At 48.0% G+C, this 55,721-nt stretch carries 65 protein-coding genes (1 of these 65 running past the window's edge); 25 read left to right on the forward strand and 40 right to left on the reverse strand.

Going from position 1 to position 55,721, the window contains the following annotated elements:
* Positions 1-108 precede the first annotated feature (108 nt).
* The 3 genes from QXT17_RS08185 to QXT17_RS08195 all read right to left on the reverse strand — a co-directional run bounded on the left by QXT17_RS08185 (position 109) and on the right by QXT17_RS08195 (position 3,193).
* The gene (locus tag QXT17_RS08185) at positions 109-1,560 is read right to left on the reverse strand and encodes a hypothetical protein (protein ID WP_342786074.1); all 1,452 of its coding nucleotides are present in this window, start codon (positions 1,558-1,560) and stop codon (positions 109-111) included.
* 70 nt (positions 1,561-1,630) lie between these two features.
* Positions 1,631-2,185, reverse strand: a complete 555-nt coding sequence (locus QXT17_RS08190) for a hypothetical protein (protein ID WP_342814454.1) — start codon at positions 2,183-2,185, stop codon at positions 1,631-1,633.
* Positions 2,186-2,314: 129 nt separating this feature from the next.
* Positions 2,315-3,193 (reverse strand): winged helix-turn-helix domain-containing protein, encoded by an 879-nt coding sequence (locus QXT17_RS08195; protein WP_342783371.1) that lies wholly within the window; start codon positions 3,191-3,193, stop codon positions 2,315-2,317.
* 101 nt (positions 3,194-3,294) lie between these two features.
* Here QXT17_RS08195 and QXT17_RS08200 point away from each other — a divergent pair, with 101 nt between their 5' ends.
* The 3 genes from QXT17_RS08200 (at position 3,295) to QXT17_RS08210 (ending at position 4,697) form a co-directional block, all read left to right on the forward strand.
* Positions 3,295-3,657 (forward strand): hypothetical protein, encoded by a 363-nt coding sequence (locus QXT17_RS08200; RefSeq protein WP_052886786.1) that lies wholly within the window; start codon positions 3,295-3,297, stop codon positions 3,655-3,657.
* Positions 3,658-4,057: 400 nt separating this feature from the next.
* The gene (locus QXT17_RS08205; RefSeq protein WP_052886785.1) at positions 4,058-4,300 is read left to right on the forward strand and encodes an AbrB/MazE/SpoVT family DNA-binding domain-containing protein; all 243 of its coding nucleotides are present in this window, start codon (positions 4,058-4,060) and stop codon (positions 4,298-4,300) included.
* Positions 4,281-4,697, forward strand: a complete 417-nt coding sequence (locus QXT17_RS08210; RefSeq protein WP_342783372.1) for a PIN domain-containing protein — start codon at positions 4,281-4,283, stop codon at positions 4,695-4,697. The genes QXT17_RS08205 and QXT17_RS08210 overlap by 20 nt, the downstream gene beginning before the upstream one ends.
* A gap of 173 nt (positions 4,698-4,870) precedes the next feature.
* Here the strand turns inward: QXT17_RS08210 and QXT17_RS08215 are convergent, their stop codons facing one another.
* Both QXT17_RS08215 and QXT17_RS08220 read right to left on the reverse strand, forming a co-directional pair.
* Positions 4,871-6,241 (reverse strand): alpha-glucosidase/alpha-galactosidase, encoded by a 1,371-nt coding sequence (locus tag QXT17_RS08215; protein ID WP_342783373.1) that lies wholly within the window; start codon positions 6,239-6,241, stop codon positions 4,871-4,873.
* A gap of 47 nt (positions 6,242-6,288) precedes the next feature.
* The gene (locus QXT17_RS08220; protein WP_342783374.1) at positions 6,289-6,675 is read right to left on the reverse strand and encodes a hypothetical protein; all 387 of its coding nucleotides are present in this window, start codon (positions 6,673-6,675) and stop codon (positions 6,289-6,291) included.
* A gap of 147 nt (positions 6,676-6,822) precedes the next feature.
* Here QXT17_RS08220 and QXT17_RS08225 point away from each other — a divergent pair, with 147 nt between their 5' ends.
* On the forward strand, positions 6,823-8,100 hold the full coding sequence (locus tag QXT17_RS08225; protein ID WP_342783375.1) for an amino acid permease: 1,278 nt from the start codon (positions 6,823-6,825) through the stop codon (positions 8,098-8,100).
* A gap of 24 nt (positions 8,101-8,124) precedes the next feature.
* The gene (locus QXT17_RS08230) at positions 8,125-8,925 is read left to right on the forward strand and encodes a hypothetical protein (RefSeq protein ID WP_342783376.1); all 801 of its coding nucleotides are present in this window, start codon (positions 8,125-8,127) and stop codon (positions 8,923-8,925) included.
* Positions 8,926-9,188: 263 nt separating this feature from the next.
* Here the strand turns inward: QXT17_RS08230 and QXT17_RS08235 are convergent, their stop codons facing one another.
* The 12 genes from QXT17_RS08235 to QXT17_RS08290 form a co-directional block, all read right to left on the reverse strand.
* On the reverse strand, positions 9,189-10,178 hold the full coding sequence (locus tag QXT17_RS08235) for an alcohol dehydrogenase catalytic domain-containing protein (protein WP_342783736.1): 990 nt from the start codon (positions 10,176-10,178) through the stop codon (positions 9,189-9,191).
* A gap of 43 nt (positions 10,179-10,221) precedes the next feature.
* Positions 10,222-10,497 carry a hypothetical protein gene (locus tag QXT17_RS08240; RefSeq protein WP_342783737.1) on the reverse strand — a complete coding sequence of 92 codons (276 nt, stop codon included), beginning with the start codon at positions 10,495-10,497 and terminating at the stop codon, positions 10,222-10,224.
* A 67-nt stretch (positions 10,498-10,564) separates the two neighbouring features.
* The gene (locus QXT17_RS08245; protein WP_342783738.1) at positions 10,565-10,837 is read right to left on the reverse strand and encodes a hypothetical protein; all 273 of its coding nucleotides are present in this window, start codon (positions 10,835-10,837) and stop codon (positions 10,565-10,567) included.
* A 118-nt stretch (positions 10,838-10,955) separates the two neighbouring features.
* Complete coding sequence (locus QXT17_RS08250) at positions 10,956-11,135, reverse strand: DUF2813 domain-containing protein (RefSeq protein ID WP_342783739.1); 180 nt, start codon at positions 11,133-11,135, stop codon at positions 10,956-10,958.
* A 46-nt stretch (positions 11,136-11,181) separates the two neighbouring features.
* Complete coding sequence (locus tag QXT17_RS08255; protein WP_342783740.1) at positions 11,182-12,690, reverse strand: hypothetical protein; 1,509 nt, start codon at positions 12,688-12,690, stop codon at positions 11,182-11,184.
* A 4-nt stretch (positions 12,691-12,694) separates the two neighbouring features.
* Positions 12,695-13,213, reverse strand: coding sequence for a hypothetical protein (locus QXT17_RS08260; RefSeq protein WP_342783033.1), 519 nt, complete (start codon positions 13,211-13,213; stop codon positions 12,695-12,697).
* Between the two features lie 454 nt (positions 13,214-13,667).
* Positions 13,668-14,759: a glycosyltransferase family 4 protein gene (locus tag QXT17_RS08265; protein ID WP_342783034.1), complete on the reverse strand. Its 1,092-nt coding sequence runs from the start codon at positions 14,757-14,759 to the stop codon at positions 13,668-13,670.
* Positions 14,744-15,133, reverse strand: a complete 390-nt coding sequence (locus tag QXT17_RS08270) for a hypothetical protein (RefSeq protein ID WP_342783035.1) — start codon at positions 15,131-15,133, stop codon at positions 14,744-14,746. Before QXT17_RS08270 ends, QXT17_RS08265 begins: the two co-directional genes overlap by 16 nt.
* Positions 15,134-15,185: 52 nt before the next feature.
* Positions 15,186-15,545, reverse strand: coding sequence for a hypothetical protein (locus QXT17_RS08275; RefSeq protein ID WP_342783036.1), 360 nt, complete (start codon positions 15,543-15,545; stop codon positions 15,186-15,188).
* A gap of 10 nt (positions 15,546-15,555) precedes the next feature.
* Positions 15,556-15,951, reverse strand: coding sequence for a hypothetical protein (locus QXT17_RS08280; protein WP_342783037.1), 396 nt, complete (start codon positions 15,949-15,951; stop codon positions 15,556-15,558).
* Between the two features lie 243 nt (positions 15,952-16,194).
* Positions 16,195-16,404 (reverse strand): hypothetical protein, encoded by a 210-nt coding sequence (locus QXT17_RS08285; RefSeq protein WP_342783038.1) that lies wholly within the window; start codon positions 16,402-16,404, stop codon positions 16,195-16,197.
* Between the two features lie 128 nt (positions 16,405-16,532).
* On the reverse strand, positions 16,533-17,465 hold the full coding sequence (locus QXT17_RS08290) for a DHHA1 domain-containing protein (RefSeq protein WP_342783039.1): 933 nt from the start codon (positions 17,463-17,465) through the stop codon (positions 16,533-16,535).
* A gap of 84 nt (positions 17,466-17,549) precedes the next feature.
* Here QXT17_RS08290 and QXT17_RS08295 point away from each other — a divergent pair, with 84 nt between their 5' ends.
* The 3 genes from QXT17_RS08295 (at position 17,550) to QXT17_RS08305 (ending at position 19,491) form a co-directional block, all read left to right on the forward strand.
* On the forward strand, positions 17,550-17,948 hold the full coding sequence (locus QXT17_RS08295; protein ID WP_342783040.1) for a thioesterase, FlK family: 399 nt from the start codon (positions 17,550-17,552) through the stop codon (positions 17,946-17,948).
* Between the two features lie 13 nt (positions 17,949-17,961).
* Positions 17,962-18,573, forward strand: coding sequence for a type II CAAX prenyl endopeptidase Rce1 family protein (locus tag QXT17_RS08300; protein WP_342783041.1), 612 nt, complete (start codon positions 17,962-17,964; stop codon positions 18,571-18,573).
* Between the two features lie 63 nt (positions 18,574-18,636).
* On the forward strand, positions 18,637-19,491 hold the full coding sequence (locus tag QXT17_RS08305) for a DUF3267 domain-containing protein (RefSeq protein ID WP_020963395.1): 855 nt from the start codon (positions 18,637-18,639) through the stop codon (positions 19,489-19,491).
* A gap of 33 nt (positions 19,492-19,524) precedes the next feature.
* On the opposite strand, the gene QXT17_RS08310 is transcribed toward QXT17_RS08305, so the two are convergent.
* Both QXT17_RS08310 and QXT17_RS08315 read right to left on the reverse strand, forming a co-directional pair.
* A complete protein-coding gene (locus tag QXT17_RS08310; RefSeq protein ID WP_020963394.1) occupies positions 19,525-20,010 on the reverse strand; it encodes a hydrogenase maturation protease in 486 nt (161 codons plus the stop codon).
* Positions 20,010-21,455 (reverse strand): tagaturonate epimerase family protein, encoded by a 1,446-nt coding sequence (locus QXT17_RS08315; protein ID WP_148682178.1) that lies wholly within the window; start codon positions 21,453-21,455, stop codon positions 20,010-20,012. The genes QXT17_RS08310 and QXT17_RS08315 overlap by 1 nt, the downstream gene beginning before the upstream one ends.
* A gap of 146 nt (positions 21,456-21,601) precedes the next feature.
* Here QXT17_RS08315 and QXT17_RS08320 point away from each other — a divergent pair, with 146 nt between their 5' ends.
* The 3 genes from QXT17_RS08320 (at position 21,602) to QXT17_RS08330 (ending at position 24,781) form a co-directional block, all read left to right on the forward strand.
* Positions 21,602-23,227: a cytochrome ubiquinol oxidase subunit I gene (locus tag QXT17_RS08320; RefSeq protein WP_020963392.1), complete on the forward strand. Its 1,626-nt coding sequence runs from the start codon at positions 21,602-21,604 to the stop codon at positions 23,225-23,227.
* A complete protein-coding gene (locus QXT17_RS08325; protein WP_342783042.1) occupies positions 23,224-24,408 on the forward strand; it encodes a cytochrome ubiquinol oxidase subunit I in 1,185 nt (394 codons plus the stop codon). Before QXT17_RS08320 ends, QXT17_RS08325 begins: the two co-directional genes overlap by 4 nt.
* 121 nt (positions 24,409-24,529) lie before the next feature.
* Complete coding sequence (locus QXT17_RS08330) at positions 24,530-24,781, forward strand: hypothetical protein (protein ID WP_052886774.1); 252 nt, start codon at positions 24,530-24,532, stop codon at positions 24,779-24,781.
* Here the strand turns inward: QXT17_RS08330 and QXT17_RS08335 are convergent.
* From QXT17_RS08335 to QXT17_RS08360, 6 genes are all read right to left on the reverse strand, one after another.
* Positions 24,778-25,065, reverse strand: a complete 288-nt coding sequence (locus QXT17_RS08335) for a hypothetical protein (protein ID WP_020963389.1) — start codon at positions 25,063-25,065, stop codon at positions 24,778-24,780. The two genes, QXT17_RS08330 and QXT17_RS08335, sit on opposite strands and share 4 nt — an antisense overlap.
* Complete coding sequence (locus QXT17_RS08340) at positions 25,062-25,331, reverse strand: TIGR00304 family membrane protein (RefSeq protein ID WP_020963388.1); 270 nt, start codon at positions 25,329-25,331, stop codon at positions 25,062-25,064. Before QXT17_RS08340 ends, QXT17_RS08335 begins: the two co-directional genes overlap by 4 nt.
* A 285-nt stretch (positions 25,332-25,616) precedes the next feature.
* The gene (locus tag QXT17_RS08345; RefSeq protein WP_020963387.1) at positions 25,617-25,880 is read right to left on the reverse strand and encodes an AbrB/MazE/SpoVT family DNA-binding domain-containing protein; all 264 of its coding nucleotides are present in this window, start codon (positions 25,878-25,880) and stop codon (positions 25,617-25,619) included.
* A gap of 102 nt (positions 25,881-25,982) precedes the next feature.
* Positions 25,983-26,555, reverse strand: coding sequence for a PD-(D/E)XK nuclease family protein (locus QXT17_RS08350; RefSeq protein ID WP_020963386.1), 573 nt, complete (start codon positions 26,553-26,555; stop codon positions 25,983-25,985).
* 680 nt (positions 26,556-27,235) lie between these two features.
* Entirely contained in the window at positions 27,236-28,843 is a 1,608-nt protein-coding gene (locus QXT17_RS08355; protein WP_020963384.1) for an ATP-binding protein, read from the reverse strand.
* Entirely contained in the window at positions 28,840-29,841 is a 1,002-nt protein-coding gene (locus QXT17_RS08360) for a DNA double-strand break repair nuclease NurA (RefSeq protein WP_020963383.1), read from the reverse strand. Before QXT17_RS08360 ends, QXT17_RS08355 begins: the two co-directional genes overlap by 4 nt.
* 253 nt (positions 29,842-30,094) lie before the next feature.
* On the opposite strand from QXT17_RS08360, the gene QXT17_RS08365 reads away from it, so the two are divergent.
* The 3 genes from QXT17_RS08365 to QXT17_RS08375 all read left to right on the forward strand — a co-directional run bounded on the left by QXT17_RS08365 (position 30,095) and on the right by QXT17_RS08375 (position 31,865).
* Positions 30,095-30,979 (forward strand): hypothetical protein, encoded by an 885-nt coding sequence (locus QXT17_RS08365; protein WP_020963382.1) that lies wholly within the window; start codon positions 30,095-30,097, stop codon positions 30,977-30,979.
* Between the two features lie 236 nt (positions 30,980-31,215).
* Positions 31,216-31,449: a type II toxin-antitoxin system CcdA family antitoxin gene (locus QXT17_RS08370; protein ID WP_240366736.1), complete on the forward strand. Its 234-nt coding sequence runs from the start codon at positions 31,216-31,218 to the stop codon at positions 31,447-31,449.
* The gene (locus QXT17_RS08375; protein WP_020963380.1) at positions 31,449-31,865 is read left to right on the forward strand and encodes a type II toxin-antitoxin system VapC family toxin; all 417 of its coding nucleotides are present in this window, start codon (positions 31,449-31,451) and stop codon (positions 31,863-31,865) included. Before QXT17_RS08370 ends, QXT17_RS08375 begins: the two co-directional genes overlap by 1 nt.
* Here the strand turns inward: QXT17_RS08375 and QXT17_RS08380 are convergent, their stop codons facing one another.
* Positions 31,866-32,033 (reverse strand): hypothetical protein, encoded by a 168-nt coding sequence (locus QXT17_RS08380; RefSeq protein WP_020963379.1) that lies wholly within the window; start codon positions 32,031-32,033, stop codon positions 31,866-31,868.
* A gap of 134 nt (positions 32,034-32,167) precedes the next feature.
* Between QXT17_RS08380 and QXT17_RS08385 the strand changes: the two genes are divergently transcribed.
* The 3 genes from QXT17_RS08385 (at position 32,168) to QXT17_RS08395 (ending at position 36,464) form a co-directional block, all read left to right on the forward strand.
* Positions 32,168-33,538, forward strand: coding sequence for an ATP-binding protein (locus QXT17_RS08385; RefSeq protein WP_020963378.1), 1,371 nt, complete (start codon positions 32,168-32,170; stop codon positions 33,536-33,538).
* Positions 33,539-33,756: 218 nt separating this feature from the next.
* Positions 33,757-34,908 (forward strand): MFS transporter, encoded by a 1,152-nt coding sequence (locus QXT17_RS08390; RefSeq protein ID WP_020963377.1) that lies wholly within the window; start codon positions 33,757-33,759, stop codon positions 34,906-34,908.
* Between the two features lie 116 nt (positions 34,909-35,024).
* Complete coding sequence (locus QXT17_RS08395) at positions 35,025-36,464, forward strand: alpha/beta hydrolase (RefSeq protein ID WP_020963376.1); 1,440 nt, start codon at positions 35,025-35,027, stop codon at positions 36,462-36,464.
* Between the two features lies 1 nt (position 36,465).
* Here QXT17_RS08395 and upp read toward each other — a convergent pair whose 3' ends face one another.
* The gene (gene upp / locus QXT17_RS08400; RefSeq protein WP_052885707.1) at positions 36,466-37,131 is read right to left on the reverse strand and encodes a uracil phosphoribosyltransferase; all 666 of its coding nucleotides are present in this window, start codon (positions 37,129-37,131) and stop codon (positions 36,466-36,468) included.
* A gap of 153 nt (positions 37,132-37,284) precedes the next feature.
* Here upp and QXT17_RS08405 point away from each other — a divergent pair, with 153 nt between their 5' ends.
* The 3 genes from QXT17_RS08405 (at position 37,285) to QXT17_RS08415 (ending at position 40,474) form a co-directional block, all read left to right on the forward strand.
* On the forward strand, positions 37,285-38,469 hold the full coding sequence (locus tag QXT17_RS08405; protein ID WP_020963374.1) for a DNA double-strand break repair nuclease NurA: 1,185 nt from the start codon (positions 37,285-37,287) through the stop codon (positions 38,467-38,469).
* A gap of 6 nt (positions 38,470-38,475) precedes the next feature.
* The gene (locus tag QXT17_RS08410; RefSeq protein WP_020963373.1) at positions 38,476-40,155 is read left to right on the forward strand and encodes an ATP-binding protein; all 1,680 of its coding nucleotides are present in this window, start codon (positions 38,476-38,478) and stop codon (positions 40,153-40,155) included.
* Positions 40,156-40,225: 70 nt separating this feature from the next.
* Positions 40,226-40,474: a hypothetical protein gene (locus QXT17_RS08415; protein ID WP_020963372.1), complete on the forward strand. Its 249-nt coding sequence runs from the start codon at positions 40,226-40,228 to the stop codon at positions 40,472-40,474.
* Positions 40,475-40,589: 115 nt separating this feature from the next.
* Here the strand turns inward: QXT17_RS08415 and QXT17_RS08420 are convergent, their stop codons facing one another.
* From QXT17_RS08420 to QXT17_RS08430, 3 genes are all read right to left on the reverse strand, one after another.
* Entirely contained in the window at positions 40,590-41,063 is a 474-nt protein-coding gene (locus QXT17_RS08420) for a metal-dependent hydrolase (protein WP_240366735.1), read from the reverse strand.
* Between the two features lie 195 nt (positions 41,064-41,258).
* Positions 41,259-41,681 (reverse strand): type II toxin-antitoxin system VapC family toxin, encoded by a 423-nt coding sequence (locus tag QXT17_RS08425; protein WP_020963370.1) that lies wholly within the window; start codon positions 41,679-41,681, stop codon positions 41,259-41,261.
* The gene (locus QXT17_RS08430) at positions 41,657-41,929 is read right to left on the reverse strand and encodes a hypothetical protein (protein ID WP_020963369.1); all 273 of its coding nucleotides are present in this window, start codon (positions 41,927-41,929) and stop codon (positions 41,657-41,659) included. Before QXT17_RS08430 ends, QXT17_RS08425 begins: the two co-directional genes overlap by 25 nt.
* A gap of 379 nt (positions 41,930-42,308) precedes the next feature.
* On the opposite strand from QXT17_RS08430, the gene QXT17_RS08435 reads away from it, so the two are divergent.
* Entirely contained in the window at positions 42,309-42,971 is a 663-nt protein-coding gene (locus QXT17_RS08435; RefSeq protein WP_342783043.1) for a hypothetical protein, read from the forward strand.
* 121 nt (positions 42,972-43,092) lie between these two features.
* On the opposite strand, the gene QXT17_RS08440 is transcribed toward QXT17_RS08435, so the two are convergent.
* From QXT17_RS08440 to QXT17_RS08460, 5 genes are all read right to left on the reverse strand, one after another.
* Positions 43,093-43,419 carry a hypothetical protein gene (locus QXT17_RS08440; protein ID WP_342783044.1) on the reverse strand — a complete coding sequence of 109 codons (327 nt, stop codon included), beginning with the start codon at positions 43,417-43,419 and terminating at the stop codon, positions 43,093-43,095.
* Between the two features lie 16 nt (positions 43,420-43,435).
* Positions 43,436-44,179 carry a type II glyceraldehyde-3-phosphate dehydrogenase gene (locus QXT17_RS08445; protein WP_342783045.1) on the reverse strand — a complete coding sequence of 248 codons (744 nt, stop codon included), beginning with the start codon at positions 44,177-44,179 and terminating at the stop codon, positions 43,436-43,438.
* Positions 44,180-44,403: 224 nt separating this feature from the next.
* Positions 44,404-44,568, reverse strand: coding sequence for a hypothetical protein (locus QXT17_RS08450; RefSeq protein WP_342783046.1), 165 nt, complete (start codon positions 44,566-44,568; stop codon positions 44,404-44,406).
* Positions 44,569-44,900: 332 nt separating this feature from the next.
* The gene (locus QXT17_RS08455) at positions 44,901-45,323 is read right to left on the reverse strand and encodes a PIN domain-containing protein (RefSeq protein ID WP_342783047.1); all 423 of its coding nucleotides are present in this window, start codon (positions 45,321-45,323) and stop codon (positions 44,901-44,903) included.
* Between the two features lie 402 nt (positions 45,324-45,725).
* Positions 45,726-47,147, reverse strand: coding sequence for an ATP-binding protein (locus tag QXT17_RS08460; protein ID WP_342784299.1), 1,422 nt, complete (start codon positions 47,145-47,147; stop codon positions 45,726-45,728).
* A 171-nt stretch (positions 47,148-47,318) separates the two neighbouring features.
* Here QXT17_RS08460 and QXT17_RS08465 point away from each other — a divergent pair, with 171 nt between their 5' ends.
* The gene (locus QXT17_RS08465; RefSeq protein ID WP_342783049.1) at positions 47,319-48,545 is read left to right on the forward strand and encodes an ATP-binding protein; all 1,227 of its coding nucleotides are present in this window, start codon (positions 47,319-47,321) and stop codon (positions 48,543-48,545) included.
* Positions 48,546-48,894: 349 nt separating this feature from the next.
* Here the strand turns inward: QXT17_RS08465 and QXT17_RS08470 are convergent, their stop codons facing one another.
* A complete protein-coding gene (locus tag QXT17_RS08470) occupies positions 48,895-49,311 on the reverse strand; it encodes a nucleotidyltransferase domain-containing protein (protein WP_342783050.1) in 417 nt (138 codons plus the stop codon).
* A gap of 90 nt (positions 49,312-49,401) precedes the next feature.
* A complete protein-coding gene (locus tag QXT17_RS08475; RefSeq protein ID WP_342783051.1) occupies positions 49,402-49,761 on the reverse strand; it encodes a HEPN domain-containing protein in 360 nt (119 codons plus the stop codon).
* 490 nt (positions 49,762-50,251) lie between these two features.
* Here QXT17_RS08475 and QXT17_RS08480 point away from each other — a divergent pair, with 490 nt between their 5' ends.
* Together QXT17_RS08480 and QXT17_RS08485 are read left to right on the forward strand one after the other, a co-directional pair.
* Positions 50,252-50,422 (forward strand): DUF4428 domain-containing protein, encoded by a 171-nt coding sequence (locus tag QXT17_RS08480; RefSeq protein ID WP_020963362.1) that lies wholly within the window; start codon positions 50,252-50,254, stop codon positions 50,420-50,422.
* 34 nt (positions 50,423-50,456) lie between these two features.
* A complete protein-coding gene (locus QXT17_RS08485; protein WP_020963361.1) occupies positions 50,457-51,356 on the forward strand; it encodes a cysteine synthase family protein in 900 nt (299 codons plus the stop codon).
* 17 nt (positions 51,357-51,373) lie between these two features.
* Here the strand turns inward: QXT17_RS08485 and QXT17_RS08490 are convergent, their stop codons facing one another.
* From QXT17_RS08490 to QXT17_RS08500, 3 genes are read right to left on the reverse strand one after another with little or no spacing between them, the layout of a single operon-like run.
* On the reverse strand, positions 51,374-52,225 hold the full coding sequence (locus QXT17_RS08490) for an ABC transporter permease (RefSeq protein WP_020963360.1): 852 nt from the start codon (positions 52,223-52,225) through the stop codon (positions 51,374-51,376).
* Positions 52,188-53,027, reverse strand: a complete 840-nt coding sequence (locus QXT17_RS08495) for an ABC transporter permease (RefSeq protein WP_187147016.1) — start codon at positions 53,025-53,027, stop codon at positions 52,188-52,190. Before QXT17_RS08495 ends, QXT17_RS08490 begins: the two co-directional genes overlap by 38 nt.
* On the reverse strand, positions 53,011-54,018 hold the full coding sequence (locus tag QXT17_RS08500; protein WP_020963358.1) for an ABC transporter ATP-binding protein: 1,008 nt from the start codon (positions 54,016-54,018) through the stop codon (positions 53,011-53,013). Before QXT17_RS08500 ends, QXT17_RS08495 begins: the two co-directional genes overlap by 17 nt.
* A 143-nt stretch (positions 54,019-54,161) precedes the next feature.
* On the opposite strand from QXT17_RS08500, the gene QXT17_RS08505 reads away from it, so the two are divergent.
* Positions 54,162-55,721 carry the 5' portion of an ASKHA domain-containing protein gene (locus QXT17_RS08505; RefSeq protein WP_020963356.1) on the forward strand. The gene runs 336 nt beyond the window's last position, so 1,560 of the gene's 1,896 nt are visible here — the first part of the coding sequence; its start codon is at positions 54,162-54,164; its stop codon lies beyond the right edge, outside the window.

Genomic DNA, 55,721 nt, shown 5'->3' on the forward strand with positions numbered 1-55,721 from the left:
GCTGGGTCGCCTGGACGTGCCACTCATTTACATTCATTATAGTGATTGCCGCTAAAGCGCCTACACATAAAACCACAGCAAGCAGGAGCGCCACCAACATCCTCATGCCTAGCCACCCGGGAAGCTCGAAAAGCTCGCGGCCATGCTCTTTATCTCTGCCAGCGGGGCCTTGACGAGCGCTATATGGAAGTAGCCGTACCTCGCGCCCCCAGGCGTAAAGAAGTCACGGCAAAGCTGGACCCTTGTCTCGTTGCCCTGCAACACCTTTACTGGAAGCGAGCTACACGTGGTTCCACAGTCGAAGCTCATTGTCCAGCCCTTGCCCATGTATATTATTGGCGAGACCCACTCCAAAATAATGCCCCTAAAGTCGACGCTGGGCCAGACATACATCTGTGTAGCGTTTACCCCCCTACCCCAGAAGGCTACCGCGGACTCTATCCTGTAGTCTGAGAAGCCAGAAGTATTAAACCAGGAAATAGTCCGGACAGGCCCACTAACCAGCTGTCTCCACGTGCCAGCGTCGCTGTACCCTATACGCCTGGCCTGGTACGGGTAGACAATGTAGCCCGAGAGGTTGACACCCCAGCCCTCGCTGAAAAAGCCCCACTCGTTAAGCGTGGCGCGCTCAGAGCCGAAGACAACTGTGTCGCCCCTAACCTCTACGCCTCCAGTAAAGTTTGCTGTCAGGCGTCCTCCAAGATAGATCTCTATGCGTGAACCATTCGTTAGGTACGCGGAGAAGACGAGCCTATCATATCCCCACATCTGCTCACGTCCACTCTTAATTCTGGCCGGATATAGGACGCCGTCAGGCCTCTTTGCCCAAGACTCGACCTGGAATGGGACAAGGTAACGGGCCCCACCACTCTTCAAGACAACAGCCAGCCCATTAGCCTCGACACCCTCCAGGCTCGAAACCTTCCTCACAGGCTTCCCGTTCACGTACACGGTGCCATCCGCAGTAATCTCGAAGAGTGCTAAGCCTTCCCTAGAAACGATGGGGGTTAGGGTTATCCGCCTCGTGAAAGAGTTGTTCCACCAGTCGACGAGAACATAGGAAACAGTGACCACGCTCATCGTAGCACGCTCATACCTCGGGTCCACAAATGTCAGCGTGAAGGAGCCTTGCTTGCCGGCCTTAAGACAGAGATCTAGCTTTACACTGGATCCCGGATCAAGCCTCATACTGCCAGAATAGTTTAGACCAGGACCAAAACCCAGCACCATGCTACCGTTAGCCCTAACCTCGAGAAACTCGAGGCCGGAACTTGGCCTAAGAGACACGCCTAGCGTGTAGGGCAGGCCAGCTATGCCGCTATTCCTCAGCTCGACAATCCCGGGAAAACAGTAAACAGTCTCATTTGAAGCGTAGACCTGGACAGCCCAGCTAACCGGCTTCCCGCCAGAGTACGCCCAGACGTCTTTTGTGCCTCCAAGGATGACAGCCTGGATGCCGAGAGGATACACTGCTACAAGCGCGAAGAAGCTGGCCAAAATGATAACAGCGATTATTGCTAGGACCCTGCTTTTCCTGAACCTAGCAGGCTGGCTATTCACAGAGCAACACCTAAAAAGTGTAGAGAAAAAAATATTATTTAAAGATTTTAGTTCAATTGCCCTACTCAGCTTATCCAGTAGAGACTACGTCGACTTCTACGGTTATCAAGTCCGCGTTCCACTGGGATGAAGGAGTATTCGCGTCGACAAGTACTTCGGCTGGAACAGAGACGCATTGTCCCGGATTCAGTGTGACCGAACCAAGAGTTGTACCCACGGTTGTTGTGCTGGAAATAGTGAGTGGGCCAAGCGTGCCAAGCCAGAGCTTCAAGTACTTTACGTATGTCCAGGTTTCACTTAGTACTCCATTGTATTTTAGACTTACTGTGAATGGGCTTGTTCCATACGTGTTGCATATCTTGATGGCTTCGCTGTAGTATGTGGGGTCTCCCGTGTAGCCCTTGATTGTTATTACCGTCCTGTTGGTTCCATCACTAGCAGTATACGTTGAAACGCTGAGGAGGCTTCCCGTTGCGTCTGCGCCTTTCACCTTGACGACTGGCGGTGTTCCAGGGGTCTGTACGTGCCACTCGGTTATGTTGGTGAGTGTTATTGCTGCGGTGGCGAAGGAGAGCGTTGCTAGTACTATCAGTAGAGCTGTTAGTGTTGTCCTTTTCAGTTGCATGTTTTCACCTTTTGGTAAGTTGTCAAACTGGGGGTTTATAAATTTTTTAGTTCAGTTATTCCTCTGGTTGCAGGGGTAAACTTTCAAGTTTGATAATTTCCTAGCCAGATGGTTTGGTTCTTTAACTTTTTATTTGGAGATTGCTTCCCTAATTAGGCTCGTCGGTATCGTGCCTGTTGATAGATATGGCTCTAGCCTGGCCGCTAGGGCGGCGGCTGTTTGTGGTGTGATTTTTTCGCCTAGCTCGTCCGATATGAAGTTTTCAAGCCATTTCTCTGCTGGGGAGCCTGTTGGGTAATAGACTGTCCATTTTCCTATCCTTGCTCTTCGGACGTATCCCAGCCTTTCGAGGATCGAGAGGTGCCACTGGACCTCGCCGAAGCTTATACCTGTGTCGCGTGATATGCGCCGCATGCTTGAGCCGGGCTCTTTTTTGAGGTATTCTAGTATTTCTACCCTCTTTTTGCTTCTGAGGACGTCTTCGTGGCGTGCGACGTAGTAGCCTACTGGTATGGATATTGCCTTGAAGAGTTTGTCTCTCCCGCTCTCTGTCTGGGTTAGGTAGCTCGCCGCCGCTATGCCTGCCAGTATCCCTATTAGGAGTATTGGTGGCTCGCCTTTTTCCTCTAGGAGAGTTTCTGCGGTGACGAGGACTGTTGCCTCGGCATCTCGTATGGAGGGGTTATCGATTGTGAAAAAGATACATGCAGAGTCTGGGTTTTTCTCGAGGGTTGCTTTTCCGACCGATGTGTTGAGTGTCGTGACTTTGGCGCCGTATATGCAGCCAATTTTTTCGGCTTGGAGGCTTGATAGGGGCTTTACATGGATCTGCAGGGTATAGATGTGCGTATTGTTTCTTGTCTCGGTTTTGACTAGGCTTGTCGTGGGGCTTGTAACGATGAGGCCTGTCGGTGTAGCTGTTGCTTTCTGGGTGAGGGTCTGGAGGCTGAGGAGCGTGCCTGTGGCTGCCAAAGCGAGGAGGAGTATGGCTATTATGTATTCTTTCATTCTGAAAAGAAAAAGTTTGGGTCTTTTAATTAAACTTTGCGTCTATAAGGGTGGGTTTTGAACTAAATTATTTAAATACCCGTTTTTGCAGAAATTTATCTATGATTGTCCAGACGCTTGTGGGACTAGTCTTGGTGTTTGCTTCTGCGACGCTTAGGCTTTTCCAGGGCAGGCCTAAGGGCGAGGATGAGTGGAGCGCGTTCGCGGTTGGCATTGTTCTTTCCTTTATTGATGGCTTCACTGTGGCGTATCTTGTCCAGTTTTTCCCAGTGTTTGTTGGAAAGTTCCTATTCCACCTATTCCTCTATACCCTGCTGGCAAGCATATCCATAGTCTTTTACGCGATGTATAGAAACATTACAGACATAAGGGTGTTCGCGGTCGCCTCTACGCCATGGTTCCTCATAATAGTAATTATCATAATTGCAAGGATACTTGGGCTTCCAAGCGTCTTTATTTTCTAGCTGGGTTGAAACATTGGATGTTAATGTTTTTGTTGCTTATTGTTCTTCATTGTGTATTTATTTTTTAAGTCTTTGCCACCACAACAAAGATTGATGAGTGGCGTGTCCAGGCAACTAAACCGCCGGTAAAGAAAATAGCTGATAGAGACTGATTTTCGTGCTGTAAATACGCCAACCTATATACCGCTGTGAAAGACAGCTTAAACGTTACATCTGTAGAACTCTCGGTTCCTCCTAGCCGGTTCCTACACATTTTTTCCGCGTGCCAGGGCACAGCTAACCGACAACAAGGTAGTAAGGAAAAAATCTCGAATGCGCCAGGAGTGACTGTAATATTCTCGGAGGATTTTAGGGAATAAAGTAGAAATGTTTTTATAGAAGTAATTTTCAAAGAATTACTGTGAAGAGAAGTAAAATAACGAGGAGTTTTCAAGTAACGATTCCAAAAGAGATACGTGAGGCATTGGGACTACAGATCGGCGACTACCTGGACATGTATGTGGATGAAAAGGGGAGAATCATTATGGAGAAAAAAGTTCTGAGGAGGAAGACTTTTAGAGCTGGAAGACCCCTTACTCCAGAAGAAATTGATGGGATAATCGCTAAAGGGCTGGGTGAAAACATTGCCGGAGGCGGCGATTGACACAAATATCCTTATCTACGATACCTTTGAGGACTCTCTCTACCACAAGGAGGCTTCCCATATACTTGACAGTTTAAACCGGTGGATAATTCCCCTAATAGTCATCTACGAGTATGCTTGGTTTCTAAAGGGGTTAAAAATGAGTACAGCTGATGCTCAGGACAAGGTACTCGAGTATATTACCTCCGAGAAGTCCGTATTGGTGAGGGAGGGCTTAGATGAGATCCGCTGGGCTATCTCCACACTTGTAGATGAGGGCCTGTCTCTCTCACGCTTCAACGACAAAGTCGTTCTTTCAGTAGCTCTGCGAAGAAATGTTCCACTAGCGACCTTCGATGAAAAGCTGAGGAGGCAAGCATCCAATATAGGTGTGGCATTAGTTCCCGAGACATTGTAGGGGAGTAAAAGATCTAAGCAAAGAGAAATACACATAGCGAGCTAGCACTAAAGCTTTCTGATAGCCTCCTCGCTTTTAGGTCGTGCTCTCGTTTATTGGCATTTCTTGTCTACATGAAATTCTGCGCGCGTCATGTAAAAGGAACGGTTATCAAAATGACGAAATTAAAAATACTATCTGTAGTGTTTTTTCATTTCCTCGTTTCCAGGCATGGAGAGTATTTCTTGCCATGCTTGCTCGGCTTGTTTCTCGCTTTTTGTTCTTGGGTCGAGCATTAGCCAGTCGACTAGGACCTGGAATCCGCCCTCCAGGAAGCCCTCTATGGCCATTTCTGCCCTTAGCATCCTTGGCCAGAGTACGAGCTTCATTATTCTGCCCGGTAGCCTTAGCCCCTGTGGACGCTTCACCCCTTTCCCGTCTACGGTAGCTGGTATCTCTACGGCGATGTTGTCTGGCAACCCTTCGATTGCCCCCATGTTTAGCACATTAACCTGGTATGTACCTGGCTCGTCGTGTATGAGTGAATTTATGAGGGGAACTATTGTTTCGCCCGTCAATCCCTTGGGGAACATTGGCGCCAATGAGCTGTTGTTTTTGAGAGCCTCTTCTAGCTCTTCTAGCCAGGCCTCGCCGTGGGTCAGGTATATTTCCCAGCCTATCTCGCTGTCTGGGCCGCCGGTCGGCCCAAACCAGTACTTCTTTGTCTCTAGGTTCCAGTGGTACATCCACGTGCCTCCCCTCACAGTGTCTCCAACTGGGAACAAGCCGTACCGCCTATACATGTCTACTGCCGCCGGCGACATCTGGATGTCGAAGGGGTTTACCTGTGTCTTTCTCCACTCCTGCCAGTACTTCTCCGCCTTCTCCTCTATCCACTTGTCTATGAGTGGGTAAGCGTCCTCCCCGTTGTACCTGAACCTTGTAAGCCATATGACGTGGTTGAATCCTATGGCCTCGAAGTCCACCTTGTCTGGGTCTAGGCCAATAGTGTGGGCTATCTCCCTGTATCCCATGTGTCCGTGGCACAGCCCTATTACCCTAGCCTTTGTTTCCCGGGCTATGAGGGTCGTCAGCTCGAATACTGGGTTCGCTAGCTGTAGTAGCCAGGCGTTTGGCGCGTATTCCTCTGTCTCCCCCGCTATGTCCATTGCTAGCTTCCACTGGTAGTAGCCCCAGATTGTGTGGTAGTCGCTGACCATGTTCCACTCTGTACTGTTTACTCCACGATAATAGCCGTGCTTCTCGCTTATCCTGCGCATCTCCTCATAATACTGGTGGCCGCCATACATCGCAGTATTTATTACTATGTCGGCGTCCCTAATAGCCTCCAGCCTGTCAGTAGTAGTTATGAACTCGTAGCTCCCACCTATCTCGGACATATATCTCTCAGCGAAGCCCCTCAGAAGCCTGAGCCTCTCCTCGTTTATGTCCATCAGGTATACCTTGCTCCCGTAAAGAGTGGGCATGTGTAAAAGGTCGTGTATCAGTTTTGAGCTCCAGGCAACGCTTCCTGCGCCTATTACTCCTATTTTTATCTTGGCCACGTGTATCTTTTATGGCTACTTTAATAAATCTTTATTTGATTAATGTTTTATACTCTTTCTATTGAGCTTCTAAGCCTGAGAGCTGTCTCTATTAGTTCTCTAAGCTTCTTTGCATGTATCCTGTCCTCTGGCGACGCTGGGCTTTTCTCTATCTCGCTGAAGACCCTGAGAAGGTTGAGGTATAGTTGCTCGTCGAAAGCTATCCTCTGCCTCGGCCTTGTTACCAGGGTGTCGTGGATTTTCCAGGCTACGTCTGGCATGAATCTCTGTAGGACCCTAGTGAATACGCCTGAAATAAAGAAGGAATAGTTGACCCTGTATGTCCACGTGCCAACTGTTTCCTCTGCTCTCTTGGCGCACTCTTCCCTAGAAAGTGTTTCAGAACACTTGTCTACATAGTCTTTGACTGCTTTTACGCTCCACTGGACAGCCATTATACAATAAATATATGAATTGATTTTAATAAATGTGACGCTGTATATTAAAACTTTTTTCAAATGATTTGCTCCCCTAAAAATACACAATTTTCTATGAGTATTTGAAAAACATAAGTATATATACGTGCCCCATGGAATTCCCATGTGTCAAACCATGTAGACACGCCCCTAAAAAGAGAGCTCGGCCTCATAGACACTCTTTCGGTAGGGCTAGGCGCAATTATTGGTGCAGGGATCTTCGTACTCATAGGTATCGCTGCTGGCCTAGCAGGCCCAGCCGTTGTCGTGTCAGTCGTAATTGCCGGCATAAGCGCGTCCTTTACTGCTTTGAGCTTCTGTGAGTTGGGCTCTGCCCTCCCGAAGGCTGGCGGCGTCTACGAGTATGGCCACACCTTGATACATCCACTGGTTGGCTTCCTTATGGGCTGGATGTGGGTAGCAGGAAACATTGTGCTTGGCGCCACGGCGAGCCAGGGCTTCGCTTTCTATTTGTCTTTTTTCATGCCTGGACTTGACTTCCACATTGTTGCAGCTTTTCTAGTCGTCTTCGTTACTCTGATCAATATTTTAGGGGCAAAGCTCTCTGCATGGGTAAACAATGTCTTTGTAGCTATCAAGGTCTTGGTCTTGATCCTGCTTGTCGCAGTAGGCTTGCTCGCTGTTCAGGCAGAAAACTTCACTCCATTTATGCCGAGAGGCTTTATGCCCGTCTTAGAGGCTGCGTCCCTATTCTATTTTGCCTATATTGGTTTCCCTAGGATCGCAACAATGGCAGAAGAAGTGAGGGATCCCGAGAAGAATATCCCACGAGCAATCCTCTTAGCTCTAGGCATTTCTGCCCTCCTCTACGCGCTAGTCACATTCACAGCCGTAGGTGTTGCTGGCTGGCAGAGGCTCGCATCAAGCAGTGCCCCCCTCGCAGAGGTAGCAGAGATGCTTGGCTTAGGCTGGGTTATTGGCGTCGGAGGCCTTGTCGCGACATTCAGTGTTGTCTTGACCTCAGTCATGGGCCAGTCGAGGGTCTTCTTTGCTATGGCAAGGAACAACGAGATACCTCAAAAGCTATCAGAGGTTAGCGAGAGGTTTGGGACACCAGTCTACTCTATTCTCCTTTCAGGAGGAATCATGCTTGTCCTAGTATTGTTTATGGACATCTCAGGCTTAGCGATGCTTACTAGCTTCCTTGTACTTCTCTCCCATGTATTGACAAACTATGCCTCTCTGCGACTTTACAGGGACAAAAAGTTCAATCCAGCGTTCAAGGCGCCCCTAAGACCGCTACACGCCTTTATAGGTATGGTTCTAAGCCTGGCGCTTGCCCTCAGCGTGGAGGTGACAGCCATTAAGATAGGTGTGATACTCATTGTTGTGGGCATTGTGTGGTTTTACATATACAAGACCTACGTAAAAAGTAAAATATAAATCATGAAAAATGTTTTTAGACTTATGGCTGAACAAGAGGTTTACCGACGTGGTTTCAAGTTTCTGAAGGGATACTCAGAGCTCTCTTTAGCCTCCCAGATACTTGGAATCATATCGCTCATACTTATATTTCCTATGCTCTTTGCTATCTTTACTCAGCTTGGTCGTGAACCCTGGAGCTCTCTCCCTGAACCTGGTCTCCGCCAGCATTTCATGAATTTTGCTTGGCTTTTGGTTGTAGAGGTACTATTAATCCTAGCTTCAATCATATTATCTCTTATAGCTATTTATGGGCGCCTAGTCCCAGCTGGAGAAACGCTCGCAAAGTGGCGATCCACTTTTTCATCTTCTGCCAAGCTAATGAAATATGGCTACTGGGGCTTCCTAGGGCTCATAATACTCGCCATTATAATTTTCGTGGCAGGTATAGCTCCCCACTTTGGCAACCTGCACGGATTAATTTCTTCAAGTAGAAGTGAAACTAACGGTATTATGATTTCGCTTATCTTCAGCTTCCTGGGTGCCGCCCTCGTTGTGATTGTTGCCTCTATAGCGTACCTCGTCGGCTGGATAGGCGAAATAATGCTTCTCTTTGAGCTGTCAACACAGACAAGTTTACAGGGCTTTAGGACGGCTGGTATACTCTATCTTCTAGCTTTCCTAGTAAGCTTTGTGTCATTGGTCCCCCACCTGATACTAGTCATATCTTTTGTTGCTCCAGCCCTACAGATAGCTGCCTTAATAATCCTACGCGAAAATGCAATCAAGGCCCTCAAAGAGGCCAGCCAGGCGCCAGCAACTAATGCTCCCCCAGCTTCACAATAAAGATTCTTCCCTGGCTGGGAGAATTCAACGTACACACTTTTTTAAATGGGCAATTCTCACATGTAGAGCCACAGCTGACTTCCTCTGTTTTTAGTTTTCCCATGTCTCTGAGCATGAGCAATGCTAGCCTGACTTTTTCCTCTGGTATTCCCGTCTCCCGGCTAATCTCCAGAGTGTTTATGAGCTTTTTCTTCTGTGCCGTCTCAATGATCTTGCTGTATATTTGCTCCAGTTCCCCCGTATCTAACAGCCCCTGCCTTTCTTTATATCATACGAATAGCGACCTTGAACTGTTCACGTTCCAGTGCCTTCTCGAAAGCCTCAGGGATACTTTCAACGCCTACAAACACGCTGGTAATCTTCGGCTTAACGGCGCCACTTTTCAGTAGCTTTATTGCCTCCTCGAAGTCCCTAAAGTCGCCACACCTACTCGTAGCAATCTTGACTTCCTTTACAACTGCCCTCGTCAAGTTGACGTTGCCCCTGGAGCCGGGAGTAGACTTCAAGTGAACTGTTCCACGGGGCCTAGCAATGTCTATGGCAAATTCTACAGCTGATGGGTCCCCAGAAACATCGAACACAACGTCAAATCCTAGACCCATCCAAGTCTCCTCGAGCAACTTGCTAGTGTCCTCAACGTATGCAACGCGGAAGCCTTCAAGCACTAGGAGGCTGGCCTTGGGGCTCCCCTTCCTCGCGATGATCACAGGCTTTGCACCCCTAAGCTTTAGGAGCTGGTACAATAGGTATGCAAGGTTCCCCGTGCCAATTATCGCCACGGTGTCCTCTGGCCCCACAGGGGTAACCCTGAGCCCATGTATCAACGCGGCAAGAGGCTCAACCTCTGTTGCTACCACTGTATCCAGGCCTTCGGCCAGGTGAAGGGCAGACTCGGGCGCGACAAAGTACTCGGCCATCCCTCCGTCAAAGTCTATGCCCAGAGTCTTCTTGTACGGGCAATGCGTGTACATACCAGACCTGCACACCTCACAGCTCCAACACGGGAAGTTAATCTCGGAGACAACCGTCCTGCCAACTAGGCTTCTAGACCCCTCGACAACTATCCCTACAACCTCGTGTCCAGGTATAAGGGGCTTCTTGAACAAGGGGTAAGACCCAGTATAGAACGCCTTATCTGTCCCACATATCCCTACAGCGAGAGTCTTCACGAGAGCCCAGCCCTGCGGCCTAGAGGGAATGGGAACATCCGTAACCCGAAGCAAGCGTGGACCAGACAATAAGGCGGCCTTCACAGTGATACCATCACATGAGTTGCTTAAATAATTTCTTATAGGGCTATTCCCGAGTCCTTTGAACCAAAAATTTTAGTGCATCAGTGAGTGCCGGGAAAGCCTTCTCAATAGTTTCAATGTTGGTCTCTTCTATAAGCTTCTTTAGAGAAGTTCGCCCTCGCTCGCGAAGCCACTTCCTCAAAGCTTGTTTCTCGGGCTCAACTTTTTCCCTAAATCGCAGGTATATTAAGTCAGAGAGGTTTTCCTCCAAGTTTTTATCTTTTCCTTGAATAGCTAGAATAATTAATCCTTGCTTTGGTCCCCTAGAAACTATGAACATCACACAGTACCCTTAAGAACAGGGTTTTTTCTCTAAGACTCTGAATCCATGCACTAAAAGTTCTTTTTCAAAAGTATTTATTTATGTCTTTTACGTGTTCCTTGTCAATTAAGAGAAGAACAACGATTTCTCCGTGAATATGCTCAAAAATGCCTACAGCCGAATCTATTACTGCTAAACCTGTCTTACCTCCTATCGCTGGAAGCTTGGGATATGCTAGAACCCTTTCGTGGTCATATTTTTCACAGATAGCTTCTAGGATCTTTATGTCTTGTCTTCCGTTTCCAGTGAGAATGAAGGCAACATACTCACGAGCTGTTCCAGCCGTGTCTATTTTCACGGGACTGTTCCCTCGACAATTTTTCGAGGGTCAATTCCCTTATCCAGAAGATCCTCGACCTCGTCCAAGGTTAGTGACTTGTAACTGATGATATCTTCCTTGTCTTTCTTAGCGCGCGTTAAAGAGGAAGCTGAACCTCATCGCATGGCAGGTTTACTAGGAAAAGAGCCTGCAGGATTGAAGATTTTCCAATGCAGTTCCTGCCAAGGAGAATATTGAATTTTCCGAGTTCGAGTGGTTCTTTTAGTCGTCTAACGCCGCGAAAATCTTCGATGTCAATGCTCTTGACAATAACCATCACTTTATCAGGATAAAATTAGTTAGGCTGTATAAAAACTATGCTCTTAGAATTGTTGGTCTATGCAAAAGTTCCCAATGTAGACCTTTGAGCCCTCGATCCTGAATATGGTTTTTCCGTAAACTTTCTCGCTGATGTCGCTCGCCAAGTCTACACATGAAGCTACGGGATTTTTCATACATTTTTCAAGTTGTTCTTTGTACTCTGCAGGCGTAATTGGAGCTAGCTCGTGTAGCAGGGCTTTAAAAACGCTACTCTTAGCGATGTATGATCGGGTCTGTGTCTTTGAATCTCTAAACATTTGTGACAGTATTGCGCATATGAGCCTAATTCTGTTGTCTTCAAGGACAGGCTGTGGCTTAGGCACCTGGGTTATGTCGGGAAGTATAGAAGTGACGATTGTTTGTGCAAGGATGCCTAGTACTCCTTCATAAGTCTTCTTGTCTTCCGCTTTAAGAGCCTGAAGTGCGGAAACAATCTGTGCTACGTCTGCTTTTCTGTGTATTACGCGGGCTCCCTGGATATTTTGGGATTCAGGAGCAACTATTATGTATAGCTTCTTGGGACATTCAGCATGCTGTAGCGGGTTTATGTCTGGAGTTGAAAACCTAACTTTTACCTCGATACATGTCCCGTCGACAAGGACAAGGTCTGGTCTGCTTGAAATGTTGGCTTTGCCCTGTGGTAGTTTCTTTTCCAGCTCACCTACCAGGGCGTGATGCAGGTCTCTTTCTAGGTCGACCGAGGCTTCTCTGCGCCTTGCCCCGTCAATCAGCCTAATGACGTGGCGAAAGACAAAGCCTCGCTTTAACATTTCTACTGCAGTATCGACAAGGTAGGGATCCAGCAGAAAACCTTGAGCAAGTTTCTTGACGAAATCTCTCGCTTCATCCTCGAATCCAGGAGCCAACTCAACCTTATTAAATGTTCGGATTCTATTGTATCTTTGAAGCCCTCCCCTTTCCCTTAGCTTCTCAAAAAATTTTTCCTGTAAGTCAGCAGATATAGCATGGGAGGTCAGCACAACATGGATCTTGAATCCTGCAAGTCCATCTGCTTTCCTAAGAAAAGTCTCCATATATTGAATATTTTCCTCTAGCTTTGACTCTTCCCTCTCCAGTGGAACTTCGTCAAGAAGGAACAAGAGAGGTATGTGGACACCTGTGGCTTCCGCAATTGCACAGGCAACGGTTAGAAGTTCTGGGTTGTTCCCTCCGATTGTCTTCCCCGTCACCGTATGAACCCAGTTAGCAATGGATTGGGCTAGTCGAACTTCGAGAGTATTTACGAAGCTTTTAAATTTCTCTGAACTGTTGCTGAATGATTCAAATAAAACTGGGCCTTTAGCCGTGAATTCATCAAGCAACTGGAAGAGTATGAAGGATTTCCCGCTCCCCGGAGGCATCAACAACAAATACAGTCCTCTGTTTTCCGACTCTATGTGGCCTACGATATCGTTGAAGGTCTTTGTAGGAAGCTTGCCGTAAGTTTTAACGTAGCGCCTATATTCTTCCACACTTTTTATGGACAATGGTAGACTTTTAGGAGAAAACATTTCTTTAACACCATGGAGGATCTTGGAGGACATACCTATCTCCAAACTTCCAGACGAGTTTATAGAACTGGCTAGAAACCTTGCTGGCGTCCGGGTCGTCGGGTGGTAGCTCAAAGTTGTTTGCCTTTAGCCAGGCCCCAAGGTATGCATCAGCTATCTCTTTGTCTCCTAAAACTTTCCCAAGTGCTCTCTTATAAACCTCCTCCTTTACCTTTGTGTTATGCCGATAAGAGGTCTTAACATATTCGTCAAGCTTCTTGAAATCAGCCTTTTTACAGATGTCAGGGATCTCGAGTAAGAGTAGGCTAAGAGCGTCACTGGAGAGGCTTAAACTGACCGCCTCGGTTTTTCCACCGGCAAGCCACTTCTTTCTTTTCCTCGACTTGGAAATTATTCTGTCGACCTCTTTTTTGTTGATGATAAGGCTAAAGGGTCGCACACCCAAAAGTGTTGGAAGATAAACGACGGCCTTTACTTGTCGGGGCTTTAAGTAGAAGACCGATGAGATGCTTCTCTTTCTCACGTGATAAAAACAATATGACGCAATTTATATTTTTTCATGGAATAAAAGTAATAACATGCAAATTTTCTAATTGCTACGTTTCCCATCAAAAAAGCTTTCTCATCAAGGAAAGAGAATAATGCCTACTCTATGAGTTAGTCTTTGTTGATTGCGCCCTAGCCTAAGAACCCGTGTAACAAATGTTTTGAGCGCGCTACGGGGAATGGAGAAAAGCCCATCTCAACTCCCCCTTAGATATTATTATTGCCGACGGCTCGAAGCTTATACTCCACTTTTTATTGCTTGGCTTACATGAAAAAACGAGCGGGGTCCTTATGCTTAACAGAGAAATCGCAAGTGCTGCTACTGAATACTTTATGAGAATAGGGAAAAACGCCGAGAATCCAGGAATGGCAGAGTCTATTAAAAAATAATAAATGTTAAACCTTGAGAATTCTGGAAAGGCACATCAATATTAGTTCTGAGCACTATTTTTCTCCACGGCCTCGGTATATGTTTCTTCATACATTCTTCCAATATTTCTTATCGAGTATTTTTCTTCGGCTTTTTTCCTCGCATTATACGAGAGGCGGCTCCACAGCTCCTCGTCGTCTAGGAGAAGCTTTATTGCTTTTGCAAGGTCTCTTGCATCCCCGGGTCTGGTCAGTAAGCCGTTGACATAGTGGTCGACGATTTCTGGTATGCCTCCCACTCTAGAGGCTACGACCGGTGTCTCGGAGGCAAATGACTCTATTAGCACCACGCCAAAGCTTTCGCCTCCAAGGCTAGGCAACACGAAGACCTTCGACTCCTGGTATAGCTTGATTTTTCTTTGTTCATCTACCTCGCCAAGGAAAAGAACCCTTTCGTCATTGGGTGCTATTGCTTGAAGGTAGGGCTTCATGTAGCCGTCGCCAGCAATGATAATTTTGGTGTCTCTACTCGTCTCGCTTAGTATGCTTGATGCCTCTACCAGCACATGTACCCCTTTTCGCCAAACGAGCCTACCCACATACAACACAGTGTTTTCCCTTTTCCTGTCGCCTGGCCTGTACTTCTCGCAGTCAACAGCATTAGGTATCACTTTTACGTTTCTCCACCCGAGAAATCTCTTTAAGAACTCTGCCGCCACATTGCTCACAGCAGTCGCAATGGTTGGCTTCAGGATCCACCTGTAAGGAGAGACATAAGAGATGGGTGCCCACTTGTCATGCGAGCCTACAGGCGGGAGAGAGTGGTTAGTGAATATGCATGGAACCTCGAGCCTCTTGCAGATGGCCCCAGTTGCAAGAGAGAGCGGCGTGAAGACGTGGTGGACATGGATAACGTCGGGCTTAAGCCTCCGTACTGTTTCTTCGATAAAGCTGGGCGAGGGAATCGCGAAGTAATGGTCTAGTGGCAGGAGGCTTGAAGCCTCTACATGGCCAGAACCCTTGCAGCAGCCATGGTTGCATAGCACGCTTACCTGGTAGCCCCTCTGCTTGAGCCAGTTTTCGAGGAGGGAAACCTGGGAAGCCACGCCTCCATGCCTACATGGGCCCCACTCAGACACTAGAAGCACGTGCATAGCCTAGCCACCACTTGAAGGCTGAGCGAGACAGCGACAAAGGAATCGACAAGCCTCTCCCAGCCATACTTCCAGCTAAAGATTACAGCAACAGGTAGGGCCACAGCAAGGCTTACGGGCAAAACATATACTGAACCAAGAAGGGACAAAGCCGCTGTAGAATAGAGGAGCAGAGCCGAAAAATTTAGGTACCTTACAAAGAGCGTCTTGTCTCCAATTAGCCCGTCGAACTCCCTGTCGTCCCTCGGGTTGCGCAACTGCAAAAACGCAGAGTAAACACCTATAACTAGGGCTATGGCAACGGTTTGCTGGCTAAACTGAACATGAGAAAGCGACGCGCCAAACACAAATAGAAGTATCCCGAAATACATCATGTGGGACACCAATTCTAGCCCGGTTCTTGCCTTTAACCTAAAAGGCGGAGAACTATAAGCCACACCTAGAACAACAGTGGAGAGATAAACTAGGAAGCTGGAAAGAGGGGGTCAACAAGGCAACCAGGACTAGGGCAACAGCCTGGTTAAGTAGGACAACATAGAGAGCCCTCCTGTCACAGTGCCCAATAAACGGATTGTCTTTTTTCGGGTTAAGCATGTCCGAGCCCACGTCGAAATAGTTGTTCAAAGCGAAAGCGGTGGCAAGAAAAGACACAAGCGAATACAGCCCTACCAAAGCTATTTGGGGCTCGGGCTTGCCCTGGAGAATTCCTAGCAACCCCATCCAGAGGTAAGCCCTCCACCCCCTTGGCCTAGAGACAAGCAGGGCACACTTCAATAACAAGGGCATGGCGAGACACCTACATGACAAGCGAAAGCAACCTGTCTACCTCTACTGTTACCAGTTTTTTCAGAAACTCTTTTGCAACGGGGTCCCGTACACTGGAGGCAACCTCCATATAGCTCCTGATAAGCCTCTCCGCTTCCTTGACCACGTCCCGGCCCTTATCATTGATTGGTTCTATAAGGAATCTCTGTGCAAGGGCCTGGATGTCTTCCCTGAGAAAAAGCATAATCCTCTGTTTGTGCCTGGGATCCCTCACAGTCCTAATGAGGCCAAGGTCGCTTAGCCTCTTGATAAGCGATATGAGCTTTACCTTCGAGATTTTCCCGTTTAAGCTCTGATAAAGCTTATTTACATTGATGCTTGGATATAAGAGTACCTCGTAGAGCACTTCGAACTCTTCATCGAGCATATACCGGTTTAAAATCGAACCAGTTTAAATTTATTCCGGTTCCAAAAAGGAGTATGAAGACTGTAACCTATCTTGCCGATTTGCGTCCCCCGAAAAAGCTTTTTCCACATTTAAATGTCTAGGATAAACGTATTGGCGTCGAAAACCATAAAGCCTTGGTGAGCAAGCAACTGAATCTTTCCAACTCTTGCCTTTGTTTACTCTAGCTATCATCCTTCTATTTTTTCTTCTACTTCCCGTTCTCTATCCGTATGTCTTCTTCTTGGTTTTAGAACTCCATAGAGAAACACATTCGTGTCCATAGACCTCACGGAGCTCACTTCTCAGCTCGTGATAATCCTCAAAATTTGTCACCTCAACCTCTACGCTGTCAAAGTATTTAGTTAGGACTGCATCTCTTCCCCTTTTATCTATCTTTTTCATAGTAACTTTATTCTTTTTCACAATGATCATTACCAGATAAATAACTTGCTGAACCTCATAAAAAGAATAACATAAACAACACTAGTCGAAGCATTATTATTCTCAGTTCTCGTGCTCGCCCGCTATAATTATCTTGACTGACGTCACTTAGATACTAATTAGACATGTTTGGCTAGCTCCTCTAGGAAGCTTCCAAGGTTGGAGCACGGTATCCTTGCGCCGGCCGCTTGCCTGTGTCCTCCGCCGTGGCCTCCGAGCTCCACAGCTATTTTTCTAAGCAGAGTGTTGAGGTCTACCTGGCTTGTTGACCTAAGGCTCATGACGCAGAGGTCTTTCCTCTTTTCTACTGCGACGCCGACCTTCACGTTTTTCTCGACCTTCGCGTAGAAAGCGGCTGTGCCGAGGCTTCCCCCAGGGTCTATTATGTAAGCAATGTTGCCCAGGACGGTGGCCTCTTTCGCTACGCGTAGCCTTAGTTCCTCGTTTAGCCTGCTCTGTAGGGCTGCCTTTTCAACTAGTTGTGGGTCTTGTGATGGGAGCTTGTTCTCTGCTAGATACTGGACAAGTTTTCTTTTCTCTTCGTAGTTTCTCCCTATTGCCTCTAGAGCCAAAACAAGTGTACCAGCTTCGAAGAAGAGTGTCTTGACGTCCCAGGTTTCGAGCATTTCAAGGTACCATGGGGTAGACATCATGTGGTCGCCTATCGCGCCGTAGACTGCTACCCTGCTCATTTCACGTGGAGGATTGAGAAACCTATAGGACAGCTCCGCCGCAGAAGCCCCCTCCTCGTGTACAACTGTCACTCCTGTGCTTTTAAGCCTGTCCAGCGCACCATTGTCTGGGTGGTGATCGATATAGATTATCCTGGAATCCATGGAGCCTAATAGCTGTAGCAACTCCTCTAGGTTCCGCTCGTCGATAGCTATGTCCTGGATTATTACGAGCTCCTTGCCGAGGGCGAACTCCCTCAGGTCTCCGAGCAAACCGACGGGATGTGTAAAGTAGACCTCTGCATCCCTATAGATGCTCTTCGCTATAGCGGCAGAAGTTACGCCATCAGCGTCCCCATGCGCCAGGATGACAGTATCCACGGGTTACTAGTATGTCATCTACTAAAAATATGTTTGGATGGGGAGAGGAAAACCCTAAATATTTTTGGCACACTCTAGAAGTGTATGAGCCAAGGAGAAACCTTTAGCAGGTTATATACAGTTTCCCGCGAACACATTGCAAAACATGTCTCCCTAGAGGGGACAGGAATACTTTCTACGCCAAGCATGATAGCGTTCATGGAGGAGGCGAGCAGGATATTTCTCGACGGCAAGCTACCCGAGAGCCAGACCACTGTAGGAGTACACATCGATGTCTACCACGTTGCCCCAGCCCTACTCGGCTCGCAGGTCGAGATACGTGGCAGGGTCCTGCGTGACAGCGGGAAAAGAGTGATCTTGTGGCTGGAGGCGTGGTGCGGAGAAACGCTTATAGGCTATGCTGTCCATGAGAGGGCGGTAATAGACAAGAAAGAATATGCAAGCAGGATTATCTCGATGATAGCTACAAAGATGGGCGGATAGCAAGGTAGAAAACATGTGTAAGCGCTATACTGAACTGTTATATCTTTCTCTACCTATATTCCTCTGGCCACTTGTCTTCGTGGTTTTACGTGAAGTGTTCATAACAGCAATGCTTCTCGCTACTCTTCTCTTGGGAGCCTTAACTCTCCTATTCTACAGGGAAAAAGTCCATAGGAATTTGAGACCCACGTGGAAGAGTGCCCTGGCAGGAGTAATTCTCTCGTTCCCCCTCTACGGTATATTTGTCTTTGGAAAAATCTTCCTTACAGCCTTAAACCTACAACACTCTGTCTCAAACGTTTATACAAGCATCTATTTGTCTAGCGACGCCACGCTTCTGCCATTTTTCCTAACAATAATAGGGGCAATGGAGGAGCTATACTGGAGGGGCGGCCAATTAGCAGTCTTAGAAGAAAGGCTTAAGAGGATACATGCCTATATGCTCAGCATATCGTACTACACCCTTGTCCACATATGGACCCTCAACATATCACTTCTACTGGGAGCCCTTACGATAGGCATCTACATGGCCATCACAGCTAAAAAACTGGGCCTGTCAGCTTCGATGATTTGCCACGTGGCTTGGCTGTTAGAAACAATTGTACTCTTCCCTCTGGGACCATAGAAAATTCTTTAAGCCGTCACAGGAAATCTTTATATTTTATACCTCTTCCTTCTGCACAAGTCTATGTCTGCTGAGTGTAGGATCAACGTTTTAGAATACCTCGGAGCAGTCCTAGGACTCTCTGTTTTCATGGGGGTTGGCTGGCTATACCTGTTGTCACTCACAGGTATGTCTTCCCTACAGTCTATAAACTATCCTTTTGTCCCATTGGTTCTAGCGGTAGTTCTAACAGTTGTTGTACACGAGGGGACACATGCAGTCATTGCGAAGATCCTCGGCGCAAAGAAGATAAAGGCCGGAATATTCAAGTACGGTGCATACGTGGCTGTAGAGGATCCCCTGCCAAGAGACAAATGGGTAATAGTTGCATTGGCACCGCTAATAATTTCCCCCATAACATTGCTCCTAGCATATCTCTCGGGTGGAATATTCAGAGACACATTGATACAAGCTAGCATAATCAACTTTGTGGGCTCTAGCGGGGACATAGTTCTTGTTCTCTTCTCTTTGACTACTTCTAGGGATACGTTAATCAGGGACGAGGGCGCTGCAATAGTCTATAGGGGAAAATGTCCAGATATGAGCCGAGCCCGCAAGATAAGAGCACTGGCACCAGCAGGACTAGCCCTCTTCCTAATGCTAACCATCGTGTTGCCGATCCTCATGTTCGCAGCCCAGTTCAGCCTGCAGCGGGCCGACAGGGCTAAGGAAATCCTGCAAGACAAGGGAACAATGACAGTAGACTTATTTGGCCTTGTAGAGGCGAGGGCATCCTTGGTAGACACACCCTCGGGAAAAGTCATATCCTATACTGCGGAGCCAAAGCCCCTATACTTTGCCTTGGCCCTCCTAGTCAGTCTTATAGCTGGCTATATCGGCTGGTTGGCTGAGAAACGTCGAGTCAGGGAGCAAAAATAGCTATTAATGAAATTCCAAGGCTCTACAGTTTTACTAGCCGAATGTCTTCTTCAGTAACTGCAAAACCATTCTAGCAGCTCTAAGCACGCTTGGGGACACAGGCTGGTCTATCTCTGTATTCTCGACCTGTATGCCCAGCACGTGAAACTCCAATTTAAGTACTTCACTTAAAATGCTCAAGGGAAGACTATGTGTTGAAGCCAAAAAGTTCTCGTCTACTTCGCCTTGCCCAGCAAATATTATCGTTCCGGGAGCCAGGCTGGCATAGACGGCATCTACAATGAGGAGGCTTCCCCTGTTCATCTGCTTAATCTTGGAGGTGCAGTTTTCTATACCCTTCCAACATATAACTAGGTAGGGATACCTGGAAACTCTAATGAATCTCCTACCTATTAGCAGGCCAACCTTGTCGTCGCCCCTCAGAGGGTTTCCGAGAAAAACCAGGACAGGCTTCTTTAAGTATAGCTGTCTAAGCTGTTCCTCTATCTCATCCAGCCTGTGTCTATCGCTTGACAACACTATTTTCCTCCCAGGCTTATCGCTCTATATCTAAGAGCACTACCGGCATAGTTAAAAGTATATGCAAGCCTCTCGAGTAGCCTCTGCATCTCTGCAGAATACCTTCTCCTTAATTCCTCACAAGCAAAATAGTGCTCTACAAGCTCTTCCCTTAGCCACCTTGCCCCCTTGTCGTCCCTAACAGCCTGGAAAACATAGAAGTAGTGCCTAAACAGGTCGTGCCTTGGATTATAGCTGTCCCTAGAAGACCTATACTTCTCAAGCATCGCCTCTAGCTCGCTAGAGTATAGAGCCCCCCTAGATTCCACAGTCCTAGCTAGGTGATCAACGACCGCGTCATATATCTCTTCGTAAAGCCTACGAGTCTTCGAGCCCGCTGGGAAACCCGCCATGACCTCTAGTAGTAGCTGGATAAATACGCCAGACATCTTATACTTGACTCTTCCACGCGTAGCCCTCGCCAGCGTGGCCCAGACACCGAATCCCTTGTCTGTGTATGGGTTGCTACCGCTACCGCTATGAATAGAGAGGTAGACATTCATGCTTGAGACAATGCTGTGCAGGGTTGAAACAGCTTCGTAGAGCTGGTCAAGCCGGCCGGAGTAGTCTTCCCGCTTCTTGAAACCAATGTTTGGGGCAATGAAGTCTACCCTCACGCCACGGGATAAAAGCTCAGAGAGGTAAAAATAAACCTCCAACGGGTTGCTCTCGAAAGGCGTCTCGTCAAAGGCCACCTCTATGCCTGGGGCATAGCCGTTCTCATTTAAAATCAAGCTGTAAACCCGAGAAGCGTATTCCAAGCTCCTCCAGAACTTTACAGCTAGACGCAAAACATCTTGCCTCGTAAAGTTGAGACATACATGCCTGTCATCTCCCAGGAAACAATGAGTACCAACATATCTTTCTTCAAGCTTTTTCCTCTCGTCTGCACCAAAAAGCTCCTCGTACCTAGCCTCCACGTCACTTAAAGGCGCCTTGTCCACAGAGAAATCAATCAAGTCGCATGTATCGATAGTCGCGAAGTCTACCCCGCCTGCCTCCCTGGCTTCCCGTAGTTCTTCCCGAATGTACCTAATCGACTCTTCAGCCTCACCGTCAGTTATAGGCTCCTCAACCTTAACACCTGCTATCTTTTTTAGTGCCCTCTCGACAGAACCCATTATCGTTACGTGGTCAGCCTCTACCTCCAATGGGACGCCAAGCCTCCCAGAATAATCTCTAGCCATGGACACATAGCTAGAAATACTTGTCCCCGTGTGGCCAAAATAAAAGAACCTTGGATCCCTAGACTCGATGTAATTCTTGGGCGCGGTCTCCCTGTTAAAGGAAAGCATAACCGTAGAAAACATTGCTAGCCGCCGAGAAGCCTCTACGACCTCAGGCAAAACAATCTCAGGAATCCTTATGCCAATCCCAGGCCTAGGAATTTTCCCTAAATACATCATTATTGCTTCGGCTTGCCCCCAGATAAAGATTTGCTAAGCCTCTGGAATACTCAGTTTTAAAGGAACATTTAATTGGCTGGTTTATTTCTCTAACCGAAAAATTAAAAATAATGAATAATATGTTTTAATATGCAAGGGGGAATCGAATGAACCTCCTAGAACAATATTTTAGCTATCCAGCGGCTCCAGAAAGAATTATTTCAATCATCGGCATCGAGCTCCACTGGATCCTGCTCCAATACACACTAGGACTGCCCTTTGCCATACTTGTCCTACTACTCCTGTATAAGAAAACCGGGAACCAGAACTGGCTAAAACTTGCTAGGACGGCCACAAAGGCTCTTGGAATAAACTTTGCCCTCGGCGCCGCATCCGGCACACTAGTTGAGTTTGGGCTAGTCGTTGTGTGGCCAAACGTTCTTGAGGCGGCTGGACGATACATCTATTACCCACTATACCTCGAGATCTTCGCTTTCCTAACAGAGATCGTCTTCGTATACCTCCTAGTGTTCGGCTGGAACAAGCTCTCGACGAACGCAAAGATAATAGTAGCCTTCCTTGCAATGTTTGGGGCATGGTTCAGCGCAGCAATGATCGTCAGCGTAAACAGCTACATGGTGGCCCCAACGGGAATCGTCTCAGCATATAACCCGCAGACGGGATGGACGTATAGCCAGGGCTATCCCAAGGTGCTCCTCGTAGTCCCAAGCGACCTTGTCGGGGCACTAGACGTCGCAAAGCTACAGTCTTTAGGCATGGAGGTAGTCGGGCAAATGGGCAACGGGGTAGCAGTATACATGCCCTCAAAGATAGTAGCTAGGCTTGCGTATGAGGCTTGGAGCATGAAGACAGTTGGAGACAGCGTCCTAGCCCTTGTCGTGAAGCCCGAAGCACTCCCTGCAATTAAGGGTCTCCTCGTGAAGGACGTCGTGGACAAGATACTTGTAGAGACAGTCAGGACTGTCGGCTACACAACGGTGACTTTCCAGTCCCCAGTCTACCTTGGAAGCATCCTGCACTCGATAGGTGCAGCCCTAACAGTCACTGGCTTCACGTTCGCCGGGGCCTTTGCCCTCCTTATGCTCCTCACAAAGAAAAAGACCGCATACTACATGGACGACCTCAAGTTTGGCGTTTACTTCTCTCTTGTAGCTATACTCCTCCAGGGCGCCGTCTTCGGGCACACAATGGGAGAGGAGATAGCACAATACAACCCAGAGAAACTAGCAGCCATGGAGGGCACAAGCAACCAGATACTAAGCATTCCTAGGACTTTCGGGATAGAGGGGCTAATGAAACTAATAATCTACGGGAACCCCAACGCCCAGCTACCAGGCTACGACCAGATACCAGTGGACTATTGTAGCCTCATGGGCGTCCCCAACATTCCTGACTGCAGGCCTCCGCTCATCTTACACTACCTCTACTATACCAAAACAGGACTAGCAATTCTCCTTGGACTCCTCTCACTAGCTGTGGCTGTAATGCTTTGGATGAAGAAGGAACCTGGAAATATCTGGCTCTGGAGCCTCGCCGCCTCGCCAGTAATTGCCCATTTGGTATCTTTCCTTGGCTGGGGTGTCAGGGAAATGGGCAGAAAGCCTTGGACAATATACGGGGTAATGACCGTTGACGTTGCGAGGACAGCTAACCCCGTCGATCCACTAACCTATGCAGTAGTAGGCCTATTGTTCATCGCAGTCTTGGCTCTGCAGGTATACGCGGCTTGGAGACTCCTATTCGTTCCAAGTCTGAGAGGTGAGGAAGAATGAATCCGCCAGCACTCTTCCTGGGACTGGTCTTCGGGATACACATAGTAGCAGTCAACGTCGGAATAGCCCTAGCCACAGTGATCCCGTTCCTAAAGCGTAGAGCCGCCAAAACCGGAGACAAAGCACTAGAGGAGGCCGCGCGTGGGCTCTTCAAGATTTACGCTGTTACCTATGGACTTGCAGGCGTTATGGGGACAGCATTCACGGTCTTCCTTGTCAGCTTCTACCCAGAATTCGTAGGGATAGCAGGCAACATAACGATGATACCCTTCGGTATATCCATTGTCTCGATCCTCTTCCACTTCTTCGCCATAGTCTCCTACTGGTACGGGTGGGGCAGGTTCACTGAGAGCCTCCACGACATGGTAGGCTGGCTACTAACGATAACCGCATACACCATACCACTCGGATTCAGGGCTGTCTTCGCTTTCCTAAACACTCCAGCAGGCCTTATCCTCGAGCCCAAGCCAAGCCTAAACGTCGTAGATGCTTTGCTCAACCCCACCTTCCTGCCACTATACCTCAAAAGCGTCACGGGCGCGCTTACCTTCGGCTTCCTATTTATAGCTGGTGTGCTTGCATGGAAAGGCTTGAGACAGGAGCTGAGCCAGGTCGAGAAGGGCCTATATATGGACAGCATAAAAATAGCACTCATGGGACTAATAGCAATGATGTTCCTGGGTCCGTGGTACGCCCTCGCCCTCGTAAACGTCCCGGTAAAGTTCAACAACATCTTCGCAGGTCTAGGAGCCGCCCTAAACGCTCCAACGTTTTCTAGCTACGCATGGCTATTCATAGTAAAAATGATACTAGTCCTGATACAGGCAGTAGTCCTACTCTACCTTCTGGCCCCAATAAAAGGCACGGATATCCTCTTCTCTCAAAATGGATACAAAGCGACAATAATTGGAGCCGTAGCCGCAGGTCTTACGGTGCTTACAGGGGAGTACCTCAACGCATTCAGCCAGTACCCATTCTTCGTCGCGAACGCCCCACTAATTGCCGACAAGTTGCCAGAGCCATATAAGACCATCCTCACAAGGGCGTTGAACCTAGAAAACGTGAGCCCACTTGCACAAGACCCCTCACTCTACCTGGTAACAGTAATAGGCGTCACTATACTCCTGGCAGCCGCAGGATACCTACTATACGTTGTATTCTTCAAGGCAAACAACCACTAAAACACCTTAGGGAACATGAAGATCTTTTTCTTTTTCTCGTCTATTTCCACTGTGGAAAACTGCCCTGCATCCTAGATGATAGGTTTAAAAACTCCTTCATTGTCCTTTTCTGTGGTGCTCCTTGCCCAAGAAGATGACGCTTAGACGCCTCATGGGCTACCTCGAGAAGTGCCAAAACCTAACAGACGAAGAACTCGCCGAGATAGAGGAACGCCTCACAAGGGGCGAAGACGTCCTAGAGCTCGGCATAAAGTACCTAAAGTTCGACGAGGACAAGGACGACCACATAGTAGAAGTAGACGACCTCGAAGCCCTCCTAGCAGACAACGGCTACGACCCAGAATACGACAGATACAAAACAGAAGAAATCTAGACCTCCTCGTTCCCCCTCCCAGACAAGACAAGGAGCAAAACAAACAGGACAAACGCTACAAGCATAAGGATAACTCCGAGAAACATCAAAAACGTTACGACGCCCGGCTCTCCCACACCAACACAGAAGACAGGAACAAAGAATACAAATATGCACGCCCCCGTTCCTCCTGTCACGTTGCTCCCCCAAGCAAGACCCAAAAGCACCAGTAAAATGACGGCTAGAAACACCAAAGCAAATCCCGCGAAAACAAGTTTTAGCCCCGTCTCGAAGCTGTCCCTCATATCCCCGTAGACACCCCAACCAGCCTCAACGCCAATACAAAAAAGAAAAACAGGAGCATCAACAGGAGTGCAAGCAGGGAAGCCTTCTTCGCCGCCTCAGGGCTAGAGCCAAAGATAATGGGCAACGGGCCAATCATCAATACGCCCCCAGCCTCGGCCTCGCCGCCTCTCCTCAGGCCCGAGAAGGCCATAACTAGGAAGCCCACCAGTATCAAAAGCATGCCCGCTACAAGCAATGCGTAAAACAGCCATATGAGTGGCTCCATAGCCCCCAAGATAAATATTCGCCTGAAAATAAATTCTTTACCACGGCTAACCCTTAAAGATCGCGGGTGTGAGTATCCATCTTTACTGGATTGGATGGTTGCTAATCTCAAGGATTTGCTACTTGCTCTTCTCCCTCCTTTATCCGTGACATTGGCTTAACAATGGAGCTTAGCCGAGTCTGGTCGAATTCAATACATCTCTTCACTCCTTGTTGGTATCACTTAACCTCGAAGCTGAGCCCAGCACGCGGCATAGGTGCGTTTAGGTATATGAGGAGGCTAGCGTCAGCAAAGATCTTCATTGAACTCTTCCTCGAGGTCTAGTTCCGCGAGCTCTCCTAGCTTGGCTTGTTTCGCCCTAAGCTTTTCTCTCCTCTGCCTGATCCATTCAAGGGTCTCCTCGATGCCCGGTGCCCTCACTATAGCGAGCTCGTTCTCCCTAGCCTCCACTAGGACGTAGCCGTTTTCCCTAATGCCGTACTTCTCCCGCAAGACCTTTGGGATAACTACCTGACCCTTTGGACCCACCTTCAGCCTAAGTTTAACCATTGGTTATACACATTAATTTACCCTTAGCCACAAAACTATCACTTAAGCTACAACTTGATGGTAGAGAAGGATCTCTCTTACAGCACCATCCATCTTCACATTCTATGTCTTTGTGTATATCTCTATTCCTAATTTTTTAGCTATTTCTAGGGCTTTTTCGTCGGCGTAGGGGGTGACGATTATTAGTCTGTCTGGCTTTTTGCCAGTTGTTTTCTCGTAGAGTTGGGCTTTTCTCTTGAAGGTTGGTATGTCGGATGGCTTTATGTGGGAAGATATCTCTATTAGGATGGTTTTGCCGTCCTTTATGGCTATGTCTATTTCTACCTCGCTTGGGTAATCGTAGACTATACCTTCGTTGTCCTCTGTGATCCATCTCTCTAACTTTACGCCGAATTCTTTCTCTAGTATTCCCTTTAGTGCCTCTCTGAATGCTTCCCCTGTCTGAATTCCCCATCTTGCCCCAAGAGCAGATATCCTTCTTTCGATGAGTTCAAATCCCCTATTCATGTCTTCTCTTAGTTTATTGAAATCTTCTCTTAGCTTGACAAGTTGTTCCTCATGTTTGTCCAGCCTTTTTAGTATTTCTTCTAGGCCGAGGAGGCCGGCTACGGCGTATCTGAACTCTTCGTCCTCCTTTAGGAGCCTTAGGAATCTCTGCTTGAGCTGGGAGCTCATGGATCGCCTTCGCCTTCATAATTTGAATAGTTATTGCCCCTAAAAAAGATTGTTAATGCTTTCTATCTTTACATATGACTATATTTTTGGGGTTCCTTAATTCCCCGTCACTGCTAACATGTAAATTGATAGCTTAATGCTGACACACACCAGTTTGGAAGACCTTGACAGCACTGGTGGTTCCGTATTTGTTTATCTTTGACCCGGGTCTACATTCACATGACGTTTTTAGGGTGTCAATCGTTGACAATTTTTATAGCAATGGTCCTAGTTCCAGTAAAACATATCATCTTGTTTACTTAATTGTTTACGAGACAGAATGAGGCCATTATGAGTGGGGGATCCCTACGGACGTTAAGGAGGTTCCGAAAAACGGTGTCTCTTTTCGTAGATGGATCAGAGTCTTCTTGATGGAGCTTGCTTGGAAAATAAGGATTCGTAGAATGGTTGAAAAGTGGAATGGGCTTCTCGCTGATGTAACACCAAGCCGTGAGGGCTTTGCTGTTGAAAGTGTGAGAGAGGACCGTGAGAGCCATTGATTCTTCTGCCCTGGTTAAGTATTTTTGAGAGCTAGGACGGGGGAGGGTCAAACAGGTAATGGTGGAAGGCTACTTAAGCTTGATCTCTCTGTGAATAATGTTGCGTCGAAATGAAATAAAAGATGGAGTTGTGCGCCGTTTTCAAACGTTAGAGACTTCGGCCGTCCGCTGTTGTAGTGCTAGTTTTTCTTCGCGTATCAGCCTTTGGGCGTATTCTTCGAACTGGTAGATCCTGGTGGATACTGCTAGCCTGAACCCGCTTGGCTGGCTGATTACTACTGCTTCTCCCCTGTCTAGTGTCTTTATTTCTGCCTCTGCGTCGTCTAGGTATGGGCTGTGGTTTATTATGGTAGAGTAGTCGGGCCTCGTTGGGAGGGAGAGGATTATCTTTGTTAGGGACTGTCTCACGACCGTCTCCATGAGCTCGCTTGGCATCTGTGTGATGTAGAGGCCTCCAACCTTGTACTTTCTTCCACGCTTGGCTATTATCGAGAAGATGTTTTCCCTTATCTCGCCCTTCCCGCCCAGGACGTGGGAGCCTAGGTACCTGTGGGCCTCCTCTACCATTATCAAGACTGGGGGGAGCTGGCTCCACTTGTCTGGGAGCTCTTTCCTCATTTTCTCGTATGCCCGGAATATCCTCTCCGCAACCACGGTTGCCAGGAGCTTTTCTTCGCCCTCCGTGGCGAAGGGGGTCTCTATGAGGACCACGCGTCCCTTTGCAATCATCGACAGCACGGTGCCCGCAAGGTCGTAGCCGCAGTCCCTGCAGAATATGTCTCCCTCACCGGTGAGGTACTTTACCTTTCTCTTTGCCACGTTTATAGTGTTTACTCCAGACATTCTCCCAAGCCTTGAGTAGAGCGCCCTTCCCTCTCCAGACAAGAGGTAGTGGACCCACTCTTCCCCGAACTGTTTGTATGCCATCCAGAGGAGCTCTTCCTGCGGCCCAGAGAACTCTCCCGTGAGGGTGAAGTCGCTTGGCCTTAGACGCGTTATGTCCATCTTGAGTGGGTAGGCCGGTATGCTCCTCTCTTCTCCCAGCTCAGGAAGCTCTATCCTGATTCTGCCTGGCCTCTGAACCCTGTCTGAGACGAGGAAGAGGTACTCCTCTGAGAAGGGGAGGTGCGCGAGCCCCATTTCGCCGGGCTTTGAACCTAGTAGGTACTCGCTTTCACAGTCAAATATGACGAGGCTGTATTTGCCAGCAGTGTGGAGAATCGAGCCCGCTAGTACTCTTCCAAAGTTGCTTTTGCCTGCCCCCGTTCCTCCCACTACTAGTACGTGGTGGGGTATCGTCTTTGAGCCGTCGAGGGTGACGTCTACGTCTATAACGTTGTGGCCGAAGCGTATCTTGCCTATGGGTATGTCCCCCGTGTGTAGCCTCAGAGCCTTTAGGTCTTCTTCCTCCAGCTCTTCTACGACGGCAAACAGCGAGGGGACACTGCTTGGCCCGTGGACTTCCCCGTCCATGTCTATCTGTGCAACGATTGTTGAGATGGCTGTGTCGTATAGCCTAAGGTCCCTCTCGCGGAGCTGTACGGCTTCGCCCTTGTCTGCCTTGCTACTTATGATCGCTATTTCTGCCGGAGTAAGCAGGCTTTCTGGCTTGAAGTCTACAACCTTGAGTATGTATGTTCTCCCCTTGTCTTCGACTTTTACCAGCATGCCCCTCTCGACAACGGCTTCCTGCGCTATCCTAAACTTTACCGTCACCCCCTCGGTCCACACTACTATTCCGAGCTTCAAGGTATACCACCCCAGAGATACTTGGCCTTGAACTCTGAGCCACCGCTGTCCTCAAGCAGCTTCGAGGCAATAGACGCCTTGCTGGATATGCCTAGCTCCTCAAGTAGTAGCTCCCTGTCCATAGACAGCTCATCGTCGCTTATCCTGGAAAGGTTGTGGACAATCTTGAGCGGCAACGGGTAGCCCGGCGACGTGAAGTCCTGGAGGTAAGCAAGCATCCCTGACAGGTACTCGAAGTCGGCCCTCAGCGAGAGCTCCCAAGCAACATCGAGCCTAAAGACCGGCCCGCTCGGCGAAAGCTTCACGGCACCTATTCCTATGCCCAGCTTCTCGTCCTCTACGAGGGGATAATAGCTCCACGCCATGTCCCTAAACATCCTGCTACCAAGCCTCGACACATAGCCCAAGGCGCTCTCCCCGCTGGAAAGCCTTATACTGCTACTCTTAGGCATCCCGACCACCCTCCAGTCCCTCTCTACCAGACGCCTGTAGGCCTTAGCGGACATTGTGCCACTCCTAAACACAAGGGGCCTGTCAAGTAGGACGAGCGCACCAGGATAGCTCTTGACGAGGCCAGCCACTGCCTCGAGTTCTACTTCTGCCAGCCAGTCAGCAGCCTCGTCTAGGCTCTCGACCACCTTCACTCTTTTGATTGTATCCATGAGTTTTACACGCTCTACCCCCCTCCATACTCCCCCTGCGACCTTTGCAGACACTATCTTGAAGCTCCCCGCGTCGAAGAGTATTCGGGCCGCCGCGTCCACAGAGACCACGGTCTCCTTGTGTGGAACCTCCTCGACAGCCCTAAACCTTGTCTCCGAGATGGGTGGGCCCTTGATAATCTTCCCGTCAAACCTGAAGTAGGGGTAGGGCTTCACAGGTTCGCCCGTCAGCGTCAGCTGGACGAAGCCCCCCTTCTGCCTATATATCTGGTTGACCTTCTCGACAAGCATTTTCACATCGACATCTAGGTAGCCAGCCCTAGTCAAGGACGCCATACATGATCATATTCTACCCGTGCCACGTCTCTTATAAAAGGCGCGAGAATAACATGGACAATTCTACAGAAAACAATTAGTATCCCCGTATTATATCCGTATTATAGTAGCATTTTTTAGTTACCAGGATAGATGGGAAGATCTGGGAAAATAGTTGCAATAAAATGTTACCATAAACACTTCCCGACAACAATAACACTAGGTATATATACTGGTAACGCGAATTCGTTATAGAGGCAGAAGTGGCGTACCAATGGTAGTAACACTGCACTACGTAGGCTTCCACCCAAACCTGATACTTCAGGGCTTCGAGCAGGTCAGGCTAAAGTATCCAGTTGAACGTGTCTACCTTTTTTACGATGAGAAGCCTGACCGGTACGGGGCGGTGTCGCGGTACAACGTTAAGAGGCTTGCCGAGAAGCTCTCGTTTTTCCAGCCGGTGACTGTCAAGGTTAATCCGCTGAACCAGCAGAGTGTGTATAGCAAGTTTTACCAGGTATTATGGGTTGAGAGGGAAAAGGAGACCCTGATAGATATCACGGATATGCCTCCATTGATGGTTGCGTGTGTTACTAATGTTTCTATGATGTTTCCCGGGAGCAGGCTCTACGCGGTTCAGCCTGAACAGGTGGGCGAATTTATACCTGATCCTGATACGCCGGAGTTTGCGAGGTTTATAGCTAAGAAGGATAGTCTTAGGGCTTCTAGTGGCCCTGGAGCTGTCCAGCAGATAGAGAAGCCTGGCGTAGACTTGTTGCTTGACGAGAACAAGAGGATTAAAAAGAGGGGGCAAAGGAAGGAGGGGGGTTCCGAGGAGGATGAAAAGCTTGAAAAGGAGGTGAGGATTCTGCAGGTGCTCTATCTCAAGAATGGGTCTGCGAGTAGCCTTACCCAGCTTATTCAGTGGATGGGCGAGAACTGGAGGGATCAGGTTGTTAAGGCTACGTATAGCCGCTTGATAAAGGAAATGGAGGAGAAGGGTCTGCTGGTGAGGGAGCTGAACGGAAAGTCGAGGGTAGTAAAGTTGACAAGGCTTGGGGAGGCTATTGCCGAGGCGTACATCAATCTAAATGGTGTTCAGGAGCAGAGGCCTCCTGCACTGCAAATGAAGGAGTTGGCACCAGTTAACGAGATCTAGCTCACTTTTGTGGAGTATGGGTTCTGGTTCGCCGGTTAGTATCTTCTTGGTCACAAGCTTTTAGGTCTTATTATTTGAGCATTGTTTTCTCCATGTAGGTGAAAAATTTTCAGCTGTGCCTATATATTCTGGGCTATAAAAGACAAGATACTTGGCTTTTAGCAGGAATGTATCGACAATCGTTTGAATTGGAATTGGAGTCGTATTTTTATACTACCTTTTTAGGTAATAAGAATGTGGGCTACGTTACTGTGTCTACTAAGGTGAAAAGGGAATTGTTGGAGAAGGCTAGGAGATACAATGTGAACGTTAGTCAGGTTTTGCGGAGGGCTCTCGAGGAAGAGGTTAGGCGCAGAGAGCTGGAATGGGCTGTCAGTGTCATGGATGATATTTCTCGTAGGGCTAAATTGGAGAAGCCCTCTGATGAAGTGATAAGAGAGTTTAGGGAGTCTCGGAGAAGGGTGGCTTAATGAGGGTCGTGCTTGATGCGAGTGCATTGGCGAAGTGGTTTCTTGTAGAGGAGGAATCAAGGGAAATGAAGCTCCTTCGCGACAAAATTATTGGAAGCGAGATTGAGGCCCATGTTCCTAGTCTTGTATTTGTTGAGCTTGCAAACCTGCTTAGGTATTCGCGGGGCTTAACGCCTGGAGATGTCGCGGATGGTGTTGCGGCAACGATGAGTATTGGACTTGTTGTTCACGACTTTGTGGAAGTTCTTGGTGAAACTGTCAGTATAGCTTTTGAAAAAGGGTTAACTGTCTATGACTCGATTTATGTTGCTTTGGCCGAGAAGCTTGACGCTGTTCTTGTCACGTATGATAAGGTGTTGCTGAGAGAGGTAAAGAGGAGCAAGAAGGCCAGCCAGCTCCTTGAGGCTTATTCGTAATTACTGCAACAGACATCTTTGGTTCAAAGGTATAAGCGTAGCCTCCCCCCTCGCCGCAGACCCATAGATAACGACAGATACTAGGTCGTCTCCAGGCTTCTCATGTAGGGCCTTAACTAGTTCGTCAAGCAGGCTTTGGTAGGGCTCCTTTAGGCGTCGTTTGTTCAAGCTCTCTCAAGAATGAATCTCTACCTCGTATAGTTATGAGCTTTTGGCTCTTCCGCAGAGTTAAACCGTGCGAGTAACGCTGTTCGCTTGGTTGTAGTAACATTTAAATTGTTACAATCTAGATTGTAACAATTATGATTGTAAGATTTGTTGATAGGAGAGAGGAGTTAGAGCAACTAGGGGAGCTGTGCTCAAGTGGAAAGTCCCAGCTTGTCATTGTTTATGGGAGGCGAAGAGTGGGCAAGACTAGGCTACTACTGGAACTCCTTCGCAAGAGGAGGGGGCTGTACTTCTATGTCCCCAGGGGAGGCTCTGAGACTATACTTGAAGAGTTTTCCCGCAGTGTAGAGGGCGAGTTCTTTAAGGGGTTTAGGTTTCCAAGCTTTCACTCTTTCCTCGAATATCTCGCTACCAAGATGGAGCAGGGCTACCTTGTCGTTATTGATGAGTTTCAGAGGCTTGGAGAGGTTGAGGGGGCGCTTTCCCTTCTGCAGAGGTACTGGGACGAGAAGCTGTCTCGGACAGGTTCAGTCCTTGTACTTTCGGGCTCGGCTATAGGCACAATTGTCCGCGTTGCTCTGCGTGGGGATGCCCCGCTCTATGGCAGGAGGACGGCTGTCATCAAGCTTGAGCCCCTGGGATTCGGAGGGGTTCTAGAGTGGTTTGACAGGCTGAGCCCGGTAGATGCCGTGAAGATATACGGCGTTTTTGGCGGGACCCCGGCATACCTCGAGCTTGTCGACGAGAATGAGAGCCCAGAGGAGAATGCTGTTAAGCTAGTCCTCAGCAAGCGTGGTGCCCTACACGAAGAGCCTGTATACCTCCTGATGGAGGAGCTTAGGGCTCCAGCAAGGTACATGGATATTCTAGGCGCAATTGCCCAGGGGAGGACAACTCTCAGCGAGATAGCCAGCGCCACAGGGCTAAAGAGGGAAAACGCTACAACGTACCTATCCTACCTGGAGCTCCTGGGCCTAATCGAGAGGGAAAAGCCTCTGGTGGGGAAAGGCCGTTCTCGGTACACGATACGGGACCCCTTCTTCTCGTTCTGGTTCAAGTTTGTATGGCCGAACATGCGTTCTCTCGAGGCTGGGCTTGAACATGAAGTCTGGGAAAGGGAGCAGGAAAACTTCAACACTTATCTAGGATGGGTATTTGAACGCATAGCACGCGAATTCGTTGTACAGGCAACGAGGCGAGGCGAGCTACCTGTGAGGCCCGAAGCTGTTGGGGGCTGGTGGAGCAGAGACAAGGAAATAGATATCGTGGCTGTGTCTAAAAGTGAAGGTGCTGCACTGCTCTTTGAGGTTAAGTGGAGTGATTTGGACATGCGGGAAGCAGAAAGTCTCGTTGCGAGTCTTGAACGGAAAGCCGTAGAGCTGGAGGTAGGGGAGAAGATATATGGAATCATAGCCAGAAACATAGAAGACAAAAGTGAACTTAGAAAAAAGGGCTATCTGGCTTATGACCTTAGCGACATCTATGGCCTTCTTAAAAGCCAGTAACAAGTTGTCCTAAGTTGAATTATCATATGGGCAAATGATTCATGTGAAACTCTTTTGATAATAAACCTGGAGTAAAAACCCTACACTAACTTGTCTGCTTATAAAAGATTCATATGATTTATAACATTGTTGAACTTTTCTCTGCAAATATATTTAAAAGAGCAAACTTGAGAAGATTAAAGCACTAGAAAAATTTCCACGAATGGAGAGGGTGACTCGTGGCTCTTTACCGTAACAGAACATTGCTTGCTCTAGCCTTTTTCCAGGTATGCGCCGGCCTTATCGAGGTTGAGAGTATTCTCTTTGGAGCCTTTATGTCTTCGCTCGGGGCCACACCTGATACTTTGGGCTTTGTTCTTGGGGCAGGATACGCTGTGGGTGTTTTAGGCTCAATTCTTGGTGGGCGGCTGGTGGACATAGTGGGGGCGCGTATAGTTTTCCTTGGAAGCATAGCCCTAAGTATAGTTGGCCTAGTTGTGGAGGCATTTTCTCCTACCTGGATTGTTGCAGCCGTGGGTTTCTTCATGATTCAGTTTTCACAGATGTCGCTTCGGCCCTCTGCTCTCAGAATCATAGCCGAGGCTTTTCCGGACTCGATGGGCGCGGCCCTGGGATTTCTCTACACGGCATATTCTGGGGTTGCCGTGGCTGGCCCACTGCTTGCAGGGTGGCTGGCACAGCACTACGGATGGAATGCAGTCTTCATGGGAAAGGCCGGGCTCTACCTGCTTGCCTTTTTTGTCTTGGCAATGTTTATACCGACCGGAGGAAAGCTAGCTTCATTAACGCAGGGAGAGAATCTTAGGGGCTGGATGTCTGTTTTCAGGAGGATGCCACTCGTAATGTTGTATGTTGCCGCATTTATAGGAGCATTTTTTAGCTATGCTTCCTCTTTTCTTTCCTATGATCCCCGTCTTTCTGCTAGTCCCCTAGCTCTTGCAGTTTTCCCATCCATATTTAACTTGTCCCAGCTTGTTAGCAGTTGGCCTTCTGGAGTTCTTGGCGACAAGGCTGGTTACTGGAAGATTGTATTAGGGGGAGCTGTGATAATGGGTTGTGCATGGCTTCTTTTCCCAATTCCCAGCGAGACCGTATTCTTGTACATTCTCTACTTGGTGTTTTCTATTGGAAGCATCATGTCTAACTACATCGAGGTCTTAGCCGTGAAACTTTCACCAACCACTGGGCAGGGGCTATCAGTGGGTTTTCTTGATGCCGCGAGGTTTATGGGCTTCTCGTTGGGCGAGATTTTTGGCGGAATGCTGTGGCAGTATGCTGGGCCAAGCGTCTCCTATTTGCTGGCCGGGCTGGGCTATATACTTGCATATGTTTTCCTGCTTCTAAGCTACAGATCCTCGAAAGAAAGCTGAAACTATATGATGGTCTCTACTTCTTCTTTATGTTGCTAACCTTTTCCTCTATTTTTGCCGGGAATCGTTGTGTAAAAAGATAAATGCGTTTTCTATGAAATTGTCCAGGTGTCCAGATGACTAACAAGAAGTTAACTATCATTTCGATTATCTTGATCTTGCTGTTCTTGTCCCTATCCCTTTACAATTCCGGCGTCCTAATGCATGGGATCAAAGTAGAAGAGGGATATGTCTCGTCACAAGGGGCCACCCTTAGGTATCTTGCATGGATCCCAGAAGATACGCCTGTAAAGGGTACAGCTGTGCTTTTCCACGGCTACGGCGGGAGCTCTGAGATGATGAGCTGGATAGGTGTAGAGCTTGCACGACAAGGCTATGTTGCTGTGGCTTTTGACTCAAGGGGCCACGGGAAAAGCTCTTCAACGGTTAGCTACAACGTTTCCACTTTGTTGCGTGATTATTACAGTGTAGTAGGTGCAGTAGATCGCGTCACGGGAGAAGTTGTCCTCGCAGGCCACAGCATGGGTGGAAGGGCTGTTCAAGAAGTCGGCTCGAGGATAAATGCTTCAAGGGTAATAGTGATAGCCTCCTCGCCCCTCAATACTACTAGTGTCGAGAAAAAGCTACTTGTCTTAGCCATGCAGGACGAAATCTTCACCTTTAGCAACATACCTATAAACAGGCTCAATGGATGGGAAATCTATGTCTCTCCAACCGACGACCACCTCACAATCCTCTACAACCCAGCCGTAGTAGACAAAATTGTGTCCTGGACAGTTGGAAAAGCCACATACACATATGCCTGGTCTAGGCTTATAGTGACGCTCTTATTAAGCGTGTTAGCGGTACTACTCATGATCATTGTCCCACTACCCTTTATCGACACCGATGCGGCTAGCTACCGAGAGGCAAAGACGGCCCCGAGACTCTCATGGGAAAATATAGCCGTGTCGGCACTTGTAGCCCCCCTAGCATTCCTTTTCTTCAACGCGTTTACAGGCATTACGAGGGCTCCCATTGGAAGCTTTATCCTAGGAGTATTCTATAGCCAAGCACTAGGTATCCTCTTTCTTTACAGGAGACAGCTGTCCCAGATCAAACCATTTATAGGGAAATTTAGCCCCGCTGCGTTACTTTCGGGGATAACGCTAGCAGCCTATTCATACCTAATGATGCATTCCGCCCTCCAACCTTTCCTTAATGTTGAGCCAAGCATCTACAGGCTCGTAATCCTACTAGTTCTCTACGTGCTGTTTCTACCCCCAGTTTTTGTTCTCGAGGCTTTTAGCCCCCGCGGCGGCACGTCGAAAGTCTTTCTCGTGAGGCTTGCATCAAAAGCGGCTTGCTTTGCTGTTGCTTGGCTTGTCCTCAAGATCGCCATTGGAGGCGGGTTTGCAGGCTATTTCCTAATAGTTGTCTTCATTAGCCTCGTCCTATTGATACCTCTAGACCTACTAGCTTCAGTCATTGCCTCTAGGAAAATTGAACAGGCGAATGTGGTCTGGCTCCCAATACTACTCAGCATTTTACTGGGCTCGGTTACGCCTGTAACTTAGCCTAGGTCCCGAATGCCCTGTCTCCCGCGTCTCCGAGGCCGGGAACGATGTATCCCTTGCTGTTTAGCTCTGGGTCGACCGCAACCGTGTAGAGCTTCAGGTCTATCCCCGCGTCTTGGGCGAACTTTCTGAGCTTCTCGATGGCTATCGGAGTGGATATCACAGATGCGATATAGTATTTCTTTGCGCGTCCCCTCTTCAAAAGCTCTCTCAGCACAGCGATCAGAGTTGAGCCGGTAGCAACCATCACGTCGCTAATTATTACAATGTCGTCGCCGCCAAACTTGGGGATCTTTACATAGTTTATCTCGATGTCAAATTCCGTGCCGTGCATTCCCTTCTCTTCTACTCTCCGCGCCGCGACGACGCCTTGCCTTGCAGAGTAAAATATCTTTACGAGTCCCTCGGTTAGGGGCCACGCGGCTCTGAGAACAGTGACTATGCAAACGTTTTCGAAGCCCTTGATCTTTATGCCTCTATAGGTGACCCCCAGTGGGGTCTCTACGGGGTTTTCCTCGGTTTCAAAGTCCTCGACTATTTCTAGTCCGAGTACCCGTCCGAGGCGTACAAGCCCCTTTCTAAACTCTACTTGGCTTGTGTTTTTGCTACGGATCTGTGTTAGAATTGCCTGTGCATATTTCTTTTCTATGACCTTGTAGTCGAACAATGAACCCTTCTCGGCAAACACGGGAAACAGATATAAATCTTTCTAGTTTTGAGTGCCAGGAAAAGGATGCTCCAGGTTTAGTTGTTTTCACTTTCGGTTTACTTTCTACAATAATTTATTAGTTGTAGACGCGTTTATTATCCTAGGCCATATATGGAGCATGCATTGCTACATGTATCAGAGGAGCTTCTAAGGGGAGTAGAGAAAGAGCTTGCAGAAGAGGCAGAGCCTATTAGTGGAAAACCTTTTACGAGTACGGGATACGTTGATGGAAGCAACGTCGTTGAGCCGAGGAGGAGTATACACGTTGCAGTATTCTCTGTTGCATCCATTCTCCTAAAAAATGGAAAATATTCTGCTCTAGCTAGGGGGGCAGAGGAGCCAATCGTCTCTGTTATTGTGCCCAAGAGCTATGGCGAGCAGAGGGCAAACCTCTTGATGTCCATCATCGAGCTCCTAGCTGCACGAAAAGCTTTGACTAGTAGCCTTGAGGCTATCTTACTAGACGGGAGCTTCATATCCGAAATGATGACAGTTTTCAGCCACCCAAAGGACGCCGCAGAGGCTCTGGGCGAAGACTATAAAAAGATTCTCGATAATTTGCCGGACGCGGAGCATCTTGGAATAGAGCTAGAGGATAGAGACATATCCCCAAATTCTGTAATGGGGCTGTTTAAGGAGATTTCTGACAAGGCCTGGCAAATATACAAGGAAAGAAACACAATGTTTGAGAAAACCTCTTCGAAGAAGAGCTTTCTTGACTTTGTATGCGTCTACGTCGAGACAACAGTATACCTTAAAGCCCTGAGAGACTTGTTGACAGCTAGCCGGGAGCTACAGGTGCCGCTCTTCTGGGTAGCAAAAGACTCAGAGACAAACCTGCTTGTCGAAAAAGTTGGGCTCGAGGGCTGGCTCAACGATGTAACCCTGCTTGACTATGCATGGAGAAACCTCGAAGACGCATACACAACTCTTAGGGGGAAAGAGTTTGGACGACTAAAGCCATGCGCGGCCGACAGGAAACTTGTCTCGGAGATCTTGGGAACCTGGGGCGACTACTCTGTCTTGTATTTTAAGCTGAGAAAACTTGGACCAGTTCTACAGATGACCTATCCAAGCTATGTGGACGAAGATGAGGCTCTAAGTGCCCTTGCGACCCTGAAGGAGCTCTCGGACAGTAGGGGCTACCCGAAGCCTCTCAGCTATGTCCACCACATGGCCGTGCTGAACCCAGAGATTGCGCGCCTTGTCGCTGACGAGATTTATAAGCGTAAGGCAGACTCTATTGTTAGGGCCGCTTACGCTCCAAGTGGAAGGGTGAAGGCTGGTCTGAGGTGAAGAGTTGTGGAGATAGGTAGGGTTACAAATGTCTATGGTCAGAGCCTCGTCAGGTTTGGTGTCCAGGAAGAAAAACTGGAACATATTGCTAAGCCAGGGGTATACGTAAAGATGGAGATAACGCGTGGATGGGCCTACGCAATGGTCGTGAGCTTTAATCTTCTAGACGAGCTGTACAGGAAAAGTAGGATTATAGAGGAGCTTGAAGGATACCCGGAGATACGCCCGACACGTAACGAGCTTGTAGCCATGCTTGTAGGCTTCCATGACGGGAAGAGCTTTATAAGGGGCGTGCCTGAGCTACCGAAGCCTGGGCAAAAGGTTTACCTTGCAACAGCAGAAGAATTATCCAGCTTGACCTCAAATGGAGAGATAAAAATTGGCAAGCTCTCGCAGAACCCCGAAGTGCCATACACTTTATCACTCAACATGCTATGCTCTAGGCACTTCGCTGTCCTCGCGATGACTGGCGCGGGAAAATCAAATACCGTGGCAGTTATTCTTGGCGAGATATCTGAAAAGTTCCCCTACGCAAGGGTTCTCGTAATAGACACACACAACGAATACATACCAATGGCTGAAGCCTCGAGCAACATCAGGGTCATAAGCCCCGCAGGCAGAATTGCGAAGCTGTTAGAGGCAAGGTACGGGATAAAGCCCCAGCCTCTAGAGGTCCCCCTCTGGAGCCTCGGCCTAGAAGAGGTTGCAGGCATACTAAAACTAGACCCGTCCCGCGCAACAAAACAGATAATGTATCTCCGGAACGCTGTACAGGAGGCTAGGAGGCAGAGATACAGCCACGCGTCGACAGACGACCCAATATACTATACGCCCGAGGAGCTACTCGAGATCCTAGAGAAAACATCTGTGAGGAACAAGTATGACCGGTCCCTCGACGACCTGATACTCAAGCTAGAGATGCTCCTAGAGAACACGGAGCTCTTCTACATTACGCGTCCAAGGACAAGCGACAAGCTCTACAGCTCCCTGAGCATGGAAGAGCCCAGGAAAAGCCTAGAAACATACATGGGGATATACAGCTCCCTACTGTCGCCTGGAATAACACTGCTATCGCTGGGCGGGCTCTCCAGCGACATACAGACATCCACAGTGGCTACCGTGCTGAAGTCTTTCTGGCGCATAACAACTGCGAGCGTCCTCGCCGGGAAGCCGCAGCCAACACTGATAATAATCGAGGAGGCACACAACTATGTCCCGCAGGGCAGGTGGAGCCCCGCGAAGGAAATTATCGAGAAGATAGCCAAAGAGGGCAGAAAGTTCGGGATAGGCCTTGGGATAGTAAGCCAGAGGCCTAGAGAGCTCTCACAGACAGTTCTCGCCCAGTGCGGCACGCTGATAGCACTTAGAACCGCGAACCCCAAGGACCAAGAATACATCCTCGGAAGCATGGAGGACGTCATGCAGGAAATGGTTCAAGGGCTTTCTGGGCTAATGACGGGAGAAGCACTTATCTCTGGCTCAGCCGCCACCATACCAGGAATAGTCAAGGTAGACAACTTTACAGAGCGATTCGGATACACGCTTGGAGGAAAAGACATAGACTGGAACAAGGCATGGACAACACCCCCAGAAAAACTCGACCTAGCAGACTACCTCCTTAGCACCGAGGAACAAGAGGAACAGCAAAAAACCACAACAATAGAAGACTTCCTGGGCAAGCAATAAGTTTCAAGCGACCGCGAGATCTGCCTCCTTAATCTTTTTATATATTTCATCACTTTTGTTAATAAGGAAGGTGTCCGTCGGGAGACAATTACTTGAAGAGCTCCGCCGCGATGAGGAACTGAGGAGGATGCTCGCTGAAGAACTCATTCCGGAGGCACTTAGATACAGAGAACTAAGAAGAACAATGCTGGTTGCTCTCTCCAGAGAGATGGCAACGAAAGACGATATAGGGAGCGTTAAAGAGGAAATAGATAATCTGCGAAAAGAAATAAACAGTAGGTTGTGTCTCTTGAAAATAGAGTCTCTATGCTTGAGATGAGAATGTCTAGAATAGAGGGGCAACTATCCCTCCTAGTCAAGATATTCCTCGTTTTCAATGCCTCAATACTCATAGGAATAATAGGAATACTGCTAAAATCGTATGTACCCTGGGACTATAAGCTGTCTCCTCTCAACCCAGAATACTGCTTACTTCGTATTGCAATCACTAAGTAAAGAACTACTCCAACAATAAAAGAAGCCACACATAATTCATAAATCGGTCCACTAAGCCAAGGAGCATACAGAGGGTTAGCCTCCAGCGGGAAAAACGGCCTAATATCTGAGTATAAGGGAGAATCCAGCAATACATGAGAAAACGTCCCCAAGACTCCGCCACCAATAAAGGAGGCTCTAGCTAAAAGATCTTCCTCTAAATGAGGCGTGCGCCATAGCTCGCCTAAATATTTCTCCAGCAGAAACATGGTGTATCCAATCAGGACTCCGAAGGGCAAAGCCAATAGAAAGGTATGAAGATAGCCGTGCAGGGGATAGTTCAGCCCAAGCACCAAGACAAGGAAAGGCTCGATGTCTACAGCTACACTGGCAACAAGAAGAGTTGGTAAATGTAGTTTTTTCCGCAGGGGCAAACCGAAAACAAGGGAAGGTCCCAAATGAAGAGGCGTAAAGGGCATAAAATCAAAATGTGAATACACAATATATTTTTTATGGAACATCGTGCCGGTTTAAGCCCTTGAATTTTCGTCCCAGCCTATCTATCCTCGGCTCTTTGTTACTAGATTTAGCTTTCTCGTAAGAGTGTGTAGAAAAGCTGACTGTGTGGTTTAAAGGGTAATAATGGGGGTTGCATAGTCTGGCAAGCGTTCCCAGTCTCTGTCAAGAGTTATTATGCCTAGCTTTCTTTTTTTGGCTGTTATAGCGTTGAGTGCATCTCCAGGATCTACCCCTCTCTGTATAACCAAGCCTGTAGCCTCCCTAAGCTCAGTAACCGTAAACTTCTGCTCTAGAACCTCTATTCCGAGCTCTAGGAGTAATGAGGGGAGCAGCTCGATCAATCGCTCGTAGCCCCTGGCCCTCTTGTTATCTCCTTTAGCCCGCCAAATATTTCTCGACTCGAGCGCCCAGTTGAGGTATTCAAGCAGGACAATTGGGGTCACGTACAGCTTCGTGTTGAGGGTCTTTAGGGCCTCCAGTTTCCTGGAGACCAGGACGCACGTGTCTATTATTGCCCCTCTACGCTCCTCCAAGCTCTTCGCCTCGCTAGTTCCTCGATCTCTTTCGGTGTTGGTTCTCCTAGTTCCTCTAGAAGGGCGAGGTACTCCTTTATGGCGGTACCTGGAGACAATTGCTCGAGGGCTGACAGGATGCGTTCTCTCGAGGCTGAGAGCAGAATCACGTCATCGGCCTCGGCCATGTAGAGCTCTGACCTCCTCAGCTTCCTCGAGAGGTAAACCCTGCCCTTTGCGTCAACCTTTCTAACGCTTATCTCTTCCATAGTCCCACTTACAGTTTTAATTTTGCCCCACTTTATTAAATTTTTTGTCCCACATCTGAAATAGCTTTGAGCAAGGTCTAAAGTCTCTTAGAAATCCTTTTCTTTTGTGTAGGGATGATTGATCGAATGGAAATATAGTGCGCGCTATGTTTCTTTAGTTTTATGAATTTAGTGAGATTTCTAGCCTCTAAAAGGCACGCCTAGCACACAAATTTTTAACAACATATGTCTAAAGCAATGAGAAAGTTGACGAGATATATTTTTCCCGCATACCATTCCCTGCGTGTCCGCCTAGGCCTTTTTAGGTCTCGACTCAGTCTCGTACAAGCTCGGCCACATCGCTACCTTTTTATAAAAATTCTCTCCATTTTATATATGGATGGCAAAGAGATCCACCAGGCTAAAAGAGGAAATGCTCGAACTCCTGGAAAGGGATAAGGAATTCAGATACGCGGTAGCTGGCTATCTAGGAATCTCCGAAATAATGAAAAGGCTTGACTCCCACGAGGAAAAAATGGCTCAAATACTTGATGAAGTGAAAAAGCTATGGGAAGAAGTAAAAGGGTTGAGAGAAAGCCAAGAAAAGATATGGGAAGAAGTCAGAGCTCTACGTAAAGGACAAGAAAAACTATGGAGAGAGGTAAAGCACATCCATGTCACAACAGACAGGCTAGCCCTGAGCCTAGAGGAAGAGGCTCGGAGCTTCATAGCCCACAGGCTTAAACAAGAGCTAGGAATAGACGTGGAGCTGGACCGCGTCTTCGTTGACTCCGAGGAAATAGACATCTATGGCGCAACAGGGGACATCTGCATAATCGGCGAGGCAACAACGAGGCTTGGACCAAAACGCGTCCAAAGACTCATAAGGAGAATAGAGCTTATCAAACAGAGAAGACCGGAGCTTCTCAGGAAGAAAATCATCAAAGCCATCTACACCTATGTAGCCGTCCCACAGGCCTTGGAAATCGCCACAAACAACAAAGTCTGGGTACTCGACTGGCAGAGAAACCTAACACCCATAGCCATAGAGGAGACAAGCTGAAAACTCCACTAATCCTACACATAAAGACCTCTGTTATTTATAACTTACAGTCACAATAAATCCTTTCAAACAACAAAATAGAAACCTTAGTAAGCCAATCTCAACGAGCTTCCCAGAGATCTCAGAGGATACTAGACAATTTCTCAGCCCTGATGATAGTGGCCCTCGCCACCGTCAGCGAGATTCTCCCACTAAGAACCCCGAGGGACGAATCCGTCATGCGCACGCTCTCCACTGAGGGGACATCCGTGGCAAGCGCCCTCACGGCATCAATGTTCTCAGGAACCACCACGCTCTCCTGGTGGACAACGTAAGCAAGCACGACGTAGCCATCGTCAACTGCGACACTTTGCTCCAACACGGCCACCTCGAACATGTCTCCCCTTGACCTGAGCTCCCTGAAGAACTCAGCAAGGTCTGCGGTCGCGTTGAATGGCTCCCCAGCCAAAACCACCCTAGGCGCGTTACTCAGAGCCTCGACTACCTCGTCTTTTGTTACTCCCCCTCTCCGCGAACCTCACCCGTGCCATATGGAAGTGTGACAGAGTAGTTGGGGCAACAGCTGCAACCGTTGTTATGTTGACCGGGAGTACAAGCTTAACGTCACGGGCGTGATGAGACGGTACACCACCATCAAGAGTAACGGTGTTTAACCTCGCCCCCTTCCTATCCGCTGGGTCGTGGGTCCTCCTCAAAATTGCGACAAAAACCTCCTCAACGGTGCCCACTTTCCCCAACGCTTTCAGTACCCTGAGGATCCCCGTAGTGTTGCAAGAGGGAACCCTGACATACTTCCTCCCCCTAGCCACATCATAGTTGAAGAAGGGACTGAACGTCACCTCTGCGACCCCCGGCTCTTCTCCTCCCTGGAACACCACCCTGACCCCACTCTGCGAGTAGAACCTCCTCTTGTTCTCCGCGCCGACACCCCCAGGAGACGCATCCACAACAACGTCCACTTCCCCGCTTGAGAGGAGTTCGCTGAGCCTCCCCGAGGTTGTTATCCCAGCCCTCCTGAAGGCCTCCTCGCTCTCCTTGTCACAGGCAACTAGGGGTATTTCCCTTGTTCTTCTCAGAAGCGCGAGGACGTTAGCGTTTGGTCTCGGAGTGCACACACCAGCAAGCTCCATGTCGCTCTGAGCCATGACTGCGTCGGCAACCCTCTTGCCAATGGTTCCGTAGCCGACCACGAGTACTCTTGTCTTCACAAGTTGTGGAAAAAATCATTATCATTAATAAATATTATTGTTAACATTAACTCCTAGATATGCTTGGCCTAATAAGCCAGAAAGGCTCCATGAATATATCCACCTTCAATAAGTGCTCGCTAAAGTATTTTGAGTATAGTAATAGGTGTTTTAGAAGTCGTGACCCTTTTTAGGAATGTTGGATGTATGTTATATTGCTCCTACCAACTTGAGTAGTATGAGTATTACCGTTGCCCCCATATCGTCAGGATGATGCCTACTGTCCACTTGAAGTTGCTGTACATCTCTTTTCTGAGGTGTGCCATCTCGCCTCGTATCCGCGTTATTTCGTTTTTTAACTCTTTTATGTCCTCTTTTTTAGCTACGTCGGGTAGGATGGAGTTCAGCATGAAGAGCCTGACCTAAGGCTCGGAAACGATGAGCTCTGCGAGCCTCATCCTCAGTCTCTTGTCGACTTCTATATCCTCTAATACCCTCTCTGCAAGGGAGGTTTGCATTTGTTTCAGTGATATGTGGGGGAGTGCTGTATATGAATTCTGCTTAGAAGAGTTTACGAGGACAAGTTACTTCTGCCGCGCCTTAAAGGGTGTTGACGAAACTTTGTGTTTGTTTATAGTTTTCCCGGCTTGCTGAGATAAATGTTGAAGCCTACCAGTGAAGATTATGCCATGGAATCCTATAACGCTTTAATTAGTTCAAGTCGTCGAAAGTAGAAAGGGGATTAAGAGCTTTTGGGAATTTCTTGTAGCTTGCTCGGGTGCAGGTATCTTAATTCCTTGACGCTCGAGTACTTCTTGTCGAAGCTGACTAGAGTTGCTTCTGCACTTATGGCAACTGCTGCATGCAACGAGTCGAAGTAGAAAAGGTGGTGCTGGGTTCTTAGGGCGAGCGCTTTTTCCATATGGGTGGGGCGGGGAAGTGAGATATTTATGTTGTAGTAGGCTATCAGGCTCTCTTGAGACGAATAGAAGTCCGGGAGTACGACTTTTATTCGTCCCGAGCTTATGAGGAGGTCTAGCTCAGCTAGGCTGTAGGGGCTGAGTAGGAGGGGTTTAAGGATGCGGAGCGCCTTCAGTGAAGTCTCGTGGTTTTTGTCTCTCGGCGAGGCAACTGCGAGGATGAGGTCGGTTTCTATTAGGCACACGTTTACCCCTCGATAAGTTTTTTGGCCTCTTTCTCGGCCGTTCTTCTAAGTTCACTTATCTCTAGCTCAACGTCTTCTGTGCCCTTTATGACTGCTTTCATTAGTAGCTCAACTTGGTCTGGGACTGGCTCGAGAATTATCCTGTTCCCCTCTACCCTAGCCTTTACTGATTTATTTATTCCGAGTTTTTTCTTAGTGCCCGAGGAAGTAGAAATCTGCCCTTCTTGTCAACTCTTAACACTTGTTCCATTTCCCGCCGTGGAATATTTTGAAGTATACTTTATTAAGGTTTTCTAACTTGGCGCTACCTAAATAGCTGTAGGGATTCTCATGTATAGAGAAAGGAACCCATGGAAGAGACGAGATACATATCCAGCGATAGGCGGGGTTGTTTGTCTTGTTTTAGGCTATGCTTTTTTGGATGCATGACTGGTAGCAGAGTTCCTGCAAGTTTACGAGTTTCACGTCTTCTTCTTGTGTGAACGTGAAGCCGCTTCTTGAATATATGTAGTAGACTTCTTTTCTCTCGTTTTTCTTCCAGTCGAATTCTTGGGCTTTGGCTTCTAGCTGTCTTAGGACTTGTTTGTCTACTGGCTTGTTTGTCCATTTTGCCTCCATGAAGTATGCTGTTTTGGTTTTCTCGTCTATTGCTACGCCGTCTATTTCTGTTTCGCCTTTCCACCATTTTCCAATCCTTATTGCTGGGACTGCATGGGAGAAGTGTTCAAGGGCGATTTCCTCGAATACTTGGGATACGTATTGGTCGAGGCTTTCTTTTACCCTCTGGGCTACCCTTTCTACTTCTCCTAGTTCGAGTATGTAGAGGTTGGGCCTTACAAACTTGAACCAGAAGCGTATAAAATTGTCCTTTATGATGTATATTGCTCTTCCACGTCTCCCCTCCTCTAGGAGTGGATATCGCTTCTCGACTAGGTCTAGTAGTGCCTCGAGAGTCCTGATGTATCTTGGCAACTCGTTTGTAGAGATCCCACTCTTGGAGGCTATCTCGCCGAGAGTTATGGCACCCGACGCCATCGCCTCGAGTATGGCCATGTATCGTAGCGGCTCTCGTGTCTCAGTGGAGAGTAGGAAGTATGGTTCCTCGTGTAGTGGGCCGCTTGGCTCCAGTATGTTGCGTTTTATGTTGTCGATTAGTGTCTTTGATGTGTCTATATGTGATAGATAGGCGGGTGTGCCTCCATAGACGGCGTAAGCCCGGATCTTGTCCTCGCAGGGCCAGCTCTTCATAAACTCTTTTGCACACTTGAAAGTGAATGGTTTTAGTTTGAATTGTCCCGTTCGGCGACCAAAAATGGGAGAAGATGATGACAGCGCTATTTTCTCGATTACCCCTATAGAGGAGCCGCTCAAGACAAGAAAAATGTTAGAGTTTCTGAGAAAGTTGTCCCAGGCAGACTGTAGCTCCATCAAGAAGGATGAGTCGCTCTCGGCGAGTCTCTGGAACTCGTCAACAATGAAAATTGTTCTTTCCCTGCTGCTTTCCTGAGCCATGTACCTGAACAAGTCTTTGTAACTGAGGAACATGGGAGGATACACGCCTAGCTGGTCTGCTATGGCTTCTGAGAAATCTTGGAGGACGTTTCCAAGCCTTGAAACCACGAAGTATACTCCTTTTTTGCCTTCGAGGAATTTCCTCAATAGGAAGGTTTTGCCAACTCTTCTACGTCCGTAGATTATTATTAGTTCAGCCCGGTTAGAGAGGTACCTCTCTTCTAGGAATTGTAGTTCTCTTTCCCTATTTATGAATATATTCATCATGTTTATGATCATTATGAACGTGTTCATATAGTTTTCTGATGTCACGAGCGCTTGGGAAAAATCTCAACAGACTGAATCATACAAAGGTAGGTTGTCTCGGGGTGGCTGGGGGTTTACTAGACTTTAGGCTTGGAACGTGTATTTGAAACAGGTTGAGCTTTGGAGGTTAGGTGGTACGTGGTTAACTTTATTACCATAATTATAGTTAGACTATTTATGGTTAGTATAATACGATTTAGTGAAGTAGAAAGGTTTAGAAACACAGGTAGATGGGTTCTTGTTTATGGCAGGAGGAAGGTGGGGAAGAGCTTTTTTGTTAGGAGCTCCGTAGAGTATCATAGGTACTATTTTGTTGGCAGGGGCGGGTTCATATATGAGGAAGACTCTGTTTTGAGCTATGAGGCGTTTAAGCGGGAGGTTGTCCAGAGCTTGGATAGAGACGAGGCTGTGGTTGTTGATGAAGTCCAGCGATTGCCGGGCGAATTTTTTGACTTGCTTCACAGGCTGGGGGTGAGGGGGAGGCTTGTAGCTGTCTCTTCGACACTGTGGCTGGCTAGGGAGCTAATTGGGAAGCGCTCGCCTGTTCTTGGCCTCTTCTCGGACTTTAGAATGGGCTTAATAGACGAGGTAGACATTTTGATGAACCTGAGGGACAAGATAAGCGACAAGAAAAAGTTGGTAGAGTACTCTATCTTTTTGAGAGAGCCGTGGCTTGTCCCCGTTTGGGAGAGTGCTGGAGATTTTTTTAGGGCCCTTCCAGGAACGGTGAGGCTCACTGTCCCCTCGCTTATTGGGGAGATTTTTACGGAGGAAGAGAGGATGTATACCCGTGTATACGACGGCATACTAAAAGCAGTAGCCGATGGAAGGCAGGTGTCGACTGAGATAGCTTCACAGCTATACTCGCACAGGTTGATCCCGGCACAGGATCCGAGCTTGGTGCATCCTTACCTAAAGATACTCGCAGATATAGGGCTACTTGAGAAAGTTAAGATTTATGGGAAAAACAAGTATTATTATAGGCATGCTTCCCCGGTGATAGACTACTATTATTATCTTGATGCGAAGTATGGGGTAAGCGAGAGAGATATTCAGGAGACCCAGGCCTTAAAGGTGCTGGCCGAGAGGATACCTCTCTATGCTGAACAGTTCGTGGCAAGATTGTTGTCGAGAAAGATGGGGCTTTGGCCCGAGAAGATTGTCGAAAAGGACTATGAAGTAGATATAGCGCTTACGGATTTCCAGAAACTAGTAGCCGTAGTCGAGGTGAAGTGGAAAGAGAAAATCCCAAGAAGCGAGTTGAGAAACATAGAGGAGAAGCTATCAAGATTTCCATGCAAAAGAATTCTCTTCGTACCAAACAGGGAGGATCTGCCTTGGGAGCCAGAAAGAGTCGAAGTATGGGACGTGGAAAGTGTCATCTCTACTGATACCCAGAAGTAAAAAGTTCCTCAAACCCAAACTTCAAAAGCCTTGTCTCCTTTTGCTGTGATGTCTTAAAGTACCCCTTAAGGTAAGCGCCTAAAAATTGTGTGATGAGGCAACTCACAGCATTGATTTAGCATATTGCTTTGCTAATCAAACCTATCTGAAACTACTTTACAGATGTGTACACAGCATAGACTCATCATGCTTACCGCGCGCGCTGGGTATGGCTTCTTTAAATTCTAAGTCTCCTCTTTTCTTGCTTAGATGATGATGTCCCTTATTGATAGGGGTGGGTAAGGGTTGTTTCTGGGGGAAAGATATTGAGGGGGACACTATTCTTCGGTATGCATCTATTGGTAAGTGGTTAGCATAGTTTCTTTAGCGACCAGATTCTTCCTATTCTTTTGTATTTTCTGGCTACAATTTCCTTGGATGTTTGTAGGAGCTTTTCTGGGTCGTGGAGTATTATGCCGTCGGTCAGGGCGTCAAGAAGCAGTCCCCATCCTCCTTCAATGCCCTCTAATAGTTCTTCTGGGGTTAGCCAGATATCCTCTATGGCCATCGGCTCGCTCTTATATTTTAGCGCAATGAACCTCCTTTCAGCTATGTTTGGTGGGAGACCTTTAGCTACGATCAGCAGGTTTACATCGCTCTGGGGATATGGCATAGCTGTCCCTCTGGAGAGGGAGCCGAACAACAGAACTCCAACAACATTCTTATCCTCAAGGACGCTGGACAGGTACCTGTTTAAATCCTGCAAGTACCTTTTATCCCTTATCATCGACTCTAGCAATCCAGCTCGCCTATAATCTTCTTGGCAAATTTGAGAACTTCTAAAGCATTAGTGATTAGTAATCTTGCCTTCGTCTCATCATATATTTCGGAGGGGCTTAATTATCCTCTCAACAGTTTCCCACACATACCTTGGAGTAACGCCCTCATCCTCGAGGACAAGTGAAAGCGATATCAGTCCGTCTAGTTCCTGCATTAGTTCTTCGCGTAAATAAATTAGCCCGGAAGCTATGGGGGCTTTTAAAACTAGGCTTGGTCTGTGGGTTTTCCTAGGCTCAAATCCTAGTGCTACGATTAATCCCTTTAAGGATTTCTGGGCACACAGCTCGGCGTGGAACACGGAGTTGGCATAGCGTCCTTCATTGTAGTCAGCCTTGGAGTCTTCAAGATCCTCCTCCGCCATAGAAATCCAGTCCAGCGTCTTTCTGTTCACATGCATTGAACACTACCAGTCTCTTAAGCAAAACCAAATTTAAGGTAGTAATAAACATTTAGCAACTATTATTGTGCTAGGACGGGGGTAGTAAGCTTGTCTGCCGGCTGTGCAAAAATATTCTTTATTATTATCTCGATTTTTGTTTTAGACTCTTGGCAATTTGAGGGGTAACGTTTGTGACTAGCGGGGGGAGTTAGTTACTAACCGGGAGAGGTAGTAAAATGTAGTTCGATATTACTCCGAAGGAGAGAAGGGAGGATCTTTTCTATAGAGAAAGGGAGTTTGCAGAAATTATAGAGGCAGATTGAGAAGACGAGTATGATCAGAGCTTCCTCGAGAGGATTTCCTGCTCGACCTGAGGCAAAGGTGTTTTTGTGAAAACGATGTGTTGATGCCATTTTTAGTCAGATACATTTAGCGCGCACTTTCGCCTGAAGGCAAGATTTATTTTTATATCTCTAAATTTGATTATATCTTTTCGAGGTGATACGGCGTGAAGAAGTATAAGTGTGCGATCTGCGGGAAAGAAGTTGAGACACTGCTTTTTGCCGAGCACAAGGAGCTAGGTGGCGTGTGGGTTTGTAGAGACTGCTGGGAGAAGCTGTACGAGAAGAACAAGCTCGTGAGTGGGGCTGGGGAGTCTTCTAGCTGTTGTGGCGGCTAGCTATACTTATATATTTTTATGGGTTTCTTGTGGTATGCTTTTGGAGAAGCTTGAAGCTGTTTCGAGGCTTATTGGCAATACGCCTGTCGTTGGGTTAGATGTGGGCCCTGGAAAAGTCTATGTTAAGCTTGAATACATGAATCCCACGGGTAGCCACAAGGACAGGATCGCGTATTACATGTTGCGTGAAGCTGTTTCCCGAGACCTACTAAAGGACAACGACAAGGTTGTGGAGGCTTCGAGCGGCAACACGGCTATAAGTGTTAGCTGGGTCTGCAACCTTCTCGGCCTAAAGCCCGTGATATTTACTGAAGACACTGTTTCCAGGGGCAAGCTTGCCCTACTGCGGGGGCTCGGTGCAGAGATCCACTTGGTTCCCCGTAGGCCCTACGGGGATCCTGGGCACTACGTTAATGTGGCTAGAAGGTTTGCCGAGGAAAATGGCCTTGTCTTCCTAAACCAGTACGACAACGACGCAAACTGGCGTGCACACTACGAGACTACTGGCCCTGAAATACGTAGGCAGGTCGAGAGCTTCGACGCATTTATTATGGGCGTAGGAACTGGCGGTACTATTGTTGGGGTCGGTAAATATCTCTGCGAAAATTTGCCAGGCGTGAGGATAATAGGCGTGGCGCCGAGCGGGTCTCCTCTGCTTGGCGGCAGCTTGGGCGACAATATTGAGGGTCTTGCCTCCACACTTGTCTCGGGGATTTTTTCGAGGTATGGCTCGGTTGTCGACGAGTTGGTGGGTGTCTCGCTTGAAGAGGCGATTAGCGGCGTTAGGGAACTAATGTCTAGGGGTATTCTGGCCGGGCCCTCGAGCGGTGCAAACTTCTATGTTGCTACTAGGTATGCGATGCGTGGGCTTAGAGTAGTGACTTTGGCTGCTGACTCTATTATGCGGTATCCAGAGGTAATAGAGAAACTATAGGAGGTATTTTCTTTGTTTTAGTATGCCCCCAGTTGTCCAGTTGCTTTAAGATTTTTCTCTACTAGGTACAGTGCAAGTAGTCCCAGCGACAAGTATACGGAGATTTCTAGAACGTATAGGGCCCACTCTATACCTGGAGGGAAAATTGTTGGAGTGCCTAGGGCATAGTGTCTTAGTAGGTCTGCTGTGTAGGTAAACGGCAGTGGGTAAGCTATTAGCCTTAGTGGTTCTGGAAGCGTGGTTACTGGGAAAAATATTCCGCATATCCCGAGAATCAGGAATTGAAGTATGTTTGTGAGGGGTCCCACGTTTTTGTATTTGAATACGGCTGCCCCGTATAGGAGGCCGAAGCCGAGGGATGCAACGAGTCCAGACAGTAGTGTGACGAGGGTTAAGATTGGATTTAGGAGGATTATGTTTATGCCGAAGAGAAAAACAAAGAATACAAACGAATATATGACTGATAGGGTGAGCGAGAAGAGCCTCGTAAATATGTTTCTCGAGAAGAGGATTGCCCTATTGGCATTTGTTAGGAGGAGGAACTCTAGGGTGCCTGTCTGTTGCTCCCTCCTAATAGCCATGCCGAAGGTCCAGAGGCCCGACGATACGATGTCCCAGAGTACCATCGCCCAAAGGAAAGAGTTCAGTATTAAGGGGTCGCGCCACTGTTCCTGTGGCAGGAATAGAAGCATGGGGACAATTATCATGATTAGCCATGCAGGGGTCGTAATTATGTCTGAGATTAGCCATGCAATGTATCTAAAGTAGGTCTTAAACCCAATGGTTGCCGCTGCTTCTATTTCGAGTAGTAGCGCTTGTATGGATCTGGCCTTAATATTTTGAGAGCTCCCCTCTTTTCCTTGCCTCATTCTCCCACCTCTGGTAAATAGTCTTGCCGAAGGTTAGGTAGAGGAAGGCCAGCAGAACCATTACGAGTATCCTATCGCCTACTGAGAGTTGGCCTGAACTTGCGCCTATTAGTGTCTTGGTGATTATTGATACGTGGGTGGTTGGCAATAGTTGTGCTACTGCCTGGACAATCCTGGGAAAAATCTCTAATGGGTAGTAGAAGCCCGAGAGCATCGATATGAAGGCGTTAATGGTGCTTGACACGGCGTATACCTCTTTAAACCTTATAGTTAGTGCCGCTATTACCAGCCCGAGGCCGGCTAGGGGGATCAGCCCTATAAAGACTACAACGAAAATCAAGACAACGGTCAAATAGTCGTAGCCCACGATGGCTGTTGCAAGTACTATAGATATGTCGACTGCGAAGACTATGACCATCAAGATGCTCCAGGCGAAGGCATGAAGCATCCATGTCAAGACAGGGCTGTTCGGAGTCAAGTAGTGCAGTTCAAATGTTCCGATGAGCTGTTCCTCCCTTATAATAGAAGAGGCGTTTTCAATCATCACCATGCTTGCAATCATTAGGACTCCCCCCACGACAAAATATGCTAGTGGCGTGGCTACACCCGTGTTTGCCTGGAAGTTCGAAAATGATTTTTCTCCTGCCAACGCGTAGCCGACACCAAGGTATAGGCCACTCATACCGAAAGGCATGAAGAGCACTAGTAGCAAGCTCCCAATGTATCTAGACATTATTTTTAGCTCCTTGGCGAGTATTCCCAGCGCGAGGGAGAAGATAGGGAACCTAGCTTTTTTCTGCAAGTCTCTCACCCGTATAGTACACAAACACATCCTCGAGCGTTGGTTCAAGGTTTCTAAGGCTCCTGATCTTTACGTCGCTATTTGCTAGCATGGCTATGATCCTGTCTAGAACCTCATCACCGCTGTAAATAATCCGTATAAGCGAAGTGTAGCCTGAACCATTATTTTCCTGCAAGGACACTGCTTCGACCCCACCAATACCTTTCAGCCCCGCCTCGAGCTTTCTGTAGTTTCCGGAGACCTCTAGCTCCACTACCCGTTTGCCTGAGACCTTTTCTTTTAGCTCTCTCGGAGTCCCAATAGCGATGATCCTCCCCTTGTTTATTATTGCGACCCTGTCTGAGAGGTATTCAGCCTCAAACATGTTATGCGTGGTCAACAGAATAGTTTTTCCCTGTTTCTTTAGCTCGAGAACAACCTCTCTTACCTTCCTGGCAGAATTCGGGTCGAGCCCAATGGTAGGCTCGTCCAAGAACAGGATGGGAGGGTCGTGGAGAAGGGCACGTGCAATGTTAAGCTTTGACTTCATCCCTGTACTATATTCCTCAACAAGCCTGTCGGCATCGCCTGCAAGATCCAGCATGTTAAATAGCTCGTTGATTCTTCTCTCTGCATAGTCACGCTGGAGGTGGTAGAGCCTCGCAAAGTACATGAGGTTCTCTCTCCCCGTAAGCTTCCAGTAAAACCCCCTGTCACTGTACAAGCTGACTCCTATGCTCTCCCTAACCATCTTTGCCTCGGTGACAACGTTAAACCCGTTGACCCAGGCTTCGCCAGAGTCAGGTAAAAGTAGCGTGCTCAGTATCTTTATTGTTGTAGTTTTTCCCGCCCCATTTGGGCCTAGAAGCCCAAAGATCTCTCCGAAATTGATGTAGAAACTTACATCGTTTACTGCAACTATCTCCCTCTGTTTTCCGCGGAAAAGTATCCCACCTTCACGTGTCCTGAAGATTTTCCTAAGGTTGCGGGCCTCTACAGCATAGCTACCCATACAGACTCTAAAAATCTCGAGTGTGGCGATATATAAATTTTACTTTATACATTGGACCCTAAGCGAAATAATGCTCAAAAAAAGGAAACTCAAAGGGGTAACCTTTAAGAGTTTCCAGCAAGAAGTCTCTCCCCAAGATATCGATGGCAAAGATCATCCTAGAGCCCGAGGGAAAAAGAATTCCAGCCCATAGGGGCCAGACACTACTCCAAGTCCTCAGAGACACCGGCGTCATTCTCGAATCCCTCTGCGGAGGCTTCGGGGCATGCGGCAAAGACAAGGTATTGATAGTAAGGGGACAAGAATCTCTGAATCCTCTCACGAGGAGCGAGGAAAAGTTTCTAACCTTAGACGAAGCCAGGAAGGGATACAGGCTGGCCTGCCAGGCAAGGATTATCGAAGACGGGGACATCGTCGTTTTTGTCCCCCCGGAAAGCAGGGCCAAACCTACACAGAGAAAGATTGTCAGTGAAGGATACATGAGAAACGTTACGTTAGACCCATTAGTCAAAAGGATAAAGGTTGTTCTCAGAGCTCCCAGCCTAGAGGACCCTAGAAGCGACTACGAGAGACTAGCAGACACACTAAGAAAAGTGCTAGAGACAAACGACGTGAAGGCTTCCCTGGACGTCTTAAGAGATTTACCCAACAAAGCAAGAAACAGCAACTGGAGCCTATCCCTCGTGCTTTGGGGCAACGAGATAGTTTCGATAGAAGAGACAACAAGCCAGCGACCCGTTTACGGGCTGGCCGTAGACATAGGCACCTCGAAGATTGTTGTTCACCTCGTAAACCTTGAAAATGGCAAGATTGAGAGAGTAGCCTTCGCAGAGAACCCCCAGCTTAGCTATGGAGAAGACATAATGTCGAGGATGTCCTATGCAAACATCGGCCCCGAGAATTTGCAACGGCTACACTGGCTTTTGATAGACGCAATAAATAGCCTAATCGAGAAAGTTGTCTCAGAGGCAGGTGTTTCCAGCGAGGACATATACGAGGCAGTAATCGTTGGCAACACGGCTATGCACCACTTTTTCCTGGGCCTGCCCACCCGCTACCTGTCCTCCTCTCCGTTTACACCCGTAATCACTAGGAGCTATAGTCTTGAAGCTCGAGAAGTCGGCCTGAAGATAAACAGGCGTGGAAAGGTAACTGTACTGCCAGTGATAGCAGGCTATGTTGGTGCAGACGCAGTTGCAGACGCCCTCGCAATAGGTCTCGTCGAAAAAAGCGAAGACATTCTCCTGGTGGACATAGGTACAAACACTGATATATTTGCAGGAAACGCTGAGGACTATGTAACTTGCTCCACGCCATCTGGACCAGCCCTAGAAGGGGGACACATAACTTTCGGGATGAAGGCTGTTGAGGGGGCGATAGAAAGGGTAACAATTGATGAGGGTGGAGACGTAGAATACAGAACCATAAACAATGCCCCTCCGAGCGGCATATGCGGCTCTGGAATTATAGACGCTGTTGCCCAACTATTCCTGCGGGGCATAATAGATAAGCGTGGAAAATTTGTCGGGGGATCGGCAACTGAGAGACTTATCAGAGACGAAAAGGGCCGCGGATATGTAATTGCTTGGAGCAACGAGACAAGCATTGGGAAAAACATAGTGTTGTGGGAAAAGGACATTAGCGAGTTCCTGCTTGCAAAGGCCGCGATATATGCGGGAATATCGATAGCATTAAAGAGAAGA

Source organism: Thermofilum sp., from assembly GCF_038871435.1.
GTDB classification, from domain to species: Archaea; Thermoproteota; Thermoprotei; order Thermofilales; family Thermofilaceae; genus Thermofilum; species Thermofilum adornatum.

Bases quoted from the DNA above. Each gene is read 5' to 3' on its own strand.
- QXT17_RS08190 (WP_342814454.1), bottom strand. From the start codon at position 2,185: ATGCAACTGAAAAGGACAACACTAACAGCTCTACTGATAGTACTAGCA.
- QXT17_RS08195 (WP_342783371.1), bottom strand. From the start codon at position 3,193: ATGAAAGAATACATAATAGCCATACTCCTCCTCGCTTTGGCAGCCACA.
- QXT17_RS08200 (WP_052886786.1), top strand. From the start codon at position 3,295: ATGATTGTCCAGACGCTTGTGGGACTAGTCTTGGTGTTTGCTTCTGCG.
- QXT17_RS08220 (WP_342783374.1), bottom strand. From the start codon at position 6,675: ATGGCTGTCCAGTGGAGCGTAAAAGCAGTCAAAGACTATGTAGACAAG.
- QXT17_RS08230 (WP_342783376.1), top strand. From the start codon at position 8,125: ATGGCTGAACAAGAGGTTTACCGACGTGGTTTCAAGTTTCTGAAGGGA.
- QXT17_RS08240 (WP_342783737.1), bottom strand. From the start codon at position 10,497: ATGTTCATAGTTTCTAGGGGACCAAAGCAAGGATTAATTATTCTAGCT.
- QXT17_RS08250 (WP_342783739.1), bottom strand. From the start codon at position 11,135: ATGGTTATTGTCAAGAGCATTGACATCGAAGATTTTCGCGGCGTTAGA.
- QXT17_RS08255 (WP_342783740.1), bottom strand. From the start codon at position 12,690: ATGTTTTCTCCTAAAAGTCTACCATTGTCCATAAAAAGTGTGGAAGAA.
- QXT17_RS08265 (WP_342783034.1), bottom strand. From the start codon at position 14,759: ATGCACGTGCTTCTAGTGTCTGAGTGGGGCCCATGTAGGCATGGAGGC.
- QXT17_RS08270 (WP_342783035.1), bottom strand. From the start codon at position 15,133: ATGATGTATTTCGGGATACTTCTATTTGTGTTTGGCGCGTCGCTTTCT.
- QXT17_RS08275 (WP_342783036.1), bottom strand. From the start codon at position 15,545: ATGCCCTTGTTATTGAAGTGTGCCCTGCTTGTCTCTAGGCCAAGGGGG.
- QXT17_RS08280 (WP_342783037.1), bottom strand. From the start codon at position 15,951: ATGCTCGATGAAGAGTTCGAAGTGCTCTACGAGGTACTCTTATATCCA.
- QXT17_RS08285 (WP_342783038.1), bottom strand. From the start codon at position 16,404: ATGATCATTGTGAAAAAGAATAAAGTTACTATGAAAAAGATAGATAAA.
- QXT17_RS08295 (WP_342783040.1), top strand. From the start codon at position 17,550: ATGAGCCAAGGAGAAACCTTTAGCAGGTTATATACAGTTTCCCGCGAA.
- QXT17_RS08300 (WP_342783041.1), top strand. From the start codon at position 17,962: ATGTGTAAGCGCTATACTGAACTGTTATATCTTTCTCTACCTATATTC.
- QXT17_RS08305 (WP_020963395.1), top strand. From the start codon at position 18,637: ATGTCTGCTGAGTGTAGGATCAACGTTTTAGAATACCTCGGAGCAGTC.
- QXT17_RS08315 (WP_148682178.1), bottom strand. From the start codon at position 21,455: ATGATGTATTTAGGGAAAATTCCTAGGCCTGGGATTGGCATAAGGATT.
- QXT17_RS08320 (WP_020963392.1), top strand. From the start codon at position 21,602: ATGAACCTCCTAGAACAATATTTTAGCTATCCAGCGGCTCCAGAAAGA.
- QXT17_RS08325 (WP_342783042.1), top strand. From the start codon at position 23,224: ATGAATCCGCCAGCACTCTTCCTGGGACTGGTCTTCGGGATACACATA.
- QXT17_RS08335 (WP_020963389.1), bottom strand. From the start codon at position 25,065: ATGAGGGACAGCTTCGAGACGGGGCTAAAACTTGTTTTCGCGGGATTT.
- QXT17_RS08340 (WP_020963388.1), bottom strand. From the start codon at position 25,331: ATGGAGCCACTCATATGGCTGTTTTACGCATTGCTTGTAGCGGGCATG.
- QXT17_RS08345 (WP_020963387.1), bottom strand. From the start codon at position 25,880: ATGGTTAAACTTAGGCTGAAGGTGGGTCCAAAGGGTCAGGTAGTTATC.
- QXT17_RS08350 (WP_020963386.1), bottom strand. From the start codon at position 26,555: ATGAGCTCCCAGCTCAAGCAGAGATTCCTAAGGCTCCTAAAGGAGGAC.
- QXT17_RS08360 (WP_020963383.1), bottom strand. From the start codon at position 29,841: ATGGCGTCCTTGACTAGGGCTGGCTACCTAGATGTCGATGTGAAAATG.
- QXT17_RS08365 (WP_020963382.1), top strand. From the start codon at position 30,095: ATGGTAGTAACACTGCACTACGTAGGCTTCCACCCAAACCTGATACTT.
- QXT17_RS08375 (WP_020963380.1), top strand. From the start codon at position 31,449: ATGAGGGTCGTGCTTGATGCGAGTGCATTGGCGAAGTGGTTTCTTGTA.
- QXT17_RS08385 (WP_020963378.1), top strand. From the start codon at position 32,168: ATGATTGTAAGATTTGTTGATAGGAGAGAGGAGTTAGAGCAACTAGGG.
- QXT17_RS08395 (WP_020963376.1), top strand. From the start codon at position 35,025: ATGACTAACAAGAAGTTAACTATCATTTCGATTATCTTGATCTTGCTG.
- QXT17_RS08405 (WP_020963374.1), top strand. From the start codon at position 37,285: ATGGAGCATGCATTGCTACATGTATCAGAGGAGCTTCTAAGGGGAGTA.
- QXT17_RS08430 (WP_020963369.1), bottom strand. From the start codon at position 41,929: ATGGAAGAGATAAGCGTTAGAAAGGTTGACGCAAAGGGCAGGGTTTAC.
- QXT17_RS08435 (WP_342783043.1), top strand. From the start codon at position 42,309: ATGGCAAAGAGATCCACCAGGCTAAAAGAGGAAATGCTCGAACTCCTG.
- QXT17_RS08450 (WP_342783046.1), bottom strand. From the start codon at position 44,568: ATGCTGAACTCCATCCTACCCGACGTAGCTAAAAAAGAGGACATAAAA.
- QXT17_RS08465 (WP_342783049.1), top strand. From the start codon at position 47,319: ATGGTTAGTATAATACGATTTAGTGAAGTAGAAAGGTTTAGAAACACA.
- QXT17_RS08470 (WP_342783050.1), bottom strand. From the start codon at position 49,311: ATGATAAGGGATAAAAGGTACTTGCAGGATTTAAACAGGTACCTGTCC.
- QXT17_RS08475 (WP_342783051.1), bottom strand. From the start codon at position 49,761: ATGCATGTGAACAGAAAGACGCTGGACTGGATTTCTATGGCGGAGGAG.
- QXT17_RS08485 (WP_020963361.1), top strand. From the start codon at position 50,457: ATGCTTTTGGAGAAGCTTGAAGCTGTTTCGAGGCTTATTGGCAATACG.
- QXT17_RS08490 (WP_020963360.1), bottom strand. From the start codon at position 52,225: ATGAGGCAAGGAAAAGAGGGGAGCTCTCAAAATATTAAGGCCAGATCC.
- QXT17_RS08500 (WP_020963358.1), bottom strand. From the start codon at position 54,018: ATGGGTAGCTATGCTGTAGAGGCCCGCAACCTTAGGAAAATCTTCAGG.